Here is a 55,934-nt window from a genome sequence, read left to right as displayed (position 1 = left end):
AGTTCATCCGCTTCCCCGACGGGCAACCCGACCAGGACTACGTCCGACGCTTCGTCCGCGAATCACGGATCACCGCCCGCCTGGAACACCCCGGCGTGCCCGCCGTGTACGACGTCGGCACCCACGAGGGCCGTCCGTACCTGGTGATGCAGCGCATCCGTGGCATCAGCCTCGCCGACCTGGTGGCGGAGCAGGGCCCGCTGCCCGTGGGCTGGGCGACCCTGATCGCCGCGCAGGTCTGTGCGGTGCTGGCCGTCGCGCATCGGGCGTCGTTGGTGCACCGGGACCTGAAACCCAGCAACCTGATGCTCGAATCCGACGGCGGCGTCAAGGTGCTGGATTTCGGCCTTGCCGTGGCACCCGACCGGCCCGACTTCTCGAAGATCACGATTACCGGTCAGGTGCTCGGCACCCCTGCCTACATGGCACCGGAGCAGATCCAGGCCAACATCAGCGGCCCCGCGACGGACCTCTACGCGCTCGGCTGCACCCTGCACGAGATGCTCACCGGTGAGCAACTGTTCGCCGGTTCGACCTCGTACGACGTGATGAGCAAGCAGGTCTCCCACGCGCCGGTGCCCGTTCGCGGCGTACGCGACGACGTCCCCGCCGAGTTGGAGCGACTCATCCTGGACCTGCTGGAGAAGAAGCCCGAGGACCGGCCCGCCGACGCGTCCACCGTCTATCGCCGCCTGATACCCCTGGCCAACCCACTGGGCCCGTGGCCGGGCGTGCTGCGCCCACCATCCGAGCCCAGCCCGACCCGCATGTACGCGGCCATGCTCAGCCGAATCTTCGGCGGCACCGCCGGGGCCGAGCCGGACAGCCGCGCTCAGCCGCCGTTGCCGTCGTACCGGCCGGACCGGGTGGCTGCGGCACGGGCCGACCGGCCGGACACGCTGGCAGCGGTCGCACTTCCCGAGGCGCGGCAGGCTGATAGCCGCGAGCCACGGCGCGATGGCCGTCCGCAGGCACCGCGTGCTGGCCGGCCCGAGGTGCGGCGGGCGCGTGACGGGGCCCGCCGGCTGGCTGCCCAGGCCCGCTACCGCCAGGCCGCAGATGTGCTCGCAGCCGCCACCGATTCCGCCATCGCCGCGTACGGTGCCACGGACCCGGACGTGGTGGACCTGCGGTTCGATCTGGCCAGCGCGTTGTTCGACGGCGGTGACTACCGGTCGGCGGCTCCGGTCTTCGGGGACCTCGCGGCGGAACTCGCCGGCCGTGGTGAGAACGAACTCGTGCTGCGGTGCCGGTTGAAAGAGGCGACCTGCCAGGCGTTGACCGGGCAGACCGGGCAGGCGCTGCGCCAGCTCGACGAGCTGCTGGAGGAGCACCGCCGGACGTTCGGCGAGGACGACCCCCGCACGATGGAACTACGCCGGCAGATCGGTCTGCTGCAACTCGGCTCCGGCCAGCCGGACGCCGCCGAGCAGACACTCGGCCAGCTGCTCGCCGACCTGACCCGGCTGCACGGCCCGAGACACACTGCCGTCCGGGAGACCTCCGACCTGCTCACCGGCCTGCGGCGGTCGAGAACGCGGTAACCTGCCGCCCACCGGACACAGTGGATGCACACTCGGTTAGCCTCTCGGTACTGATCGACGTGGCTGACTGGAGAGAATGTGGCGCGAAGAGCACTGGTCAATGGCCGCTACGAACTCGGGGAACGCCCGTCCGGCCAGGGTGGGATGGGCGAGGTCTGGTTCGGGCGCGACATCAGGCTCGACCGGCCGATCGCCGTCAAGTTCGTGCGGCTACCGCCGGACGAACCGGACGACTATGTCCGACGCTTCGTCCGGGAGTCGCGGATCACCGCCCGCCTGGAGCACCCCGGCGTACCCGCCGTCTACGACGTGGGCACCCACGACCGGCGGCCGTACCTGGTGATGCAGCGCATCCACGGGACCAGTCTCAAGGCCCTCCTGGCCGACCACGGGCCCCTGCCGGTCGGTTGGGTGGCGGCGGTCGCCGCTCAGGTCTGCGCCGTGCTGTCGGCGGCGCACCGGGCCTCGCTGGTGCACCGGGACCTCAAACCGAGCAACCTGATGATGGAGCTGGACGGCACGGTGAAGGTGCTCGACTTCGGGCTGGCAGTCGCGCCGACCATCCCGGACTTCTCCACCATCACGCGGGCCGGACACCTACTCGGGACCCCGGCGTACATGGCCCCCGAACGGATCGAGGCCAACATCAGCGGGCCGGCCTGCGACATCTACGCGCTGGGCTGCACCATCCACGAACTGCTTACCGGTAGCCAGACCTTCACTGGGCCGACCATCTTCGACATCATGACCAAGCAGGTACGGGAGGAACCGGTGCCCGCCCGCGCGGTCCGCAGCGACGTGCCGGCGCCGTTGGAGGCGCTCGTGCTCGAGATGCTGCGGAAGAAGCCGGAGCAGCGTCCCGCCGACGCCGACATCGTCTACGAACGCCTGCTGCCCTTCGCCAACGACCTGGGGCCGATCGTCGGAGCGACGAACCCACCCGCCGAACCGAGCGCGGTACATCTCTACGCCCGGGTGGTGAGCCGCATCTTCGCCACGGTCCGCGGCCCGGCCCCACAGCCCCACCGCCGCGATCCGGCACCCGCCGCGCCCACACCGGCGATGACCACGCCCACCCTGGCCGTGACGCGGCCGGACCTGAGGCGGACGCGCAGCGAGGCCGCCGAACTGGTCCGCCAGTCGCGGTACGACCAAGCGGCCGAACTGCTCACCCGGGTGGCCACCGCAGCGGCCGACACTCTGGGCCCCCGCGACGACGACGTGCTCACGCTGCGTTTCGAGCAGGCCGACGCCATCTTCGAGGAGGGCGACTACCATCGCGCCGCGAGCACCTACGGAAGCCTTGTCGACGACGTCACCATCCGGCACGGCGCACTTTCGGAGGCGGCCCTGACCTGTCGGCTGAGACTGGCCACCTGTCACGCGCTGGTCGGCCAGACCCGCCGAGCGCTCGACAGCATGATCGACCTGGTCCACGACAACACCGCGGTCTTCGGGGCGACCGATTCCAGGACAGTGCAGATCCGTCGTCAGGTCGGGCTGCTGCATCTGGGTACGGGCGACCGGGATGCCGCCGCCCGCACCCTCGAAGAGTTGTCGCGCGACCTGGCCCGCGCCCATGGCCCGGATGACGCCACCGCTACCGAGATCATCGACCTGATGCAGACTCTCCGCCTGCCGCGAGGGCGTTGCTGAGCGTGGCGCTCCTTCGCATTCGTGGGGGTTGGTCGGCAGGTCCCCAGAACCTGGGTCCTCGACGTCAGGAGTGCGTCCGGGCGTCGGTTTCCGCATTGGCCTGGACGAAGGCGGTCCAGGCCATGGGGGAGAAGGTGAGTGCGGGCCCGGCCGGATCTTTGGAGTCGCGTACGGCGACGAGGTCGGGAAGGTTGGCGGCGACCTCGACGCAGTTGCCGCCGTTGCCACCGCTGCGGGTGCTCTTGCGCCAGACAGCGCCGGTCAGGTCAGTCATGCCGCATCTCCCCGATGATCCTCTTGATCATGTCCATAGATTGTGCTTCATCAAGAGCCAACTGCTCTAGGCTGCGCCACACGCCATGATAGGCCGCCAGCTCGTTGGGCTTGTCGAGGTAGAGCGCTCCGGTAAGCGACTCACTGTAGGCCACGGAGGGCTCTGGCACGGCTCTACCGCCGTTGGTCGCAGGAAAATCGAGTATCACGAATGAACCGGCCACCGCGCCCGAATATGCCCCGGCGACGAAGGGCAGCACCCGGATGCCGACATTCGGCCGCTCGGCGGTTGAGAGCAGGTGTGTGAGCTGTTCGGCCATCACGTTGCGGTTGCCGACAGTGCGGTGTAGCACCGCTTCCGACAGTACGGCGTCCAAACGGGGTGGCTGCGGGTGTCGACGGGTCAGCAACCCCTGCCGTTGCAGTCGCACCTCGACCGAGCGCTCGCGGTCTGCGTCGCTAATCGACGGCTGGTCAAGACGGGCTAGGCCGAGGGCGTACTGCCGTGTTTGCAGGAGACCCGGGATCAGCGCCTCTTCGTACTGGCGGAGGTGAGCAGCGGCGGACTCCAGGCCGACGTACAGCTCGAACCAGCTCGGCACCGCGTCGCCGTAGGCGTGCCACCAGCCCTTGGACTTGGTCTCGGTGGCCAGGCCGCGCATCGCCTCGGTCATCTCCGGCGACACCCCGTACAGCTCGCACATCGCCTTGACGTCGAGCACCCGGACCGAGCCCATGCCGCATTCGAGACGCCAGATCTTCTGTCGGCTGTATTCCAGGGCTTCGGCGGCGGCGTCGAGCGTCACCCCCGCCTCGTTGCGGAACTGGCGTAGCAGCCGACCGAGCTGTCGGCGCGGCACGGTCGATCCGATGTCTTCGGGCATGGGCGCACTCCTTCGTTCCAGCTCGCAACGCTGCGTCACCTTCCTCTGTAACACCTAGCGGTTACAGGGGAGAGAGTCAATGCATATGCGCGAAATCTGCTTCTGGAACGTTGCGGATCCAGTGCGGACTGTCGCAGCATGACTACAGCGCGGCGGTCGGCCGATTCCCCCCGGGCGGCCGCCGCGTTTCGATCGCATCCCTTTCGTCCAGCCTGGAAGGCAGCGATATGACGACCTACCGCTCCGCCGCGTACTCCGGCTTGCTGCCCTGGCAGGTACGCGGACGTCGCTTCCGCCGGGTCTGGCCAGGCCGTCGTGGCCTGGCACCCGACGAGGTGTACGCGTTCCTCGACCGGGTCGCCGGCGACCTGGCCGCCGTTCAGCAGGCGCTTGCCGAGAGTCGCCGGGAGACCGCCCGGATCAAGACCGCCATGCGTGACTGGCAGTCCGCGCAGGCCCGAGCTCGGGGCTACGACCGGTGATTCGCCGCAGCGTAAGCAAAGCGGCAGGTGCCTTTGTCGACAGACCAGGGAGGGGCAATGGGTAGGCGGTGGAAGTGGTTCCTGCGGCCGGGGCCGGTTGCGCTGGACCTGACCGGGCAGGCGGCGCCGGACGGGGATGTGCCGGGGCGGTTTCGGCGGGTGTCGGTGGAGCATGTGGTACCGGAGCTGCGGGTGACCTCGCGCTGCGACGGCGCGGAGGTCTACGAGCGGCCCGAGGAGCGTCCGACGGGGGCGCGGAACCAGGGGGAGGGGCGCTACGGCGACGGCCTGGCCGGGCGGCAGAACCGGGGTAGGTTCCCGACGCCGGCCTACGCTGGGCCGCCGGCCGAGCCCGATCGGGCGGAGCCGGGCGATGAGATCACCTCGGATCAGCTTGAGCGGGCGAGTCGGCTGACGAACCAGCACTGGCGGCGGCCCGCCGAGGATCCGCGTACCCGGAAATGCCCGGACTGTCGCGCGGACGGCACGTGTCCCCGGGCGGCCTGGGCCGAGGCGACCATCACGCGCTTTCTGCGGACGTACCTGCGGTGAGCGCCTTCGACCTGTCGCCCGCGCAGATCCGCAACCGGCTGATCCTGCGGGCACGACAGGCGGCACTGACTGCCCGAGTCGGGTTGCCGTGCGACAAGGAGTGCCCGATCGGGGCGGCCGTGGTCCGCGTACCAGTGGTCCCGCAGGTCTGCGTCGCACCCGGCGACGTGGTCCGGCTGGGCAAGGCCGACTACCGGTATCCAGCCGGTCCGCTGCGGCTGCGGATCGTCCGGGTCAGGCTGGACGTCAGCCAGTGGTACGACGGGCAGTGGGTGTGGCTCGAAGGCGTCGAGATCGGGCCGGACGGTCAGGACGGCATGTGGCGGCCGGTGCTGGCCCGAGTCGCCGCGCTGCCATCGCTGACCGCGTCGGGCTGCGGCACCTCACCGCCCTGCGTTCACGACCATCCCGACGGGGGTGGGCCGAATGCGTGACGAGCGGCCTTCACCGCCAGGGAGGCCATGGCGGCGTTGGCGGCGCCACCGATCACCGCGCCGATCCCGAACGGTGCCACTCGACCGAGGACGACGATGCCCTGCTTGGTGCCGAACTTCGTGACGAAGTGTCTGCCCAGGATCTTGTTGATCTGGCGCAACGTCTCGGCAGGCACCTTGGCGACGACCTGACGTCCCCAGTGTTGCCCCGTACGCTCAGCGACCTTGGTGATGGTGGCGGAGCCGCTTCCGCCGAGCATGATCCCCAACACGATCGTCCGGCGGCGTTCCACCTCGTCGATGGGGATGCCGTGGACCTCGGCGATAGAGAGCGCGAAGAGTGCGCTCAGCTCAAGAGACGAGAAGACCTCGCCTGCCGACAGTGCCAGTGCGACCCCCGTGCCGACGCCGGGCGCGGCCGCAGTTCCTCCGACTGCCGCGCCTGTCCCGGTCAGGGCACTGACGTACATCCGCTCCAGACTGCGGATCACCTGCGCCGGTGTCGCCTCTGGATTCCGCTGGCGGGCACGGGCGATGTTCTTGCGCACCAGTGGGCCCTGGATGTCGATGGCCTTGTCCAGAAGGTCGAGTACTCGCTGCCCAGGTGCGGCCGCTGCCGGGACTGGCCCGTCGAAGGCATCTGTTGCCATGCCTGGAACTCCTTACGAGAGGTGATTGAGCGGCGGGCGGTCTATCGGCGGAGCAGGACGGCGAACTGCTTGCGGAGCAGCGCGAGGTCAATTGGATGACCGGCCATTCTGGTGCAGAGTTCCCTCAACGGCCAGGTCTGGAGGTGGCCGAAGCGCACGGCGTAGATTGCCACGGCATCCAGCCGGAAGGCATCCGAATAGTCCAGCAGCACGTAACCCAGCAGTTGGTCCAGGTCGGCGCGGGACAGCGCCGCCGCCCGGGTGCCGTCCGAGCGAGGCCGACCGCCCTGGCTTGCCTTGAAGTCCATCAGCATTCCGCCGACGATCAGGTCGGCGTCGGCGTTGAGGTCCGCGCTGCCTTCGAAGGTGGACCCACTGACTACCTGCCCCGGCGGCAGCGCCGGTAGCAGTCGCTTCACCGCGAGGTCGCGCATGGCGACCAGGTCGGCGACCTCGTCGGCATTGGCCAGCGCCAGCAGCTGCGCTGCCCCGTCGGCGGGGTTGAGGCGCATCAGCCGGGAGCCGTCAACTCGGGGTGCCCGGTACAACTCCGCCAGCAGGGCAAGCGCGTATGACACCCGGGCCCACCACTCGTCGTCTCGGTGGGCGAATCGGGCTGGCTCCACCGAGGCCAGCTGGCGCGTGCGGTAATCGATCACGCCCAGCTCGCCCAGGAGTTCACCACCAGCCCGGATGCAGGGTGCCCGACCTGAGCGCAACCCAGCTGCTGCCAGGCCGACCGACGGGGCCGGGTCGACCAGGAACCGTAGCCACCAGTCGATCGCCGCACCCTGCGTGCCCAGCGCCACCGCAGGGCTGGGCAGCACCTGTGCAACTCCCGCAACTTGCCGGTACTCGGCCTGCACCTTCCCGTGGTGCGGGAAGGTCGACCGGAGCCATCGGGCCACGGGACTGTTCGCGTCCTTCACCTCAGCCGTCAATGCGGGCATGCAGAACCTCGGTTCTCACTTGCTGTAGCGGCGGATCAGGTCGAGGAAGTTGCGAAGCCTGCCGACATCCGCTGGTCGCACCGGGTCGGGGTTGAAGTGCATGACGTTGTTGCGGACCTTGCGTAGCCGGTCAAGGCGTTTGACGAAGGTCTTTCGGTCAAGTGGCCAACCGAGTTGCTTCCAGCAGTCCGGGTTGTCGAGCACTGCTTGGTACTGCCCGATCGACATGGAATCGAAGGACTTGAAGGAGGAGCCTGCCGCCGAACACGCCTGCTTGACGGTCTCCTCATCAAACATGTTCTGTAGGAGCTGGCGCAACTCCTGGTCGATCTCGCCGATCAGGAAGAACGGTGTTGCTGTTTCGTCGTACTTGCGTACCACGTCGGCTGCGGTGACGATGCCGCTGATCTTCCGCTGGTCGTCTCGGACAAAGATGAAGCCGTTCTTCTGAAGTGTCTCCAGCACGTCCAGCAGGCGCACGTCGTAATCGAAGACTCGGGCAGCCGCGCGCCGATCGATCGCCTCACTGAACGTGGCATTGGCATCGCGGTGCTTCGCCGCAGCGATCGACTCCCAGCTCACGGCGCCATGGAGGGTATACGGGTTGGCCAGCACCGCGATCTGGGAAAAGTCGTCGACCTGCATCGCCGTGATGGCTTCTTCGAACGAGGCCGTGGGAGACACCCAGGTCAGCGACATGTCGTCCGGCAGCATGTTGCCCAGCGTCAGTCCGACATCGACGCTTTCCTCGTCGCTGCTGGACTGCAAGGGATCAGAGATGTCACCCCCGTCCTTGGTGCCAGCTTCGTCCCCCTCAGGTTGCAAAATGATCCGGATCGTCTTGTCCAAGCTGACGGTACGGAAGTCGGGAGCGGTGGTCAGGCCGTGGTTCGCGAGGTCCGCGTCGATCTGCGCGCTGGCGGTCCGGTCGCGGTCCTCCAAGCCCCAGTACTTGATGAATTCGCGGACGGTCAGGTTGCGTGGCTTGCCGGCGTCGGCTTCTGACCGGGCCTCTTCGAGCACCGTGAAGCGGCGGCGTACCGCCTCTGCTTCTTCATCGGGCTGCTCCTCGTCGGCTGATACCTCGTCGGCCACGTCCTTGAGTAGCTTGGCCCGCAACTGGTGCAAGGTCTCCCCTCCGGGCTGGACCCGCCAGACCGCCCAACCCGGCACTGCGACGAGCCCGGCGGACTCCGCCGCGGCACGAGACGGGGTAGGGAACTCTCGGCCGTCCGGCAGGCGGAGCTGTCCCCGCTCCGTAACCGTTGCCTGGTAGGGCGTTTCGCCGATCCGTTGCTGAAAGGTCAGCTCTGCGCCAGCGCTGAGCAGTCCAGCCTCAAGCAGGTCGGTAATGCGGACCCGGCGGCCGTTGATCAGAAGTTCCCGACGCCTCCGGGAGGAAGAACCGTTCGACATCCTTGCGCTTCCGTTCTGCCGTACGTGTAAGGGACCTGCTCCTCGCGACCGGTTGGTACGCGGCTCGTCGGGGCTGTCGCTCCCATCCATGCGAGGCACGAGAGCCGGCTCGACACCGAGGGCGTCGCTGGCGACTGAAAGGCCACGTTCCCGGGCGCTGAATTTGCTCAGCTCACCGGCGCTCCACTTCCAGCCAAGGACGGACAGTTCGTTCGCCGCACGGCCGAGGATGGTGTCCTCGTATCCGCCGACAACCCGAACAGACACCTGGTCGGCGTACTGATGGACACGAGGTGCCAGATACATCAGCTTGGCCTGCCGACCCGACGGACGATCGGATCGGTCGTATCCCGGTGGCGCTGCAGTCAGCTCGCCACGGCGCCAGGCGTCGACCATCTCGGCGATCGCTGGATAGTCGGTCACGACCGTCACCCGGTATCGCCGGAGAAGCCGGTGCAGCGCCCAGAACAGCGCCCTCGCCTCGGCCGCCAACTCGCCATCGCCGTCAAAGCGCCGCTGTGTGGTTGTCGCGCCAAAACCGTAGTGGCCGTCGTCGGCCAGATAACCCCAGCCACGGGGGTGCTCGTGCCCGGTCGGATGTAACTGGTAGCAACCGACGACTGCGACTTCGATGGGACTACCCTCAGCGGTGACAAGCGGTTGGAGTTGCTCCTCCTGGATCCACCTGTCGCGTCGCACCAGTTCCATGGCGCCGTTCTTGATCTCCTGGCGGGTGGCTGCACGAAGCGGCTCAGGGCGCTCGCAAATGCGCCGGGCCTTGAGGGTGCGCCACGGTTCCGGGTGGACCCAGGTGCTACCAGACTGGACGCAGATCACGCCGCACTGCCGACAGATGTGTTGACTGTTGGTTGCGTCCGTCACGGAATATTCGCCCGTCCCCTTGATTTCAGGTCGCCGCAGCCTAGACGACTACTCCTGGCGGAAGGTGTCGTGAATCCGACTCATTATTCTTCCGCTCGTGCTGAAAAGCCGTTGCTGGAACGGGGCGGAAGAGCGACTACGGGGTTGCCTGGCCGGACCAAGCTCGGCTCCGTCGTGGGAGCAGCCCGACGGATCGCCGGTAGGGTCGCATCCACCGCCGTAATCGATCATCAGGCAGGAGGCTCCGTGCCGCAGCTCGCCCTCGCCAACAGTTTCTGGCAGAGCTACGACGTCCTGGAGAAGCCGGTCAAGGCCGGCGTCCGCAAGGCGATGGAGAAGTTCCAGCAGCTCACCGTCGCCGAGTTGTACGCCGACAAGGGACTGCACCTGGAGTCGGTCAACAACGCCCGTGACCCACGGATGCGAACCATCCGGATCACCGACTTCTGGCGCGGGGTGGTCCTCGCGCCGGACGACGGCAGCGACACGTTCCTCCTGCTCAACGTCGTGCCGCACGACGACGCGTACGGCTGGGCCGCGAAGCGGCTCTACACGGTCAACAGCGCGACCCGTGCTCTGGAGGTCCGTAACGTCGTCGCCATCGAGCAGCTCACCCCGGCGCTGGAGAAGGCCGCCGCGCAGGCACCGAGCCTGTTGTTTGCCAAGCATTCCGACACCGTGCTGCGCGACCTCGGCATCGACGACCAGGTGTTGCGTGCGGTCCGCACGATCGTGGACAAGTCGCAGTTGGAGGCGTTCGGGACGCTGTTGCCGGAGGATCAGTTCGAGGTGTTGCAGTACCTCGCCGAGGGGTTCAGCCCGGACGAGGTCTACCGCGACCTGGTGACCGCGCGTCGACCGGTCGACGCGACGCCGGACCCGAGCGAGAGCCTGGAAATCGCGATCGCCAACACGACCAGCCGGATCACCCTGGTGACCCGGCCCGACGAACTGGCCGAGATCCTCGACAAGCCGTTCGCTGCCTGGCGGGTGTTCCTGCATCCGTCGCAGCGGCGGGTCGCCTACCGGGTGACGTACACCGGTCCGGCTCAGGTGACCGGTGGGCCGGGCACCGGGAAGACGGTGGCCGCGCTGCACCGGGTCAAGCACCTGCTCTCTCGTACGCCGCACAGTCGGGTGCTGCTCACCACGTACGCCAACGCTTTGGCCGCCAGCCTGCGGGAGAACCTGGCGCTGCTTCTCGGCGACGAGGAGCAGCTGGCGCGGGTGGAGGTGACCACGGTGGACGCCGTCGCCAACCGCACTGTGCGGGCCCTCGCCGGCCGGGTGCCGACGCCGATCGGTGACATCGACGAGCGGCAGACCTGGCGGCGGGTGTGCCGGAAGCTGACGCTGCCCTGGACCGAGCAGTTCCTGGCCCAGGAATATCGGCATGTCATTCTCGCCCACGACGTGCAGACGCGAGAGGCATACCGTGTCGCCAGCCGGCGCGGCCGGGGCGCCGGGCTGGCTACGCGGCAGCGTGACCGGGTGTGGGACGCCGTTGAGATGTTCACCGCTGAACTGTCGGCCGCCAGCACCGCCACCCACCTGCAGATCTGCGCGCAGGCGGCCAAGCTGCTCGGCGACGCCGACCTGGTTGAGCACGGGTACGACCACGTCGTGGTCGACGAGGCGCAGGACCTGCATCCCGCGCAGTGGCGGGTGCTGCGGGCAGCCGTGCCGCCCGGCCCCGACGACCTGTTCATCACCGGCGACCCGCACCAGCGGATCTACGACTCGCGGGTGTCACTCAGCGCGCTCGGTATCTCGGTCACCGGCCGTAGCAGCCGATTGCGGATCAACTACCGCAGCACCGAGGAGATTCTTACCTGGTCTACGAGGGTCCTCGTCGGGGCGCAGGTCGAGGACTTCGGTGGCGAGGGCGAGGACAGCCTGACCGGCTACCGGTCGCTGCTGCACGGCAAGCGACCTACCGCGCAGGGGCACACCTCGTCGCAGGCCGAGATCGCTGCGGTGGTCAAGCGGGTGGGGGAGTGGCTGGCGCAGGGCGTGGGACCGAGCGAGATCGCTGTCTGCTCGCGCTTCAACACGACGTTGAGCAGTGTGCAGGACGAGCTGACCGGTGCCGGCATTCCGTCGGTCCGGGTACGGGACCAGCCGGGTGCCGACATCGACGGGATACGGCTCGCCACCATGCACGCGATGAAGGGCCTGGAGTTCCGGTGTGTCGCGATAGTCGGTGTCACGGCGAAGGCGGTGCCCTTCGCAAAGGAGGTCACGCCGCCCGAGGTGGATTCCATCCAGCACGGAAGTGATCTGCTCCGGGAACGCTGTCTGCTCTTTGTTGCCAGTACCCGGGCCCGAGAAGCTCTGCACGTCTCATGGAGCGGTCCGCCCAGTCCGTTCCTGTCCGACGTCGGTGCCGCGCGTTCGGAGCGCACCATCGAGCACACGTAAGGAACGTACGCCCTGGAGGACGGCGCGGTTGGTGGCGTCGCTGACACAACCGGACGACTCGCCGTCTCAATTGGCCATTGTGCTGAGGCAGCGGCGGTCGTCTTGCCGCTAACGTGCGCAGCACGGGAGGTGGTGCGAGTGCGACGCTGGGTTGCCCGCTTCGAGGGGGCGCATCTCGTTCTCCGGCGTCGACGTCTGCTGCCCTGGCCGAAGGCGGACCTCCGGCGGATACCGCTGACTGCGGTCCTCGATGTCGGGTCGCTCACTGCGGCCGACCACGCAAGGCGCCGCGCACAACTCTCTCTGCAGGACCCGGCGTCGCCGCACCTCACCGAGGTCGTCCCGGTGAGGTTCACGCCGCAGCAGTGGGAACATGCCGGTTGGTTCGTGCGGCAACGGCAAGCGGTCCAGGCAAGAGGCCCGCAACCCAGGATGAAGGCATCGCCGTCGGACGGTATGTCCCGCACGGCTGTCGATGTTCCGCCTCAGTCGCGGCGACAGTCTCGGCTGACAGCCGGGTTGCGAGCCCACCTGACAGCCACACCGGTCTCCCCGGCACAGTCGTCCAGACCAGCTACCCCGGTGATTCGGGCCGGCGACGGCAAGCGGCCGGTGTGGCTGTGGCTCCAGGACGGGAAGATCCACGCCTCCCTCGCACCTACTGGCAACGGCTCGCCGCGCAGCCTGAGCTCCGCCGATGTCGCCCAACTCCTGCTCGCTGACCCGTCCAGGGCGATGCCAGCGATGCGTACGCTGACCGGCGTCGCCGACGACCAGCAGGCGCTCGCTGCCGTGCGGAGTTGGCGGTCCTCGGATCGCGCCGTCGTCAACCTGAGCGCCGCTGACCTCGCCGGTCGGCGGGTCATCGAGGCACCGCAGAAACCGGGCCGTAGCAACCCGGACGGCAGCGTGCGGACCGTCTCCGGTGGCCTTCCGAGTCTGAACAAGCGCCGCAGGTGAGAAACGGCCCTGAGATGCTGGTGGCTGGTGTCGACTACTCGCGGTCTCCGGTCGAGGGTGCTCTGGTGAGTCGGGCGGCGATGGCCTGCGCCAAGGGTAGGCCGATGAGCACCAGTAGGCCGGCGGTCGGCGAAACGAGTGCGGTCAGGGTGGCGGCGGCGAAGGTCACGCTGAGCGCGACCGGCGCGGCCAGGGTCCGGGCGCTCGACTGACTCTTCGGGGCGCGCAGGTGGGGGTGGCGGTCGACCCACCATGCCTGGGTCAGCGCGAGAAGGCTGATGAGCAGCATGTTGCTGAGGTAGAGGACCGCCGAGTCGGTGCGCAGGTGTGTCTCGACGAAGAGTCGTGCGGTGGGGAACGGCAGGAAGACCACCGCCATTAGCCATGCCGTGTTGAGCAGGACGAGGGGCTCGTCGTAGTCGACGAGTTGTTCGTAGAGGTGCCGGTGGGTTCGCCAGAACAGCGCGATGACCAGGAACGACACCGCGAAGGAGAGGATGTCTCCGAGGTGCGCGGCGAACAGTTCGGCCACCGACTGCCGAGCCGTGCTCGCGTCGGCGAAGTTGACCAGGGGGAGTGCCAGCAGGGTCAGCGCGATCGCTACGGCCCCGTCGGTGAAGGCGGCGGTGCGCTGGAGGGTGCGCTGACGCCGTTCCCGGAGGTCGGGAACCTGCCGTGGGTCGGCGCAGCCGGCGTCCTCGTTCATGCCCTGATTGTTGCGAATCGGACACCCTTCGGTGTCGTGCTTCCTCGCCTTGCCGGTGGCGGGAGCGCGGACACGCTTGGTGTGCGCAAGAGCGCGGTGACCGGTCGGGCGGGTGTTACCAATGGGCTACGTCGATGAAACACGCCGCTGAGATCGTCGTCCATCGATCTGGCGAGGGAGGCGGCAATGACGACACCCACCACGCGACGGCAGTTCCTCCAGGCGGTCGGAGTCTCCGGCGGCGCCGGGGTGCTCTACGGGACGATGGGCGCGCTCGGGTTGGCACCCGCCGCGCAGGCGGCGCCGCCGTTCCGGGCCCCGAACCGGTCGGACTTCACGCTGACCGGCCGGTCCGCGAAGTCCGTCGTCGTGCTCGGCGCCGGCATCGCCGGACTGACGACGGCGTACGAGTTGGGCAAGGCCGGTTACCGGGTGACCGTGCTGGAGGCGCGCAGCCGCCCGGGTGGGCGTAACTGGACGGTTCGCGGTGGCACCAGCGAGACCGACCTGGACGGGCACACCCAGCGCGCCCGGTTCACCGGCGGGCAGTACATGAACGCCGGTCCGGCGCGGATCGCCCAGCACATGGTGACCATGGACTACTGCCGGGAACTGGGCGTGCCGGTCGAGATCTTCGGCAACCAGAACGCCGACGGCTACTACTACAACGAGGACGTCGGCCCGCTCTCCGGCACGCCGATCCGGCACCGTGAGGCGAAGGCGGACGTCTACGGCTACGTCTCCGAGCTGCTGGCCAAGGCCACCGACCAGGGCGCGCTCGACGGGCAGCTCACCGCCGACGACAAGGAACGGCTGTTGGAGTTCCTGCGCGGGTTCGGCGCGATCGGCGGCCGGGTGGCGGGAAATCCGGCGGCGAGTTGGCGGTACGCGGGCACCAACCGCCGGGGCTACCTGGTGGAGCCGGGCGCGGGCAACGAGACGGGTACGCCGAAACTGACCCCGCACTCCCTGCCGGACGTGCTGGCCAGCGGCGTCGGACGGTACTTCTCCTTCGAGTTCGGCTACGACCAGGCGATGCTGATGTTCCAACCGGTCGGCGGGATGGACCGCATCGCGTACGCCCTGGAGGAGGCGGTGGGGCGCGGCCGGATCACCTACGGCGCCCAGGTGCGGTCGATCTCGAACACCGGCTCCGGTGTCTCGGTCGTCCACGCCGGACCCGGCGGTCGGGTGCGGACCGTCACCGCGGACTTCTGCGTCTGCACGATTCCACCGCCGGTGCTGGCGCGGATCCCGTCGAACCTGTCCCCGCCGGTGCGGGACGCCCTCGGCTACGCGGTGCCGACCGCCACCGGCAAGATCGGGTTGCAGTACCGGCGGCGCTGGTGGGAGCAGGACGAGAACATCTACGCCGGCATCACCAACACCAACCTGGACCTGTCCGCGATCTGGTACCCGTCCTACGGCTACCACGGCGCGAAGGGCCTGGTCATCGGCTACTACAACTTCGGCGCCAACGCCCAGTCGTACGCGGCCCTGCCGCCCGCCGAGCGGGAGGCCCGTGCCGTCGCCCAGGGCGTGAAGATCCACGGCGAGGCGTACCGCAGCGAGGTGGAGACGTCGTTCTCAGTGGCCTGGGAGCGGACCCGCTACAGCGAGGGCGGCTGGATGTCCTGGCCATCGCGGACCAGCGGCGGGCACTACGGGCGCCTGCTGGAGCCGGACGGTCGGGTCTACTTCGCCGGTGACCACCTCAGCCACTACATCGCCTGGCAGGCCGGTGCCTTCGAGTCGGCCCGCAAGGTGGTGTCCGACCTGCACACCCGCGTGATGTCGAGCTGAGCTGCCCGACCCCTGCTCGTCAGCCCGCCGGGCGGATCCTGTCGTACCCGGCGAGTATGACCGTCAGTGAACGGTACCGGCGCGGCAATCGGGGTTCATCGGACACGACAGGAGAATGGCGACATGGCCACACGACAACGAACAACACACCAGGTCGGTACGGCGCGCCGGGGAGAGCCGCGATGACCGGCGTACGGGTGCTGGTCGGCACCCGCAAGGGCGCGTTCGTGCTCACCTCGGACGGTCGACGCGCCGACTGGACGGTCGACGGGCCGCACTTCGGCGGTTGGGAGATCTTCCACCTCACCGGTTCCCCGGCCGACCCGGACCGGCTCTACGCCTCGCAGTCCGGCGGTTGGTTCGGGCAGTTGATCCAGCGTTCCGACGACGGCGGCAGGACGTGGGCCACCGTCGGCAACGACTTCGCGTACACCGGCGAGGTCGGCGAGCACCTCTGGTACGACGGCACTCCGCGCCCGTGGGAGTTCAAGCGGATCTGGCACCTGGAGCCGTCCCGCGACGACCCCGACACGGTGTACGCCGGTGCCGAGGATGCCGCCCTCTACGTCTCCGGCGACGGCGGCCAGAAGTGGACCGAGCTGACCGCGTTGCGGACCCACCGGACCGGCCCGTCGTGGCAGCCGGGTGCGGGTGGCCTGTGCCTGCACACGATCATCCTGGACCCGGTGCACCCGGGTCGGATCTACACCGCCATCTCGGCGGCGGGCGCGTTTCGCAGCGACGACTCGGGCGCGAGCTGGCTGCCGATCAACAAGGGCCTGCGGTCGGGGGAGATCCCCGACACCGACGCCGAGGTGGGCCACTGCGTGCACCACATCACCCAGCACCCGTCGCGGCCGGACACGCTGTTCATGCAGAAGCACTGGGACGTGATGCGCAGCGACGACGCCGGTGCGAACTGGCGTGAGATCAGCGGCGACCTGCCGTCGGACTTCGGATTCCCGATCGCGGTGCACGCGCACGAGCCGGAGACGATCTACGTCGTACCGATCAAGAGCGACTCCGAGCACTACCCGCCGGAGGGGCGGTTGCGGGTCTACCGCAGTCGCACCGGCGGCGACGAGTGGGAGCCGCTGACCGACGGGCTGCCGCAGTCCCACTGCTACGTCAACGTCCTGCGGGACGCGATGGCGGTCGACACGCTCGACGAGTGCGGCATCTATGTCGGCACCACCGGCGGGCAGGTCTACCACTCGGCGAACGGCGGCGACACCTGGGCGCCGATCGTCCGGGACCTGCCCCCGGTGCTCTCCGTGGAAGTCCAGGTGTTGCCGTGATCCGGGTCGTCCTCCCGGCCCACCTGAAGACCCTTGCCAAGGTCACCGGCGAGGTACGCCTGGAGGTGGCCGGTCCGGACGGCGGGCCGGCCACCCAGCGCCTGGTGCTGGACGCGTTGGAGGCGCGCTACCCGATGCTGCTCGGCACCATCCGGGATCGGCACAGCGGCAAACGTCGCGCCTTCGTCCGCTTCTACGCCTGCGAGGAGGACCTCTCCCACTCCCCACCCGACGCACCGCTGCCCGAGGCGGTACTCACCGGCGCGGAGCCGTACATCGTCCTGGGCGCGATGGCCGGGGGATAGCCGCCCTCCGCGATGGCCGGGGGACAGCCGGGCTCACAGCCCTCGGGCGAACAGCGCCAGCCGGACCCGGTTGGGGCTGCCGGTCTTGGTCATCAGGCTGGTGATGTGGGTCTTCACCGTGGTCACACCGATGTGCAGGCGCTCGCCGATCTCCGCGTTGGACAGTCCCTCCGCGACCAGGTCCAGCACGTCCTGCTCCCGAGTGGTCAGGCCGTCGACGGGTGCCGGTGTCTCGGCGCGGGCGTGCACCGCCCGGGTCACCAGGCGTCGCAGCACGTCCTGGCTGAACGGGCTGTCGCCGACGGCGGCCCGCCGGACGCCGTCCAGCAGTTCGGTGGGCGGTGCGTCCTTGAGCAGGAAACCGCAGGCACCGGCGGTGAGTGCCGGATAGAGGTGGTCGTCGTCGCCGAACGTCGTCAGCACCAGCACCCGGGTGGCGGGCCGGTCGGCCAGGATGCGGCTGGTCGCGGTGATCCCGTCGACCCCCGGCATGCGCAGGTCCATCACCACCACGTCGGGCACCAGCCGCGCGGCCATCGTGATCGCCTCGCGGCCGTTGTCGGCCTCACCGACCACCTCGATGTCGGGCTGCGCGTCGCAGAGCATACGCAACCCGGCGCGGATCAGATGCTGGTCGTCCACCAGCAGCACACGGATCATGACGCCTCCCTCGCCTGCGGCACGTCACGGTCCGGCGTGGCGGGCAGGATCGTCCGGACCCGCCAGCCGCTGCCGGTCGGTCCGACCTCCAGGTGGCCACCGAGGACCTCGACCCGTTCCCGCATCCCGGTGATGCCGTGGCCGCCGCCCGTCGGCACCACGGCCGGCACCGCACCGCGCCCGTTGTCCGTCACCTCCAGGTGCACCGCCCCGTCGACCACGGTGACGCTCAACCGGGCCAGCGCGGCGGCACCGGCGTGCTTGGCGACGTTGGTCAGCGACTCCTGGGTCAGGCGCAGCACCGCCAGACCCCGGACCGCGTCGAGTGACGCGACCGCCGGGTCGACCTCCGCCTCCACCGTCACCCCGGCCTGACGGGCCCGGTCCACCGCCGCGCCGATGGCCGCCGGGACCGCCGACGGTTCGATCGCGGTGAGTGCCGCGTCGCCGCGTACGCCGTCCGGGTCGCGCAGCACCGCGACCAGTCGGCGCAGGTCGGCCAGGGCGGCGCTGCCGGTGCCGTGCACGTCGTCGAAGACCTCGTCCACCCGTGGATCCAGGTCGGTCAGCACGTGCCGGGCCACCCCGACCCGCAGCACCATCGACGCCACGTGGTGCGCGACGACGTCGTGCAGCTCCCGCGCGATGGCGCTGCGCTCGTCGGCCCGGGCGGCGCGGCTCTCCGACTCGCGCCGTCGCTGCTCCTCCTCGGCGCGTTGCTGCGCCTGCCGGCCCAGCTCCTGCGTGGTCCGGATGACCAGGCCCAGCAGCACCGGCACGCCGACGTCCACCACCAGCCCGGACGCCGCGGCCAGAAGCCACTCGACCGGTTCGCCCCGTACGCCGGTCAGGTCGACCAGGGCCAGCAGGCCGGCGCCCCACCAGACCGTGCGGGTCCGGCGCGCCCGCACGGTCAGCTCCAGCAACGCCCACCCGGCGCCCACCTGGTTGATCATCACGTCGCCGATGACGTGGATCGCGACCGCCAGCAGCGCCACCTGCACCAGCAGGTTGCCCACCAGCCGGCGGAACAGCAGCAGCCCGGCGGTGAACGCGGCCACCGCGAGGACCAACTGCCCGGTGGTGGGCGTACCGGCGTGTAGCCCACCGAAGGAGAGGTAGAAGACGCCCGCGATGATGACCAGGGCCATCCGCACGCGGGCGTCCCGCGCGTCGAACAAGCGTCCCAGCCATCCCACGGTGACCAAGCCTAGGCCCTGCCGTCCGACGGCGAGATCGGCCGTGTCCAGCGGGTACGCACCGCCAGATAGACGGCCAGCCCGATCGGCCCGAGCAGGATCGTCGACACCAGCACCGGCGCCATGACCAGTGCGGGCATCCGCCGCTCCCGGCTGTCCCGCCACGCCCATGCCCCGACGAACAGGTCGAACGCGATCATGTGCGCCCAGGCCGCCGCCGCACCGTCGTCGGTGCCCAGCAGGTCGCGGATGCCGTCCAGGGTCGGCGAGGCCACCGCCGGCAGCACGTCGCCCAGCGCGGGGAGCACCAGCACCGTGTAGATCACCAGCACCGGTGCCACGATCAGCGGCGAGGCGATGATCCGGCTGGTCATGTGCCAGCGCGGCAGCAGGATCATCAGCACCCAGAAGGGCGCGGCCAGCGCGAACGTCAGCGTGAACAGGGCGCCGGTCACACCGTCACCTCGACCCGCGCGGTGTCGGTCTGCTCCGGGCCGCCGTCGACGGGCGCGTCCACCGGTTCGGGTCGACGTCGCCGCGCGAGCACCGCACCGACGGCCACCACGGTCGCGACCAGCAGCGCCGCGGCGGCGCCCAGGGTCAGCGCGTCCGGATCCAGCAGCGGCTGTCCGCGCAGCGCCTGCCAGGCCAGCAGCAGCGTCCCCACGCCGTACGCCGCACCGGCGACCACCAGCAGCCGCACCTGGTCACGCTGATCCAGCCGTTCATCGCGGAACCGGCCCAGCAGCAGCGCCAGGACCGGCAGCACCTGCAACGCGTGCATGCCCACGAAGTGCGGGATCCGCAGGTCCCCACCAGTGGTGCTCCAGCCCAGGATCGGCAGCCCGGGGCCGCCGTCCGGCACGCCGACGCTGTGCGCCCCGACGATCCCGGCGACATCCGATTCCGCGCCGTTCATCGTCATCGGGACCGCGGTCAGCATGCCGAGCAGCGTCAGACCCAGACCCAGCCCCACCGCGTACCGGCCGACCCGGTCGGGGATCGGTCGCCGCAGCACCGCCACACCGATGACTATGTGCGCGACCATCAGCACGTTGATCGCTATCCCCATCGCCTGCCAGAGGGCGGCGTTCAGCGGGCTGCTCACGTTGAAGTGGCTGGTGGTGCCGCGCAGCACCTGCCCGACGATGATCGTCATCTCCACCACCCCCATGGCGACGATGACGGTGCCGGCCCATTCCGCGACCCGGCTGCGCCGGGGCAACAGGGTGAGCATCCAGGCCAGGGTGGCGCCGTACAGCATCAACGAGACGGAGAACTTCAACGGCTTGAGCCAGATCGGCGCGCCGGTCAGGACCCGGGGATCGGCGAAGACACCGACGGCGCAGACGACGGCGAGGACGGCCATCGCCGAGACGAAGACCAACAGGGGACGGTGCCAGGGTGCCCGCAGGGGCAGCGCGGAAGTCATGTCCTGATGCTGTTCGGGCGGCGACCCGGAAGCGCCCGACCAGCGGCCCCACCTGCGGCCGTCGGTCCGAGCGGCGTCTCCTACCCAGGTCGGAGGTGGCTCCCGTACCTCGGGCCTCGGACCGGGGGAGTGCCCCCTGGCGTGGACGCGATCCGCGTACGCTGCCGGGCATGGTCACCCGACCGGACGCCGCACCCCGGTTTCCGGCCGCTCGGGCGACGGGCCGTGGCCCTGCCTGGTACCGGGGAGACTGTCACCTGCACTCGACGCTCTCCCAGGGCGCGGATTTGAGCGTGCCGCAGCTCGCGACGGCGGCCCGTGCGCTCGGGCTGGACTTCGTCGCCACCACCGAACACGACACGGTCCGTGGCCACGCGCAGTGGGCCCCACCCCACTCCGGCGACGACCTGCTGGTGATCCTCGGGCAGGAGGTCACCACCCGCACCGGCCACTGGCTGGCCCTCGGTCTCCCACCGGAGCAACACGTCGACTCCGGCTACGGCATCCGCGACGACACCATCGAGCGCCACCTGCACCGGGTACGCCGCACCGGCGGACTGTGCGTGCTGGCCCACCCGTACGCGCCGTACCCCTCGGGGACGTCGGCCTACCCGTACCGCTGGTTCGACGCGGTGGAGGTGTGGAACGGCCGCTGGGCCTCCGACCTGCCGTGGAACGCCGACAACGAGGCCGCCCTGGCCGAGTGGGGACGCATCCTGGCCCACGACGTCCACCGGAGACGCTGGCGCCCGGCGGTCGGCAACAGCGACACCCACCTCGCCGACCAGCTCGGCACACCGCACACCGTCGTGTTCGCGCAGGATCTGAGCACCGAGGCGATCCTCGCCGGCCTCCGCCAGGGCCGCAGCTGGCTCGCCGAGTCGACACGCGTCCATCTCAAGGTCGAGGCGTCGACCGCCGACCGCGTCGCCGCCGTCGGCGAACGCCTCCCCACCGGCGGTGAGCAGGTCACGGTACGCGTCCAGGTGTCCGGCGTACCCTCCGGTGTCGTCACCCTGCACACCGAACGCGGCACCGTGCACCGTGCGGCGCTGTCTGCCGACGGAACGGGAACGATCCAGTGGCACACCACGGCGGACGAGGCCGGCTACGTCCGCGTCGAGGTCCGCCACCCCACCCGCCAGATGGCCGCCCTCACCAACCCCATCATCCTGACCTGAGGCGCCTCCTCAGCGTCAGCAGTCAGGACGGGGCGTGGAGCTGACGGATCTGATCGGCGGTGAGGGTCACCATGCTGACCGTGCGCCCGTCCGAGTCGGCGAACTCCACCTCGTACGCGACCGGGACGTGATCGAAGACGTGCACGATCGTGCCGACCGCCCCCGGTGCCAGGTTTTCGTCCGGGATGGCCTCTCTCAGCTCGACCACGTCGTACAGGTCCAACGGTCATCCTTCCTTCGGAGGGAACGAGATGGTCACCATGCGGGGCGTGGTGTTGCCGCTCTCGAGTATCCAGGCGGTGCGGACGATGATCGTTCCTTTCGGACCTGTCAGCGGCAGGTCGACGCTCCATCGCTCGCCGAACTGATCCGACTTTCCCGGTAGTGGGCTGCCGGCCCGAACGCCGTCCCGGACCTGATGAAGGATCGACTCCGAGTCGTCGGGGCCCAGCCCGGTGGCGGAGTTGATGACCCGGTACTTGTTCTTGCCGACGGGATGGTCAGGGTTCATGGCGTACGCCGTGATCTTCTTCGGGTCGATGTCCGGACTCGTGAAGTCGGGCTGGCGGGGGTCAGTTGGCGTACGGGTCGGCTTGGGATCGTCAGGCGTGTGAGGTGCTGGAGGCTCTCGCCGAAGGCGGTTCAGGGCGCGCTTGAGGTGGTCGATGAGGTCGGCGAGGCGGCGGACGTGGGGGATGATCGCCCGGAGGCTGTTCAGCAGACCGCGCAGCAGTTTGGCGATCCGGGCCGCCCAGGACGCGACAAGCGTGGTGACCTGTTCGACCACCAGTGGGGCGGCCAGTCCGGCGGTGGCGACGAGTTCGGCGGCGTACACGGTGAGGCGGGAGACGCAGGTGGCGATGGCGTCGCGGACCAGTAGCCGGACGGCGGCGACCAGTCCTGCGGTGCCCTCGGTGATGGCGGCCATGGTCTCGGCACCTTGGGCCAGACCGGTGACGGCCTGGTGCTGCTCGGCGGCCCAGGCGCGGTAGGCGTGCCCGGCGCTGCCGTCCCAGCCGGTCACCTGGGTGCGGACGGCGTCGGTGAGGCCGGTGGCCTCGGCGCGCAGCGACGCGGCGACGTTGCGCCAGGTCTGGGCGTGTGCGGTGATCTGCGCCGGGTCGCCCGCCAGCCAGTCCAGCGCCTCGCTGAGCGGCTTGACGTGCTCGATGAGCCAGGCGACACCGTACTGGAGGAGCGCACCGACCGGGTCGGAGACGAAGGCGAGGGCGTCCAGGCCGGCGCTGACCACGCCGAGGCTGCCGTCGATCCAGCTTCCCTCGCGTACCCCCTTGGCGATGAGTTCGATGTCCTCGCAGATCCAGACACCGGCCCAGGCGCTCGGCGCGACCGGCGTCGGGGTGGCGACGAGGGGGTTACCGGTCACGCCGGTCCCGCACCCGGTCGAGCCGGTGTCGGGCGCGTGCGTCGGCGGCCCGGTAGTGGTCGACGCCGGTGCGCAGGCGGGTGGCCGTGTCGCGGACCGAGGTGGTGGCGGTGCCGATGCCGTCTACCAACACCCGTTGCAGGCCGTCGAGCAGCGTGGGCATGATCGCGCAGAGTTGCCCGTACGCGTCGGTGCCGAGCCGGACCTGCTGCCCGGCGCGTCGGGCGGTGTCGAGGGTGTCGGCGTGCCGGTCGAGGCGCGTCGCGTGGGTGGTCAGGTCGTCCGGGTCGACCCGGAGCGGCTCATCGGTCGGCATCCGGGTGCCCTCGCCCGTCGTCCAGCCGCCGCCGGTAGGAGTCGACGACGGCCTGTCCCGCCGGGTCGTCGCCGCCGACTGTCTCGCGGGTCGTCGCGGCGACACGGCGCAGCAGGTCCGCGTGTGCGGCGCGGGTGGTGGCCACGATCAGGCGCGCGGTGTGGGCGGCGGGGTGCTGGCGTACGCGGTCGTCAAGCCGCAGGTCGACCAGGAGCCCGGCCGAGTCGACGGTCACGGTGACGGTGCGGTCCGGACTGTGCGCGGTGCCGGTGAGCGCCGCGACCCGGGCCGCCAGCGACTGGGCCCGCCGCGCCCGGTCGGCGACGGCGGACTCCCACTCGTCGAGGCGGCGCTGCGTCGCGTCCAAGGCCGCCTCGTCCGCCCACACGCGACCCTCCCCAAGGGACACCACCGCAGAACGCCGCCACGTTACCAACCGGTGGCGCTGCGTGCTGTCCCGCCCGGCTACCGCGCGGCGACGACCCGTTCGGCGAGGAACGCCTCCCAGGTCCGGGTGCCGACGGTGGCGCCGCGCAGCGTCAGGTTCGCCCCGTCGCGGTAGGCGCGTCCCGCCGCACCTGGCAGGCGGACCGGCAGGGTGAGCCGACGCTTCCCGCTGGCCCGCAGATAACCTCGGATCAATTCGCCCGTGGTGTGCACTTGGGGGCCGACGATGTCGGGCACCAGACCAGCCGGGGTGCCCAGGGTCAGTTCGACGAGTCGGTCGGCGACCTCGCGGCCGTCCACCGACTGCAGCCGCAGACCGGGCAGCGGCACCACCGGCAGGGCGGTCAGCTTCTGCGCCATGGTCAGCACCAGGTCGTGCAGTTGCGCGGCCCGCAGGATGGTCCAGGGCAGGCCGGAGTCGCCGATCGTCTCCTCGGCGTGCAGCTTGGTCCGCATCCAGGCGAGCGGGAGCCGGTCCGCGCCGACGACCGAGACGAAGACCAGATGCCGTACGTCCGCCTGCCGTGCGGCGTCGACCAGGGTACGGGCCAGCGTGTCGTCGCCCTGCTGGCCACCGGCCAGGTGCAGCACGGTGTCGACGCCGCGCACCGCCCTCTCCGCGCCCTCGCCGGTCAACAGGTCGGCCCGGACGTGCGCGATTCCGGGGACGCTGTGGCCACCTCGCCGGCTCAGCACGCGTACCGGCCGGCCGGTGTCGCGCAGCAGCGGGGTGACCAGGCGGCCCAGGGTGCCGGTACCGCCGGTGATGAGGATCGGTGGGTTCATCGTCTCTCCCTGCGTCGCGACCGCCCGTCGTGCGGTCGGCTACCGTTCGTGGCTTCACCGGGGTCGACCCCGTCCGGACGTCGGTTGTGACCGGCCGACGTCACATCGCCGGGCGCGGCGGGGTCGAGTGGGTGGACCCGGAGGAGGGCGAACGATGATCGAGTCCGACTGGCTGGCCGCGCGGTTCGAGGAGCAGCGGCCACACCTGCGGGCGGTGGCCTACCGGATGCTCGGCTCCCTGGGGGAGGCCGACGACGCGGTGCAGGAGGCGTGGCTGCGCCTGGCCCGTACGGACGCCGCCGCGCTGGACAACCTGCCCGCCTGGCTGACCACGGTGGTGGCGCGGGTGTGCCTGAACACGCTGCGGACCCGTCGGCGTCGCGGCGAGGAGCCGCTCGACGCCCGGGTGCCCGACCCGCTGGTCAGCCCGGAGGGAGCCGACGACCCGGAGCACGCCGTGGTGCTGGCCGACTCGGTGGGGCTGGCGCTGCTGGTGGTGCTCGACACGCTCGGCCCGGCGGAGCGGCTGGCGTTCGTCCTGCACGACATGTTCGCGGTGCCGTTCGACGAGATCGCTCCGATGATCGACCGGACGCCGGCGGCCGCGCGTCAACTGGCCAGTCGGGCCCGCCGCCGGGTGCGTGGGCAGTCGCCGCTGCCGGACACCGACCTCGCCCGTCAGCGCGAGGTGGTCGACGCGTTCCTGAGCGCCGCCCGGGACGGCGACTTCGACGCCCTGGTCGCCGTGCTGCACCCGGAGGTGGTGCTGCGGTCGGACGGTGGTGCCGGTCGCGCCCGCTTCACCACCGTGATCAGGGGCGCCCCCAGCGTCGCCGCCGAGGCCACGTCGTTCGGCCGGTTCTCGCCGTTCGCCCGGCCGGCGCTGGTCAACGGCACGGCCGGGGTGGTCGTGACCGCCGCCGGTCGACCGTTGTCGGTGATGGCCTTCACCGTCGCGGGCGGACGCATCGTCGAGATCGACGTGATCGCCGATCCGGAGCGCCTGGACGTGCTGGATCTCGCCGCGTTCACCGACTGACGCGGGCGGTCAGCCGAAGCCCGCCAGCCGGAACGCCACGAATCCGGCCAGCGCCAGCGGCACGGCCGTGCCCAGCGCGACCAGTCGCTGCCGGGTGGTGCGGCCGACCAGGACCACGACCAGGACGCCGAGCACCGCGTTGATCAGGGCGTTCCAGAGCGGTTCGATGCCATAGCTCGGGTGGTTGATCCGTTGCGCCTGGAGCAGCGCCTCGGCGAACAGCACGGCGGCGGGCAGCGCCGCGCCGGTCACCCGCCGCCACCCCGACCCTCGTGCCCAGACGCCGCCGACGCCGAAGACCACTCCGGCGAGTACCCCGAACGCCATCCAGGTCAGCGAGGTGGTCGCCCACAGCACCGCCCAGTCGTCGCCCTGGATGAGCGCCGCCGCGAGGTAGTAGCTGGGCACCGCGACGACGAGCCCGACGGCGGCACCGACGGCCGCGCGGACCGGGCCGGAGCGGACCCAGAACCCGAAGGCGAACGCGGCCACCGCCCACACCGCGCTGGAGTTGCCCAGGTTGGCGAAGGGGTACGGCACGTACTTGATCCACACGAAGTCGAGGAAGCCGAGCAGGAAACCGCCGAGCACGGCGACGAGTGCCACGCGTCGGTGGTCGGGGGCGGGTCACATGGCGCAGAAGCATACTCGGTATGCAGCGGGTCACCTCTGGCTGGGGAAGCCGTATCGGCGGTGGTCAGCGCGGTGCGGCGTACGCCAGTGGTGCGCTCACGTCGTCCCAGGCGCCGATCAACGCGACCCCGGTCGCCGACGCGCCCGAGCCCGGACGGCGTACCACGGTCAGTTCGACGCCGTCCGTGACGATCACGGTCAGGTCGCCGTCCACGATCGACCGCACCGCACCGACCGGAGGCACCTCGGCCGCCGGGGCGTCGCTGGCGATCTCCATGTTCGGCGGGCGGACCTGCCGCTCGCCGTCCTCCTCGAAGTACTCCTCGGCCTGACCGGCGTCGGCGAGCACCGCGTCGGCGAGTGCGGCGGCGTACACCGGGTCGCCGCAGGCGTCGTAGATCCACCGCCGGCCCAACGCCGAGTGCTCCATCGTGCCGACCAGCCAGTCCTCCGCGCCGGCCAGCGGCTCGCCGCGATAGGTGAGCGGCACCTGGTGCACCGGGCCGGTCCCGGCGCGTACCAGCAGGGTCTCGATCCCGACCTCACCGGCCGGATCGTCGAACCGGTACGCGCCGACGCGTACCACCTCGGCGTCGGCGTCCCCGCGATACCAGACGCGGCCGGGCAGCCACGTCGCCAACAGTTCCAGTTTGGTGGGGCGCAGTTCCGCCCGATGCAGCAACGCCATGCCCGCATCGTACGGACGCGGGCCTGCCTGATCGTGCCGGTCCGGGGCCCTGTCAGGCCGGCTCGGTGGTGCGCTGCTCCCAGATCGAGGACATCTCCTCGAACGCGTGCTCCATGATCTGCACCATCGCCTCGCGCGCGGTCTCGCCGTCGTGGCGCTGGATCGACTGGGCGACGTCCGCGTGTAGTTGCAGTGCCTGCTCGTGGGGGTAGTGCGGCATCAGGTGGTAGTGGTGGCGTCCGATGAGGACCTCGGCGACCAGGTCCTGGAGCTTGACGAACATCTCGTTGCCGGAGGCGCGCAGCACCCGCTGGTGGAACTCGATGTCGAGGTCGAGGAAGCGCTTCTCGTCCCCGGCCTTGCCGGCGGCCCACAGCTTGGCGGCGAGGCCGACCAGGTCGCTGGCCTCGTCGTGGTCGACCCGGTGGGCGGCGAGCCAGGCGGCGTGCGGCTCCACCGCGGTCCGCAGCTCGGTGATCGACCGGATCTGGGCGATGCGGCCGACGGAGGCGAGTCGCCAGCGGATCACCTGGGGATCGAAGACGTTCCAGTGGTGGGCCGGACGGATCATGACGCCGACCCGGCGGCGGGTCTCGATGAAGCCCATCGACGCCAGCACCCGGAGGACCTCCCGGATCACCGAGCGGGACACGGCGTAGCGGTCCACCAGGTCGTCGATGTTGAGCACCGCTCCGGAGGTCAGCTCACCGCCGCAGATGGCCGTACCGAGGTGGTCGAGGACACGGCCGTGCAGCCCGTTCTCGGTCCGGGTGGTTTGGGCGGGTGTCACCCCGGGTGAGGGAACCTTCACGGCTCGGATCATATCAGTTAGGTCTCCCCCTTGTATAAGTCTGCTTTTTCGGCCTAACATCCGGACGTTAAGCGGATGTAACAGCCCGAGGTCGCGCCCGTCCCCCCGAGGCGACGGCCAGGACAGAAGGAGAGACGGACGTGGGACGTCGATCAATAGTTGGGACATCTCTGGCGGTCGTGGCCGCCATGACCCTCTCCGCCTGTGGCGGTGGTGGTGAGGACAGCGGCGCGTCGGACACCGTGCGCGTGACGCTGGTCAACCACGTCTGGACCGAGAACATCCGGAAGGCGCTGCCCGAGTTCGAGCAGCAGACCGGTCTCAAGGTCGAGGTCACCCAGCTCGGCGAGGACCAGCTGTCGGACCAGTACAACGTGAAGCTCAACGCCGGCTCGGACGACATCGACGTGATGATGTACCGGCCGCTGCAGGAAGGCCGGCTGTTCGCCAAGAACGGGTACCTGGCCGACCTGACCGACAAGGCCAAGGACAGCTCGGACTTCGACTTCGCCGACTTCCAGGACGCCCCGGTGAGCGCCACCACCTACGAGGAGAAGGTGGTGGGCATCCCGATCATCACCGAGCAGCAGGTGCTCTACTACCGCAAGGACCTGCTGGAGAAGTCCGGCTTCAGCGCCCCGCCGCAGACGCTCGACGAGCTCAAGGCGCAGGCGACCAAGATCCAGGCGGACAACCCGGGCGTGGCCGGATTCGTGGCCCGGACCGGTAAGGCCGCCGCCGTCACCCAGTTCTCCAGCTTCCTCTACAGCTTCGGCGGCGACTTCGTCGACGAGGCCGGCAACTCCGCCGTCAACAGCGAGGCCGCCAAGCAGGCGTACGCCTTCTACGGCGGGCTGCTGCGCGAGCAGGGTCCGGCCAACATCAGCACCGACATGAGCTGGTCCGAGGCGATGGCCATCTTCACCCAGGGCCAGGCCGCCTTCTACCCGGAGGCCAACTCGCTCTACGCGAACGCCACCGACCCGAGCAAGTCGCGGGTCTCCGAGAACGTCGGGTTCGCGCCGTTCCCGGCCGGTCCCGCCGGCTCCAAGCCGTACAACATCCCCTCGTGGGGCCTGGCGATCAACGAGGCCTCGGGCAACCAGACCAACGCCTGGAAGTTCATCGAGTGGGCGGCCGGCAAGGAGCAGTCGCTGGAGCAGCAGAAGGCCGGTACCCCCGGCGCCCGCGCCTCCGTCTTCGAGAACCCGGAGGGCACCTCGACCTACCCGGAGGACATGGCGCAGGCGATCACCGTGAGCCTCGCCAACGGCGTGGGTCACGACCGGCCCGTGGTCGAGCGCGTGGCGCAGGCCCGGGAGATCGTCGGTCAGCCGATCGTTGACGCCATCACCGGTCGGGACGCCGCCGCCTCGGCGGACACCGCCCACGAGGCGTTCCAGAAGTTCCTGGACGACGAGGCCCGCTAGGTCCGAGCGCGGGGGTGGTGGGGCCGATCGCCCCGCCACCCCCGCCCGGCCTTCCCATCACGGAGATCTGATGTCAGCAGTCAGCGCCCCCGAGCGGGCGACCAGTAGCGCCTCTGTCATGCCCGACACGCCCGGTTGGGCGCGTTGGGCCAACGACCATCGCAAGTGGCTCTTCGCGGCCCCGGCCATGGCCTTCGTCGCCGCGCTGATCATCTTCCCGCTCGCCTGGACGGCGTACCTCAGCCTCACCGACTCCTCGGGGTCGGTCCGCGCCGAGTCGGAGTTCATCGGTTTCCGGAACTACGTCGACGTCCTCACCGACACCGATCGGTTCTGGCCCGCCGTCGCGCGTACCGGTGCCTTCACCGGCGTCGCGTTGCTCGTCGAGGTCGTGCTCGGCATGGCGATCGCCCTGCTGCTGTGGCGGCCGTTCCGGGGCGAGAAGTGGGTCCGCGTCGCCATCCTGCTGCCGCTGGTGGCCACCCCGGTCGCGGTCGGCATGATGTGGCGGCTCATCTTCGACCCGAACATCGGCCTGGCCAACCAGGCGCTCGGCTGGATCGGCATCGGCCCGCAGCCGTGGCTCGCCGGTCAGCACACCGCGCTGCCCACCACGATCTTCATCGACATCTGGCAGTGGACGCCGATGGTCGTGCTGATCCTGCTCGCCGGGCTCACCTCGCTCTCCGACGAGCCGCAGGAAGCCGCGATGATCGACGGCGCCAGCGCCTGGCAGCGCTTCCGGCACGTCACCCTGCCGCTGCTGATGCCCACCGTGATCGTCGCGGTGCTGCTGCGCGGTATCGACGCGCTGAAGACCTTCGACATCCTGTACGCCACCAAGGGGCGCGGCGGTGGTTCGTTCAACGAGGTCGAGACGCTCAACGTGTACGCGTACGGGCTGAGCTTCGACTACAACGAGTACGGCCTGTCGTCGACCGTGTTGATCCTGTTCTTCCTGCTCATCATCGCCCTGATGTGGGTCCTCACCGCGCGCAAGAAGAAGGAGGAGGGCCGATGAAACCGGGTAAGGGTTTCAAGATCTTCCGGGTGGTCGCGCTGATCGTCGTGGTGCTGTCGCTGGTGGCGCCGCTGATCTGGATGGTCGCCGCGTCGTTCAAGACCAACGTCGACATCTACGACTCCAGCAAGGCACTGGTCTTCACGCCCACGCTGGACAACTACAACACGGTCCTACAGCAGGCCAACTACGTCCAGTTCATCGTCAACAGCCTCTGGGTGGCGTTCGCGGCGACGACGCTGTCGTTGCTGCTGGGCGTGCCGGCGGCGTACTCGATGAGCCGCTTCAACATGAAGAAGTCGGCGCTGGTCGTGCTGATGGCCCGGATCATCCCCGGCGTCTCGCTGCTGGTGCCGTGGTATTACGTCTTCTCGAACCTGCGCATGGTCGGCGGGTTCAGCGTGCTGATCCTGAGCCACATGTTCGTCTCGCTGCCGCTCATCGTCTACATCATGATGGGCTACTTCGACGGCCTGCCGGAGGAGTTGGAGGAGGCGGCGCTGGTCGACGGGCTGACCCCGATCGGCGCGTTCCGGCGGATCACCCTGCCGCTGTCCGTCCCGGGCATCGCCACCGCCGGCATCCTGTCCTTCATCTTCTCCTGGAACAACTTCATGTTCGCGCTGGTGCTCTCCGGTGCGAGCACGAAGACCCTGCCGGTGGCGATCTTCGACTTCGTCGGGTACGCCAGCATCGACTGGGGCGGCCTGATGGCGGCGACCACGGTGGTCACCCTGCCGATCATGCTGATCGCCCTGTTCGTGCAGAAGTACGTGGTCTCCGGTCTCACCGCCGGTGCGACGAAGGGCTGACCCGATCATGACCACCATTGCCCGCGTCGAGACCTTCCTCGTCGCACCCCGCTGGCTGTTCGTCCGGGTGGAGACCACCGACGGCCTCGTCGGCTGGGGCGAGGCCACCTGCGAGGGCCGCTCGGAGACCGTCCGCACCGCCGTCGAGCAGCTCTCCGAGCTGCTCGTCGGGCAGGACGCGCTGCGCATCGAGGACCACTGGCAGGTGATGACCAAGGGCTCCTTCTATCGCGGCGGGGCGATCCTGGCCAGCGCCGTCGCCGGCTTGGACCAGGCGCTGTGGGACATCGCCGGCAAGCGGTACGGTGCGCCCGTGCACCAGTTGCTCGGTGGGCCCGTCCGGGACCGGATCCGGGTCTACGGCTGGGTCGGCGGTGACGAACCGAACGAGGTCCGGGACCACATCGCCGCCCGGGTCGAGTCCGGCCTGACCGCGGTCAAGATGAACGCGTCCGGGCGGATGAGCCCGCTCGCCTCCGTCGCCGAACTCGACGCGGTGGTCCAGCGGGTCGCCGCCGCCCGGGAGGTGCTCGGCGACGAGCGGGACGTGGCCGTGGACTTCCACGGCCGGTTCACCCTGGCCAACGCCCGCCGGGTCGCACCGCTGCTGGAGCCGTTCCGGCCGCTGTTCCTGGAGGAGCCGGTGGTGCCGGAGAACTCCCACCTGATCGGCGAGTTCGTCCGCTCCACCAGCACGCCGGTCTCCACCGGGGAGCGGCTGTACAACCGGCAGGAGTTCCTGCCGGTGCTCCAGGCCGGTATCGCGGTCGCCCAGCCGGACCTCGCGCACGCCGGTGGCATCACCGAGGTACGCAAGATCGCCGCGCTGGCCGAGACGTTCGACGTGCAGCTCGCCCCGCACTGCCCGCTCGGGCCGATCGCGCTGGCCGCCTGCCTCCAGGTCGGCTTCGCCACGCCGAACTACCTGATCCAGGAGCAGAGCATCGGCATCCACTACAACCTCGGTGCCGAGGTGCTGGACTACTGCGTCGACCAGCAGCCGCTGACCTTCGTCGACGGGTACGTGCAGCGGCTCACCGCACCGGGGCTGGGCATCGAGATCGACGAGCAGGCGGTGCGGGCGGCCGACAAGCGCGGCCACGCGTGGCGCAGCCCGATGTTCCGGCACCCCGACGGCTCGTACGCGGAGTGGTGACCATGACCTTCGATCTGACCGCCGAACTCACCCGTTCCCGGGTGCTGGCCATCATCCGGGGCACCGACACCGCCGCCGCCATCGCCGCCGGCAGCGCCCTGCTGGCCGAGGGCGTCCGCGCGGTGGAGGTGGCGCTGACCACCCCGAATGCGCTCGATGCCATCGCAGCCATCCGGGCCGACGCCCCGGCCGACACGTTCGTCGGCGCCGGCACGGTGCTCACCGTGGCCGACGTGGCCGACGTGGCGGCGGCCGGCGCGCAGTTCGTGGTGACGCCGGCCGTGGTCGAGTCGATCGCCGAGGCGGCCCGGCGGGGCCTGCCGGTGGCGGCCGGCGCGCTGACCCCGACCGAGGCGTACACGGCGGTGCGGTCGGGGGCGAGCGTGGTCAAGCTCTTCCCGGCCTCGGTCGGCGGACCCGGGTACCTCAAGGCGCTCCGCGACCCGTTCCCGGACATCCCGTTCGTCGCGGTCGGCGGGGTCGGCCTGGCCGAGATGCCCGGCTACCTGGCGGTCGGCGCGATCGCCGTCGGCGTCGGCGGCCCGCTGGTGGGCGACGCCGCCTCCGGCGGCGACCTCGACGCGCTCCGTGACCGCGCCCGCCGCTACCTCGACGCGGTGCGTTGACATGGGCGAGCGGGGGCGGGATCTGCTCACCATCGGTGAGGCGCTGGTGTCGTTGCGGTCGTCCGGCCCGCTGGCGGCCGGCGGACCGTTGACCATGCACCTGGCCGGTGCCGAGTCCAACGTGGCCATCGGGGTGGCGCGGCTCGGTCACCGGGCGGCCTGGGCCGGTCGGGTCAGCGACGACGAACTGGGCGAGTTCGTGCTGCGGCAGTTGCGCGCCGAGGGCGTCGACACCACCGACGTACGGCGGGACCCGCAGCGCCCGCCCGGGGTGATGTTCCTGGAGCGGCGGACCGCCGACGTGTCCCGGGTGCGTTACCTCCGGGCCGGTTCGGCGGGCGCGGCGCTCGACGTCGACGACCTGCGTGCTCCGCTCGCCGCCGGGGCCCGCCTGCTGCACCTGAGCGGGATCACCCCGGCCCTGTCCGAGGGCGCGCGGGCTGCGGTGAGCTGGGCGGTCCGCACCGCGGCCGAGTCCGGCATCCCGGTCAGCCTGGACGTCAACTATCGGGCCGGGCTGTGGTCCCGGGAGGAGGCTCGGGCGACCCTGACCCCGCTGGCCGGGTACGCCTCGGTCGTGGTGGCCTCCACCGACGAGCTGGACCTGGTCGCCGAGGCCGGGGCCGACGAGCGCGCCGCCGCCGCCGACCTGCTCCGGCGGGGCGTGTCGACGGTGCTGGTGAAGCTCGGCGCCGACGGCGTCCGCGCGTACACCGTGGACGGTGTGGAGCACGTCCCGGCGGTGCCGGTCACCGCCGTCGACACCGTCGGTGCGGGTGACGCGTTCACCGCCGGCTATCTTTCCGGGCATCTGGACGGGCTGGACCTGACCGACCGGCTCCGGCGCGCGGTGGCGCTCGGGGCGTTCGCGGTCGCCGGACACGGCGACTGGGAGGGCCTACCCCGCCGCGACGAGTTGTCCCTGATCACCGGCAGCGCCGCCGGCACCACCCTTCGCTGAGCATCACCTGCGAGAAAGGCACCCCTCGTGAAGATCGTCGCTGCAGACGTCATCGTCTCCAGTCCGGACCGCAACTTCGTCACCTTGAAGATCACAACCGAGGATGGCATCACCGGCCTGGGCGACGGCACACTCAACGGGCGTGAACTCTCGGTCGCCTCGTACCTGCGCGACCACGTCGTCCCGCTGCTGATCGGCCGGGACGCGCACCGCATCGAGGACGCCTGGCAGTTCCTCTACCGCTCGGCGTACTGGCGGCGGGGACCGGTGACCATGGCCGCCATCGCCGCGGTGGACGTGGCGCTCTGGGACATCAAGGCCAAGGCCGCCGGGATGCCGCTCTACCAGCTGCTCGGTGGCGCGTCCCGCACCGGCATCATGGCGTACGGGCACGCCTCGGGGCGGGACCTGCCGGAGCTGTTCGACTCCATCCGCGCGCACCTCGACCAGGGCTACCGGTCGATCCGGGTGCAGACGTCGGTGCCCGGCATCAACGCCGTGTACGGGGTCGCCGCGCAGCCCAGCACCGGCGGCAAGCGCTACGACTACGAGCCGGCCCAGCGCACCCCGCTGCCGGCCGAGGAGGACTGGGACACCCGCGCGTACATGCGTCACCTGCCCGGTGTCTTCGAGGCGGTCCGTAGCGAGTTCGGCCCGGAGCTGCCGCTGCTGCACGACGGCCACCACCGGATGACCCCGATCCAGGCCGCCAAGCTGGGCAAGGCGCTGGAGCCGTACGACCTGTTCTGGCTGGAGGACTGCACCCCGGCGGAGAACCAGGAGGCGCTGCGGCTGGTGCGTCACCACACCACCACCCCGCTGGCCATCGGCGAGATCTTCAACACCGTGTGGGACTACCAGACCCTGATCCGGGAGCAGCTCATCGACTACGTGCGCTCCGCCGTCACCCACACCGGTGGCATCACGGCGATGCGCAAGCTGCTCGACTTCGCCGCGCAGTACCAGATCAAGTCCGGCATCCACGGCCCGACCGACATCTCGCCGGTCGGCATGGCCGCCGCGCTGCACCTGGACCTGGCCATCCACAACTTCGGCATCCAGGAGTACATGCGCCACGGCCCGCTCACCAACGAGGTGTTCCGCCAGTCGTTCACCTTCGCCGACGGCTACCTGCACCCGGGCGAGCAGCCGGGCATCGGTGTCGAACTCGACGAGGAGGCCGCTGCGCGGTACCCGTACCAGCCGGCCTATCTGCCGTTCAACCGGCTGATGGACGGCACGGTCCATGACTGGTGACTCAGCGACCCGGCACATCGTGGTGATGGGGGTGTCGGGCGCGGGGAAGACCACCGTGGCCCAGGGCGTCGCCGCGCTGACCGGGCTGGTGTTCGCCGAGGCCGACGAGTTCCATTCCGAGGCCAACGTGGCGCGGATGCGGGCGGGCGTACCGCTCGACGACGACGCCCGGTGGCCGTGGCTGCGGGCCCTGGCCGGGTGGATGGCCGACCGGCACCGGGAGGGCGTGTCGACGGTGCTGGCCTGCTCGGCGTTGAAGCGTTCCTACCGCGACGTGCTGCGGCAGGGCCCGCCGAGCGTCGACTTCGTGCACCTGGACGGCCCGACCGAGACGATCCGGCAACGGATGTCGCTGCGGGCCGACCACTACATGCCGGCGAGTCTGCTGGACTCGCAGACCGCGACGCTGGAACCGCTCTGGCGCGACGAGCGCGGCGTGGTGCTCGACCTGCAACTGACCACCGGGGAACTGATCGAGGCGGCGGTACGGCGACTCGGCCTACCGGTGCGTGACCTGGCCGCCGGCGTACCTGCGGTGGCCGAGCCTCCGGCGTAACCCGTCGGACGGCGCGTGGGGGGCGGTGGTCCCGGCTTGTCCCGGCCGGGCCACCGCCGTCCGCGTTCCTCGGGCCGGTTCGCCCGGGCGGCCGGCGGCGCGAGGCGATAGCACGGGTCGGGTGGTGTGGGACGGGTTTTCGCGTTCCCGGGACCGGGCGCGCGCCACAGGGCCACCATCAGCCGGACGGGGACGCGACGGCAGGTGGGCGGACGTGCGGGAGACAGCGGTTGATCCGATCGTCGGCGGCGAGGACGGCAGCCTGGCCGACCGGGTGTGGCGCAACGCGGCAGAGGACCCGGACGGCGTGCAGTTCGTACGCCCCGACCCCGATCCTCGGTCCTGGCCGGTGCGGCGCTCCGGGCGCGGCGGCCCGCTGCCGGTGACCTGCCGGCAGTTCCGCGACGACGTGTCGGCGCTGGCCCGGGGTTTCCTCGCGGTCGGCATCGCGCACGGCGACCGGGTGGGGCTGCTCAGCCGGACCCGGTACGAGTGGACCGTGGTCGACTACGCGCTCTGGTCCATCGGCGCGGTCACCGTGCCGATCTACGACACCTCCAGCACCGACCAGATCCGCTGGATTCTCAGCAACTCCGGCGCGGTCGGCTGCGTGGTGGAGACCGCGGACCATGCCTCCACGGTGACCGGACTGCGGCCGGACCTGCCCGAGCTGCACCAGATCTGGCGCATCGACGCCGGCGACCTGATCACGTTGACGGCCCAGGGGCGCGCCGTCGAGGCCGACGAGGTGGACCGCCGCCGCGCCGCGGTGACCGGCCGGGACATCGCCACGATCGTCTACACCAGCGGCACCACCGGCGCGCCGAAGGGCTGCGTGCTGACCCACTGCAACATCTCCACCGACATCGGCAACGCCACCGCCGTACTGCCCGAACTGCTGCACCCCGGCGCGTCGACACTGCTGTTCCTGCCGCTGGCGCACGCCTTCGCCCGGCTGATCCAGGTCGGCATGGTGCACAGCCGGGCCACCATGGTGCACAGCGCCGACATGTCCGGCGTGCTCGACCAGCTCCGCCGCTTCCGGCCCACGTTCATCCTCACCGTGCCCCGGATGTTCGAGAAGATGTACGACCAGGCCCGGCAGACGGCGCAGGACGGTCACCGGGGCGTGCTGTTCACCCTCGCCGAGAAGGTGGCCGTTCGGTACAGCCGGGCCCTGGACCACCCGGGCGGGCCCGGACTGCCGCTGCGCCTGGCCCACCTGGTGTTCGACCTCGTCGCGTACCGCCGGCTGCGGGCCACCCTCGGCGGGCGGTGCCGGATGGCGATCGTCGGCGGGGCGCCGCTGGGGGAGCGGCTCGGACACTTCTTCCGGGGCGCGGGCATCACGGTGCTGGAGGGGTACGGGCTGACGGAGACCTCCCCGGCCCTCGCGGCCAACCTGCCGACCGCGATCCGGATCGGCACGGTCGGTCGGCCGCTGCCCGGGGTGCGCGTCCGCATCGCCGACGACGGGGAGATCCACGTCCGCAGCGATGTGGTGTTCCCGGGGTACTGGAACAATCCCGAGGCCACCCGGGAGGCGAAGACCGACGACGGCTGGCTGCGCACCGGTGACCTCGGTCGGCTCGACGATGACGGTTACCTGCGTATCACCGGCCGGACGAAGGAGATCATGGTGACCGCGGCGGGCAAGAACGTCGCGCCCGCGCCGATCGAGGAACTCATCCGCGCGCATCCGCTGGTCAGCCAGTCGATGCTGGTCGGCGACGGTCGCCCGTACGTGTCCGCGCTGGTCACCGTCGACCCGCAGGCGTGGCTCCGGTGGCGGGAGAGCCACGGGCACTCCGGCGCCTCGCTGGCGTCCCTGCGAGACGACCCGCGCCTGCGCGGCGAGATCCAGCACGCCATCGACGACGCCAACCGCACGGTCTCCCGCGCCGAACAGGTCAAGACCTTCCGCATCCTGGTCCGGGACCTGACCGAGGCCGACGGCGAGCTGACCCCCACCCTCAAGATCAAGAGGAATGCCGTCGAGTCCCACTTCGCCGACGACATAGCCGCCCTATACCCCCAGCCCTGACCCCCCACCCCCACCCCCCTTGCCCCCGCCCCACCCCACCCCACCCCACCGCCCTCGCCTCGTTGATCAAGGAGTTTGGGCCCTGGCTCCTCGTGGATCGTGACCCAAACTCCTTGATCAACCCGGACGGGGGTGGGCGGGGCGGGAGTGGGGAGAGGGGAGGGGGGAGAGGGGAGGGGGGAGTTGTCAAGCGGCGGATGGACGGATTCGGTGTCGGTATCTGACAGCCTGATGATCGTTTTCGGCCTACGGTTCACGCACCCGCTGCCCCGGAGGAACCAGAGTGTGCGTCGACACGGCCATCCGCGCCGAGATCAGAGTCTCCATCCAAGACCGTCGTGCGACCGACCGGGCCGCCGGTCACCTCGCCGCCGGTGTGTTGATCGACGGCGATCAGGTGCTCGTACCCGACCCGCCGAAGTCGCTGCTCGACCCGCACGCCGACCTCGAGGTCGTGATCTTCCCCGCCGGACTGGCCGAACACCTGCCGATCGAGGTGGCGCCGGTGTGGAAGTGGCGGCGGTTCGGGCTGACCGACCGGGCGCCGCTGGCGCTCGTCGCCGCCCTCGGCCGGACCTCCGGCTATCGCACGCAGGTCGGTGCCGCCGACCCGGCCGCCCTGGCCGAGGCGATCGAGGCCGCCGGTGGCGACCTGTGGGAGGCGCTGCGTCGGCAGGAGATCGTCCGGGACGACATCCACCTGATCGGCGATGATCTGCTCCGTCGGGCCGGTGAGCTGGAGCAGGCCCAACGCGAGCCGCGCCGCGCCGAGCACCGGTTCGACTCGCTGCGGGAAATGACCGGTGGCTTCTGCATCCTGTTCTGCTTCTGCCAGCCGCACGGCCCCCGATGACCACCCCACCCAGACCTCCGACCGCCACCGGGTCCCCGCCCACGCAGGCCACCCCGGCACCCTCGGTGGCGACGGCCGTGGACCCGTCGGCTGGTACCCGCCGACCGGCCGGGCGGGACGTCCTGGTCGCCGCGGCGGTCTGGGTGCTCGACCTGGCGCTCTTCTCCACCGCCGGCTCCGACCTGGGTCGGGCCGGACCCGACGGTTCGACGCTCCTGCTGGTGGCGTTCGCGGCGCTCGCCCCGGCCGCCCTGCTCTGGCGTCGCCGGGCACCGGTCACCGTGTTCGCGCTGGTCTGGGCGCTCGGCCTGGTCGGCACCGCGGTGGTGCCCGGCTACCAGCCGGTGCTCGGCGTGCTGGTGGCCCTCTATGCGGTGGGCGCCCACGCGCCGGCCGACCGTGCCTGGGCCACCGTCCCGGCGCTGGCGCCGTATTTGGTGATCGCCGCCAACGAGGCGTGGCTGGCGGGACGGGAGGACGCCGGTCGCCGTACCGCCGTCTTCGTCGGGCTCGCCCTGGTCTACGCCACGGTCGTCGCCGGGACGTGGGCGCTGGGCCGGTGGGCCGGCAGCAACCGGCGTCGGCTCGCCGCCGCCGAGCGGCTGCGGGTAGTCGAGGCGCAGCGTGCGGTCACCGACGAACGCGCCCGGATCTCCCGAGAGTTGCACGACATCGTCGCGCACAGCGTCACGGTGATGTTGTTGCAAGCCGGCGGCGCCCGCCGGATCGTGACGACCGACCCGGACCGGGCCGGTCAGGCGCTGGCCCACATCGAGCAGGCCGGTCGGCAGGCCGTCGAGGAACTGCGGCGGATGCTCGCCGTCATCGCGCCCGGTGACCCCCCGGCACCCGCCGAGGACCGGCATCCGGGGCCCGCCGAGGTCGACGAGCTGGTGGTCCGGATGCGGGACGCCGGACTGCCGGTCACCCTGACCGTCGACGGCCCGCCGCGACCGGTGGACCCGAGCGTGGGCCTGGCCGCCTACCGGACGGTGCAGGAGGCGCTGACCAACACCGCCCGCTACGCCGGCCCGCAGGCCACCGCCACCGTGCGACTCACCTGGGGCGACGACCTGGAGGTCGAGGTCCGCGACACCGGCGGCACGGCGACCGGCGGACTGCCGTCCACCGGGCGGGGCCTGCTCGGCCTGCGCGAGCGGGTCGCCGTGGTCGGCGGCGAGCTGGCCGCCGGGCCGCTGCCGGGCGAGGGCTTCCGGGTGTACGCGCGCCTGCCGCTGCGCGCCGCGCCGACGGTGGCGGTGCCCTCGTGATCCGGGTGCTGCTCGCCGACGACCAGCCGCTGGTGCGGTCCGGGATCGCCATGCTGCTCGCCGCTGAGGCGGACATCGAGGTGGTCGGCGAGTGCGACGACGGTGCCGCCGCGGTCGAGCTGGCCCGCCGGATACGCCCCGACGTGGTGTTGATGGACGTGCGGATGCCGGGCACCGACGGGGTGGCCGCCACCCGCCAGATCACCGCCGACACGGCCGAGGTGCGGGTACTCGTCCTCACCACCTATCACGTGGACGACGCGGTCCGCGCCGCGCTGCGGGCCGGCGCGTCCGGGTTCCTGCTCAAGGACGCCGTACCCGACGAACTGACCCTGGCGGTCCGCGCGGTCGCGGCGGGGGAGGCGTGGCTGGACCCGGCGGTGACCCGGACGCTGCTGACCGAGTTCGCGGCGCTCGGCGAGCACCGTGCGCCCACCACCGCCGAGCTGGACCGGCTCACCGACCGGGAGCGGCAGGTGCTGGTGCAGATGGCGCACGGGCTGTCCAACGCCGAGATCGCCGCCCGGCTGCACATCGGCGACGCGACGGTGAAGACCCACGTCGGCCGGGTGCTGATGAAACTCGGACTGCGTGATCGTGCCCAGGCCGTCGCCGCCGCCTACCGGGGCGGGCTGATGCCGCCGGTCTGAGCGGGCTCGTCGGCGCGCGCCGCCCAGCCGGTGGAGATCAGCAGCAGTGCCGCGCTGTAGGTCGTCATCACCAGCACCCCGTGTGCGGGCAGCGTGGTGCCGGCCGCGCCGAGGCCGATCATCAGGTCCGACACGAGGAACAGCGCGGCGCCGACCGCGACCCGGCGGTTGACGCCGGTCGCGGTCGCGGCCATCAGGCTCAGCGCCAGGCCGTACCCGAGCACCGGCCAGCGCAGGTCGCCGAGGCGCGGCCACAGCAGCGCGATCCCGCCCGCCCAGAGCAGCAGGTATCCGGCCAGCGCGGGCACCGGTGGCCGCCGATGCCGGACGAACGCGGTGATCAGCGCCAGTTGCGTACCGAGGAAGCAGCCCATCCCCACCAGGAACGCGGCCTCGCCCGGCACCAGCAGCGCGATGTCACCGGCGGTGGCGAAGACCAGCGCGAGAGCGACCGGACCGGTCTGTCCGCGTACCCGCCACAGCCACCCCAGCAGCAGCGGCGCGAGCAACGGCTTGGCCAGCCACTGCACCACGGTCGCGTCGACCGCCACGGCGACCAGCTCCACGACCGCCACCACCAGGAACGCCCAGAGCCAGGGTGTGCCGTGCCGGGTACACGCCACCCGGTCCACCCGGCGCGTCGGACCGGTGGTGTCCGTCGGCCCGTTCCTGCGGCCGGCGGACGACCGAGTGGCGGGGCCGAATGCCATGCCGGGCAGTGTGCCCAGTGCACATCCACTCGTCAACTGGTGGGAGCAGTCCGTCCGAAGTGTCATTGTCACGACACATCGAGCACTCTGTGATCGGAGCATCGCTGTGGGTTAGGGTCGTTCGCGTTCGCCGGTCGTGACCGTACGGCACCGGCCTTCTCCGACGTCCGTGTCATCGAAGCGGACCGGCCCGACGACACAGGAGCCCCCGTGCAGGTCACCCCGCCGGTCCACCGCGCCCGCTGGAGCGACATCGACTGGATCGTCGACCTCGTCACCGCCGCTGTCGCGCCGACCGCCGCCGGGGCGTGGCTCGTGCCCGATCCGCGACGGCGTCCCGCCGTCCTCGCCGCCGTGGCCCGGATCTGGGTCGAACACGCCCTCCTCTTCGGCGACGCGTTCCTGCTGGCGAACGGGGCGGCGGCCAGCGTCTGGTTCCACCGGTACCGGCCGATCCCGCCACCGCCGCGCTACGACGAGCGGCTCGACGACGCCTGCGGCGGGCACGCCGGACGCTTCCGCCGGTTCGACGAGGTTCTCGCCGCACGACGCCCCGAGGAACCCCACCAGCACCTGGCCCTGCTCGCCGCGCCGCCGGACACCGACCGGGTGGGGCAGGCGGCCACGCTCCTCGCCGGCAGTCACCAGTGGATGGACACGCTCGGGCTGCCCACCTACGCCGAGGCGCACCACGGTGCCGACCGCCGCCTCTATCGCCGCGCCGGCTACCAGGAACGGTGTCGCCTCGTCCGGGCGGACGGGCACCCGGTGACCGGGCTCTGGCGGCCCGCGCCGCAGGCCCACCTCGACCGGCTCTCCGACGTCCGGTCCGGCGCGGGCATCGCCGCACCCCGCGCCACCGCGCTCCCCGACGCGGACGCCCGGCTCGTCCGGTGACCGGGCTGTCGGCGGCTCGACCCGGTCACGGCGCCGGTCCTCGGACCCGCCCGGCCCGCGCCGCCCGAGGTCAGGGGTCGGGCAGCAGCGGCATCTCCGGGCCGGTGTCGCGGCCGAGCAACGCGCCACGGGTCAGGGCGGTCGAGCCGAACCGGTCCCGGACCGCGTCGACCGCCGCGTCCAACTCCGCCGTGGGCGGCGCGGCGTGCCAGGGCAACGTGAGTTGTACGTGCCCGTCGCCGAGGTTGCCGACCGCCACGCCGATCAGCGTCACGCCCCGCCGCTCGATCTCGGGCAGCGCCGCCCGCAGCAACGCCCGTGCGGTGCCGAGCACCGTGACCGTGTCGGCGGTCGGCTTCGCCAGGGTGCGCGAGCGGACGGCCCGGGTGTAGTCGGCGAACCGCAGCCGCAGCGTGACCGTCCGCCCGGTGCGGGTGCTCGATCGCATCCGCCGGGTGACCCGGTCGACCAACCCGGCGAGGACGGCGTCCCACTCGGCCGGACCGTGCCCCACCGCGCCCAGCGCGTGCTGGGCGCCCATCGAGCCGCGCCGTCGGCCCACCTGCACCGGGCGTGGGTCGCGATCGTGGGCCAGGGCGTGCAGGTGCCGACCGACGCCCGCGCCGATCAGGGACACCAGGGTCGCCTCGCCGAGCCGGGCCACGTCACCGACGGTCCGGATGCCGTGCCGGCGGAGCTTCGCGGCGGTCACCGGCCCGACTCCCCACAGCCGGTCGACCGGCAGCGGATGCAGGAAGGCCAGTTCCTCGGCCGGCGGCACGACCAGCAGACCGTCCGGCTTGGCCACGCCGCTGGCCACCTTGGCCAGGAACTTCGTCCGCGCCACCCCGACCGTGATCGGCAGCCCGACCTGCTCCCGCACCACCTCGCGCAACCGGGCCGCGATGTGGGCCGGTGCCCCGGCCAGTCGCCGCAGACCACCCACGTCCAGGAACGCCTCGTCGATCGAGAGCCCCTCGACCAGCGGGGTGGTCCGCCGGAAGATCTCGAACACCGCCCGGCTGGCCGCGGTGTACGCCGCCATCCGGGGCGGCACCACGACCGCCTCCGGGCAGAGCCGGCGGGCCTGCGCCCCGCCCATGCCGCTGCGGACACCCCGGGCCTTCGCCCGATAGCTGGCGGCCAGCACCACGCCGCCTCCGACGAGCACCGCGCGACCCCGCAACCGAGGGTCGTCACGCTGCTCGACCGAGGCGTAGAACGCGTCCAGGTCCGCGTGCAGGATGGTGGCGTCGACTGACACGCCGCCATCATCGCACAGGTGTACTAAAACAAGCGATGACCTGCGGTGAGGTGGCCGGTCAGAGTGCTCGGGAACTCATCTGCGGGCGGTGCGCGACGGGGGAGCGCTGCCGCCCTGGGGGGCCTCGGTGGACATCAGGTCCACGATCGCCTTCCGGTCGGCGGCCGAGGGTAGGCCCCAGTCGGGCCGGTAGCCGTACACCTCGCGCAGTGGGGTGGAACTGGTGCGGCCGCCGAGGATCTCGACGGAGTCGGCGTCGATGAGACCGGGGTGTTCCACACCGCAGGCCTCGGCCACCTTCATCAGGTCGCGCCGCAGGGTCTTGATGTAGTGCGCGGCGCGGTCGGCCTTCGACGTCGGGTCCAGGCCCCGGGCCAGCCAGGCGTTCTGGGTGGCGACCCCGGTCGGGCAGCTGTCGTCGTGGCACTTCTGCGCCTGGATGCAGCCGATGGCCAGCATCGCCTCCCGCCCGACGGCGAGCATGTCGCAACCGAGCGCGAACGCGACCACCGCGTTGTCGGGCAGGCCGAGCTTGCCGGCGCCGACGAAGACCACCTGCTCGTGCAGGCCACGCTCGGCGAAGATCGGATAGACCCGGGCGAAGCCCTGCTGGAACGGCAGCGACACGGAGTCGGTGAAGATCATCGGCGCGGCGCCGGTGCCGCCCTCGCCGCCGTCGACGCTGACGAAGTCGACGCCCCGGTCGGTGTCCCGCATCAGGTCCGCCAGCTCGGTCCAGAACCCCAGGTCGCCGACGGCGGACTTGATGCCGACCGGCAGGCCCGTCTCGGCGGCCAGCAGCTCCACCCAGTCGAGCAGACTGTCGCAGTCGGAGAACTCGGCGTGCCGGGACGGGCTCACGCAGTCCCGGCCGACCGGGATGCCCCGGGTCTCGGCGATCTCGGCGGAGACCTTCGCCGCCGGCAGCAGCCCGCCGAGGCTCGGCTTGGCGCCCTGGCTGAGCTTGATCTCCAACGCCCGGACCGGGTTGGCGGCCACCACGTCCTTGAGTCGGGCCAGGTCGAACCGGCCCCGGTCGTCACGGCACCCGAAGTACGCGGTACCGATCTGGAGGATCAGCTCACCGCCGTTGCGGTGGTACGGGGACACCCCGCCCTCGCCGGTGTTGTGCAGGCAGCCGGCGAGGGCCGCGCCCCGGTTCAGTGCCTCGACGGCCCGGCCGGACAGCGAACCGAAGCTCATTCCGCTGATGGACACCACCGACTCGGGCCGGAAGGCGCGGGCGCGACCCCGGGCCGCGCCCAGCACCTTGGCGACCGGCAGCCGTACGTCGTGGCCCATGGTCGGGATCGACGGGGGGACCGTGCGACCGAAGGTGCGGTGCTTGATGATCGGATAACCGGCGGTGTACTCGATGTCGTTGTCGGTGCCGAACCCGAAGTAGTTGTTCTCCTGCTTCGCCGAGGCGTACACCCAACGGCGCTGGTCGCGGGTGAACGGGCGTTCCTCGTTGTTGCCGGCGACGATGTACTGCCGTAGTTCCGGCCCGATCGACTCCAGCAGGTAGCGTGCCCGGCCGAGCACCGGGAAGTTGCGACGCAGCGCGTGTTCGCGTTGGAGCAGATCGCGTGCGGCGAGCGCGGCGAGTGCGGCGACGGCGGCGGGTACGGCGTGACGAGCCCATCTCATCCCGCCACACTTTCCGGCTCCGGGCCAGGTCAAACGTCCCGGCTCAGTCACGGACCAGGGACTGCCGCACCACCCCGCCGACGATCGCGCACCAGGTGCCGGTGTCGACGGTGCCGGTGCGGGGCAGGCGGTGCAGCGCCTGGAGGTCGCGTACCGCCCGTCGGGTCGGGTCGTCGAGCACACCGGTCGGCGCCACGTCCGCGTACCCCTTGACGGCGAACAGCTCCTGCGCGGCGGTGACCGGCCGCCCGACGACGCCTCGGCCCAGGTCCGGGGCGAGGGTCTCCCAGGTGGCGGCGGTCAGCGTGGCGTCCACGTCGACCGGGAGCCCCTGGCGGGCCTGCCAGTCCTGCACCGCCGCCACGGTGGCCGGGTCGAAGGTGCCGGTCGGCTCGACGGGGTAGCCGTGGTGGGCGAGCAGGTGCTGCGCCACGCGGACGGTGGGGGCGTTGACGAAGCGCCACACGTCCGGCCAACGGCGGGCCGGTACGGCGCGCCGTGGCGTGCCCAGGGCGTGGAAGACCCGGCGGCGCAGCGTCGGGAATTGGCGATAGAAGGCCGCGCCGGGACACTGGGTGGTGCGGAAGTCCCAGTGGCCGAAGATGTCGTGCGCGTACAGACCGTACCGGCGGCAGACGGCCACGCAGAGCCGCACCAACGAGTCCAGCAGCGCGGCCGGCGGGGTCTGGTCGACGTACGTGCCCTCGTTCTCGATGCCGATGGCCCGCCCGTTCTCCCCGGGGCAGTGCGCGGCGATCATCTGCCGGTCACCGGCCCGTAGCCGGTCCAGACTGCCGTGCCGGCCCTCCAGGACGTACCCGCCCCGGCTGACCGTGAAGTGCTGGCCGGTGTCCGACCAGCCGTTGCCGTCGACGTGCAGGTCCTGGCACTCCCGGGCGAGCGCGACCGCCCGTTCCCGCGAGTGGTCGGTGACGTTGGGGAAGGCCATGTGGTGCACGATGATCTTGTTGGTGGGTGTCGCGCTGACCGCCAGCGGGCCGGTCGGCGGGCGGGCGCCCCACTCGTCGCAGCCGATGATCCAGTCCAGGTCGTCGCCGGCCCGGGCCGGTGTGGGGCGGGCGAGGCCGGTCCCGACGACGGCGACCGTGGCGGCGCCCAGGCCCGCGCGCAGCATCGTCCGGCGGTCCCACTCGGTGTGCTCGGCAGGCATGGCGTCTCCTCCCGGATGGGCGCGCGTGTGAAAACCAGCGCCACGAGAAACTCCTGAGGTGGAGGATATTGCCGGAGCCGTGTCCGGCGCCAGAGGTCGACGGACGTCGACATCCGGACCCGCCGCGGCGATCGCGCCGGAGGTGTTGACCCGAGGTGCTACCTCTGACGGCGTGTCCGAGATCGACCATCGCGCGGCGACCGCCGGATCGTCCGGCGGCCACCTCGTCGATCGGACGAGCCGTCGGGCGGCCACCCGGCCGACGACGGCACCTGTCGGGCGGATGGTCCCGCCGCCACGGGCGGCCACAATGAGCAGCGTGCCCACCCTCACGCTGGGCGGAGCGCGGGGAGCGGCGACATGACCGGATGGCAGGTTCCCGGATACACCCTGGCCCGGCGGCTCGGTGCCGGCGCGTCCGGCACCGTCGACCTCGCCGTGCACGACGTCACCGGCACCCCGGTCGCGATCAAGTACCTGACCGGGCAGCTCCACGACGAACTGTTCCGGTACGCCTTCCGGGACGAGGCCCGACTGCTGGCCGAGATCGACGACCCGTACGTCTGCCGCCTCTACGAGTACGTCGAGGCACCCGACGGCGCGGCCATCGTGATGGAGTTGGTGAACGGCGTCTCGCTGCGCCAGATGCTGCGCGCGCAGGGCCCCACCACACCCGAGTCGGCGCTCTGTGTCCTCAAGGGATCACTGGCCGGGCTGGCCGCCGCGCACGCACACGGGGTGGTGCACCGCGACTACAAGCCGGAGAACGTGCTGGTCACCGCCGAGGGCACCAGCAAGTTGGCGGACTTCGGCATCGCCATGCCGGTCGGTGCCGACGCCGGTGGCAGCGTCACCGGCACCCCCCGCTACATGGCCCCCGAGCAGTGGACGGGCGCCCCGGCCGAACCGGCGTGCGACATCTACGCCGCCACCGCGACCTTCTTCGAGTGCCTGACCGGCCGCCCCCCGTACGACGGGGGCGACCTGGCCACCCTGCGCCGACAGCACGCGCGTGCGCCGATCCCCACCGACGGCGCCCCGCGACCGGTGCACGGGCTGCTGCGGCACGGCATGGCCAAACGTCCCGCCGACCGGCCGCAGCCCGCCCGGGTCTTCCTCGCCGAGCTGGAGGAGACGGCCGTCGGCGAGTACGGGGCGGACTGGGAGGAGCGCGGGCTGCGCGAGCTGGCCCAGCGGGCCGCGCTGCTGGCCGCCCTGTTCCCGTTCCCCGACGGCAGCGGCGGCACCGTCAGCGTGGCCACCACCACGCTCGGCGCGAGCACCGCCGACGACGGCTCCGGCCGCCGACCGACGTCGCGGCGGACCGGCCGGGCCCGGGCCGCGCTGGTCGGTGGTGGCCTGGTGGCGGCCATGCTGGTCGGCGGCGCCGGGCTCGGCTACGCGATGGAGGAGCCGCCGGTGCCGACCGGTGCGGCGTCCGAGGCGACCACCGACCTGACCGGTTCACCCGCGCCGACCGAGGCCACGCCGACCCCCACGCCGACGCCCGGACCCACCGCCACTCCCACCCCGACGTCCGTCACGCCCCCCACCCCGACCGGCGGCACCGCCACGGCCGACCCGACCGGCTCGCCGGCCCCCACCGGCGAACCCACACCGTCCACGGCCGATCCGTCGCCGTCGACGAGCACCAGCCCGCCGCCGCCACCGGATGTCACCGCACCCACCGTCGGTCGGGTCGCCGCGAGCCCGACTACGCTCGATCCCGCCGGCTGCCCGTACGGGCCGACCGCGAGCACCGTCACCGCACTCGTCCAGGACGACCGCACGGACGCCGACGACCTGCGGGTCCGCATCCGCTACACCATCGAGAAGCAGACGTACGAGCGGCGGATGGCCCCGGCCGGCGGCAACCGCTTCCAGGGCGTCCTCGCGGACCTGCCCCGCCCCGGGAACACCGCCCGGATTCCGGTGACGGTGGTGGCGACCGACGCCGCCGGCAACACCAGCACCGGCGACCCGACGTACGTCACCCTCTACTCCTACTGCACGCCGGGCTGACCGGGCGCGTGCACCACCACGACCCGGGAGACCCGCCGTGACCCAGCCCGACGATCCGACCCACGCCCTGCCGCCCCAGCCGGTGTCACCGTCCGACGAACCGACGGTCCGCTGGGCCGGCGCCGATCCGACCACCCGTCTCGGCGTCACGGGGCCGTGGGCCACCTCGGACCTCGACGCGACGCAGGGGGCGACCTACCCGCCGCCCGGCACGACCACTGCGTACCCGGGAGGGACCCCGACGGTGCGTACGAGTGCCGCGCGGGGTGGTGCGCTCGCGGCGCCGACCACCGGGCCGGGTGGTGAACTGCGGTTCGGGCCCGGCGTTCCCGCTGCCCCGCCGTCGGCCCCCGCGTGGCCGACCCCCGGACCGGCACCGCGCCGCAGGTCCCGCTGGCGTCGCTCGGTGTCGGTGCTGTCCACGCTGCTCACCCTCGGGCTGCTGGCGGCGGTCGGGCTCTGGATCTGGCAGCGGCTGAACCCCCTGGAGATCAGTGGCGTCAGCGTGGCGGTGCCGCAGCCGGCGGGGCAGCGGTGCGACGTCACCGTCGACGTGGTCGCCACGGTACGCACCAACGGCCGCCCGGGCACCGTCGAGTACCAGTGGCTACGGTCCGGGAGCACGCCGGGGGCCCTGCTGACCGAGCGGGTGGGTCCAGGGCAGCGGACCGTGGAGCTGACCCTGCGGTGGACGTTCAGCGGGGTGGGCAGCACCACCGAGACGGCCACCGTGAACGTCGTCTCGCCCTCGTCGGCGCAGGCGGTCACCGAGGTCGCGTACTCCTGCCCGGGTTGAGAGGCGGACACCCGCGACGTTTCTCGCGCGACGCCCGGGGGTAGGTCGGGCCGGACCGACCGACCGCCCGTGCAAAGGACCATTGGATGCGAGACAACTTCGGCGATGCGGTGGGAGACACCCTCCGCGCCATACTCCTCTTCCTTCCCAAAGCCGTCGCCTTCGTGGCGATCCTGGTCGCCGGCTGGCTGATCGCCAAGGCGGTGCTGAAACTCGTCGGCCGGCTGCTGGAACGCGTCGGCTTCGACCGGGCGGTCGAACGTGGCGGCATCCGTCGGGCGCTGGCCCGCTCCCGGTACGACGCCAGCGACATCGTGGCGCGGCTCGCGTACTACGGGATCCTGCTGCTCACCCTCTATCTGGCGTTCGGCATCTGGGGACCGAACCCGATCTCGGACCTGATCGCCGGAGTCATCGCCTGGCTGCCGAGGGCCTTCGTCGCCATCGTCATCGTGGTGGTCGCCGCCGCCATCGCCAGTGCCGTGAAGGATCTGATCTCGGGTGCGCTCGGCGGGCTGTCGTACGGTCGGCTGCTGGCCACCATCGCCTCGGCGTTCATCCTCGGTCTCGGCATCATCGCGGCGCTGAACCAGATCGGCGTGGCCACCGCCGTCACCACTCCGGTGCTGATCGCGGTGCTCGCCACCGTCGGCGGCATCCTCGTCGTCGGGGTCGGCGGCGGGCTGATCCGTCCGATGCAGAACCGCTGGGAGTCCTGGCTGTCCCGCGCCGAGGCGGAGTCGCGGAACATCGCCGAGCACGCCCGCGCCTACTCCGCCAGCCGCCGCGAGCGCGAGGAGCAGGCCGCCCGGGAACGTGAGGCGGAGGCGGCCCGGGAACGCGAGGCGCAGGCCGCCCGCGAGCGCGAGGAGCAGCGGATCGCCGCCGAGCGGCGGCTGGCCGAGTCGACGGCGGCACCCGTACCGCCCGGCGGGGCGACCTTCGGCGCGCCGGCCGTCGACCCGCCGCCCGCCACGCCGGTGTTCGCGACCGGAACGTCGTCGGGTACGCCGGTGTCGGACGACCCGGAGGCGACCCAGGTCGTCACCCCGCCCCACGTCGGCGCCGACGCCACCACGGTGATGCCGCGTCAGTCCACCGCGAGCCACGACGACCCGGACGCCACCACGGCGTTCCCGCGTCAGTCGGCGGCGGCCCCTGAGGACCCCGACGCCACCACCGCGTTCCCGCGTCAGTCGGTGGCGGACTCCGACGACCCGGAGGCCACCACGGCGTTCCCGCGCCAGCAGCCGGTCGACGACGACCCGGATGCCACGACCGCGTTGCCGCGCCAGTCCGCCGCGACGACCGGCGACGCGGACACCACCCAGGTCACGTCGACCGGCCCGACGGTGCCGGCGCCGCGAACCTCGGCCGACGAGAGCGAGTCGACGATCATCCTGCCGAAGTCCGACGACCCGCCCGGTCGCTGAGCCGACGGCGTCACCTCGCGGGACGGGACCGGTCGGTCCCGTCCCGCGACGCGTCCGGCAGTCCTCGTCTCCGGGCAACGCCCCGCCGGAGCCCGCAACGGGGTGGCACCGGGTGGTGCCGCCGCCTACGATCACCGCATGACCTGGCGACATTGATGCCTTGACCGAGGCCGGGGGCCGCCCTCGGACACCGTGCACACCGGTGTCCGTAATCGCCCCCACCCATCCGGATGGCCTCGATGACCCTCGCTTCCGCCGCCGGCCGTCGCCTGGCGGCCACTCTCTACGCGTACACGTTCCTCACCGACCTGATCCTGCTCTACCCGGTGTACGTGCTGCTCTTCTCCGACACCGGGCTGTCGGTCGGGCAGATCTCCTCGCTGTTCGTGATCTGGTCGCTGGCCGGTCTGGTGCTGGAGGTCCCCGCCGGTGCCTGGGCCGACGCGACCTCCCGACGCCTGGTGCTCGCCCTGGCACCGCTGTGCAGCGCCGTCGGCTTCGGCCTCTGGACGGTCCTGCCGTCCTACCCGGCGTTCGCCGTCGGGTTCGTGCTCTGGGGAGCCGGTGGTGCGCTCGCCTCCGGCGCGCTGGAGGCGCTGGTCTTCGACGAACTCGATCACGTCGGCGCCGCCGACCGGTACGCCCGGACCATCGGTCGTGCCCGGACCGCCGGCACCGCCGGGGTGCTCGGGTCGATCCTGCTCGCCGGTCCGGTGCTCGGGCTCGGCGGCTACCCGGCGGTCGGGGCGGCCAGCGTCGGGGCCTGCCTGCTGGCCGCCGCCGTCGCGACCCGATTTCCCGAACACCGGCGTCCCGCCGCCGAGCCTTCCGAACCGGACGAGCCCGGCTGGTGGCAGGGGCTACGGCTGGGCGTCGCCGAGGTGCGCGGCAACCGGCCCGTACGCGCGGCAGTGCTGCTGGTGGCGGTGGTCAGCGCGATCTGGGGCGCGCTGGAGGAGTACCTCCCACTGGTGGCCCGGGACACCGGCGTCGCCCTGACCACCGTGCCGTTGTTGCTGCTAGTGGTCACCCTCGGGCAGATGGCCGGTGGGCTGCTCGCCCCGGCCGGGCAGCGGCTGCGCACCGGCGGGTACGCCCTGCTGCTGGCCGCCTCGGCGGTGGTGCTGGCGGCGGGGGCGCTGCTCCGCCGACCGGCGGGGTTCCTGCTGGTCGCGGCCGCGTTCGCCGGTTTCCAACTCGCCTCGGTGCTGGCCGACGCCCGCCTCCAGGCCCGGATCAGCGGCCCGGCCCGGGCCACCGTCACCTCGTTGGCGGGCACGCTCACCGACGTGACCACGATCGCGGTGTACGTCGGCTTCGGCCTGCTCGCCACGGCCACGGACACCGCGTGGGCGTTCGCCCTGGCCGTCGTGCCGTACCTGCTGGTCGCGGCGGCACAGATGCTCCGCGCGGGTCGGACCCGACGCGCACCGGCCGACGTGTCGTCCGTCCGGATCGACGCGTGAGCGTGCCCGGCTCAGGACCGCTCGGCGTCCAGGTAGACCCAGCGGCCGTCCTCCCGGACGAAGCGGCTGCGCTCGGTCACCGTGCCGGGGTCGCGGCCCTCGCGGTAGTGGGCGCGAAACTCCACGGTCCCGGTGCTGTCGAACAGCCCGCCACCGCCGGTGCCGACGACCTCCAACCCGGTCCACCGCTGTGCCGGGTCCAGGTGCAGCCGGGGCGGGCGGGTGCGGGAGTGCCAACTACGCAGCAGGTAGTCCCGGTCACCGACGGCGAACGCCGCGTACCGGGAGCGCATCAGCGCCTCGGCCGTCGGCGCGTCCGCCTCGCCACGGTGCAGTCGCCCGCAGCAGTCCGCGTACGGCATGCCCTGCCCGCAGGGGCACGCCCCGGTCACCTCGGTCCGCCTGTTCCGCTTCGCCACCTCGTCATCCTCTCGGCACCGGACCCGACGGGTGACGCCGGGGGCGTGGCGCGCCCCGGACATCGGGGGAGGTGGATGGTATGGTGCGCCGATGGCGCGGTCAGCCGCAGTGGCCATCGCCCCGGGTGTCTGGCGTATCCCCACCGTGGGCAGGTCCTTCATCAACTCGTACGCCCTGGTCGACGACGACGGCAGCGTCACCCTGGTCGACTGCGGGATACGTCGCGCACCGGCCCGGATCGTGCGCGGGCTGGCCGCCATCGGCAAGCACCCGGCCGACGTGACCCGGATCGTGCTCACCCACGCCCATCCCGATCACGCCGGTGGGGCGGCTGAGGTGGCTCGCCGTACCGGTGCGCCGATCGCGGTGCACGCCGCCGACATGCCGTACGCCGAGTCCGGCACCCCGCCGCCGAGGGATCCGACCGTCGCCGGTGCCCGGCTGTTCGGCCGCCTCGCCGGGGGCCGCTTCCCGGCCTTCGAGGTGGCGCAGCCGTTGACCGACGGGGACCTGCTCGATGTCGGCGGTGGACTGCGCGTCGTGCACACCCCCGGCCACTCGCCGGGACACGTGTCGCTGCTGCACGAGCCGACCCGGGTGCTGATCACCGGCGACGCGCTGTTCAACGTGGCGGGTATCCGGTGGCCGGTCAAGGCGTTCTGTACCGACTTCGAGATGACCCAGCAGACCGCCCACGTACTCGGCGAGCTGGAGTACGACGCGGTCGCCTTCACTCACGGTCCCGAGATCACCGATCGGGCCCGCGAGCAGGTCCGGGGCTACCTCAGCCGACTGTCCGACGGGTAACGCGCCGGTCAGCGGGTCCGTGCGCCGCGCCGGCTGCCGAACGACTCCATCGTGGTCGCCTTCCGCGTCGGCCTCGGCGCGCTCGCCGCCCGGGACCGCGCGGCGGTGGCCTGGCTGGCCGACGTCTTGCGGGTCGCCGCCTTCTTCGTGGCGGTCTTCGTGGCCGGTGCCCGACCACCGGTGGCCTTGCCCGCCGGTGCCTTCCTCGCCGCTGTCTTCTTCGCTGCGGGCGCCTTCTTCGCGACAGCGGCCTTCTTCGCGGCGGTCGCGTTCGCGGTGGGCCGCCGGGTCGGACCCGCGGTGGCGGAGACGGCCTTCTTCCGCGCCGTCCGGGCGGAGGTCGCCGCTGTCGTACCGGTCGTGGCCTTCCTGCCGGTGGCCTTACCGGCCGCCGCCCTGCTGGTCGTTGCCTTGCTGCCCGTTGCCTTGCTGCCCGCTGCCTTGCTGGTCGCTGCCTTGCTGGTCGTCGTCTTGCGGGTGGCCGTCGTGCTGGTGGCTGCCGTGCCGGTCGTGGCTCTGCCGCCGGTCGCCTTGGCGGTCGTCTTCCTGGCGGCTGCCGTCCCGGTGGTCCGCTTCGCCGCCGGGCTCGTCCGCTTCGCCGCCGTGCCTGCTCCGGTGCTCTTCCTGATCGCTGCCTGGGCCATCGTTGCTCCTCGGGTCTGTCGTGGACGCTCGGGTCTTCCCGGCGTCCGGATGGTCGAACGCGTGCCACCAGTCGCGCGGGCTCACGCGGTGCGGGCTCACCGTGTCGGGCTCACGCGGTGCGGGTGGCGAAGACGATCACGTTGTCGGCGTACTCGCCGCGTGCCGGGTCGAACCGGCCGCCGCAGGTGATCAACCGCAGCCCGGCCAGGCCGCCGGGGCCGTAGACCAGGTCGGTGGGGAACCGCTCCTTCGGGTACGCCTCGACGGCGTCCACGGTGAAACGGGCCACCGTGGCGTCGACCCGGGCGATGTGGACGGTGTCGCCGGGACGCAACCGCCCCAACTCGAAGAAGACGGCCGGGCCGTCCCGGGAGTCGACGTGGCCCACCAGGACCGCGTTGCCGATCTCACCCGGGCTGGCGCCCGGCCGGTACCACCCGGCGACCTGCGGGCGGTCCAGCGGCGGCACCTCCAACGCGCCCGAGGCATCGGCGGCGACCGGCACCAGCGGTGCGCGTACGCCGATGGCCTCGATCCGCACCTCGACGGGGTCGGCGCGCAGCAGCGGCGGCAGGCTCGGCGCGGCGCCTGCCCGCTGCGCAGCGCCGTCGGGCTGCGGCGGTCCGGCCGGCATCCGTCCGAGCCCCACGCCGACCAGCGCCACCCCGACGGCCGCGACCAGCGCGAGCAGCACGCGTCCCCCGTGGTACGCCCGCACGGTCACCTCCGCTCACGGATGTCGGACGGTCGGCGGGACACCTGTTGTGGGGTGTCCCTCGGGTGCCCGCACCGTGGCGTACGGCGCGGGCACCCGTCGCAGGATGGATGGGCTGGCGCGTCAGAGACGCGCGGCGGCCTCGGCGTGCCGGCGGCGACGGGCCAGGATGACGCCGCCACCGAGCGCGGTGGCGATCAGGGTCGCCCCGGTGGCCAGGGAGCCCAGTCCGTCGTCGCTCGTGCGGCCCCCGGCCTGGGCGCCACCGATCGGGGTGACCGTGAACGTGGTGCTGCCGTCCGAGGTGCCGTCCCCGCAGGTGGCGGCCACCGTGTACGTGCCGAGGGTGAAACCGGCGGTGAACAGTTCGGCGCTCAGGCCGCCGCCGGCCGCGGCGGTGGTGGAGCGGACGTTCTGGTCCCGGTCGGGGCCGGTGACGCGGAACAGCGCGTCTCCGGTGCTCGGGTTGCAGGTGGTCGCGGTGAGCACGACGGTCCCCCCGACCGGGGTCGTCGCCGGTGACACCGTGGTGTCCGCCCATGCGACTCCGGGCATGAGCAGCGCGCCCAAGGCGATGCTGCCGACAGCCGGTACGAGAACTCTGGTTGCCTTCATACGCGTCTTCCCTCACTTTTCGTCCGCTGACTGCGTGGGACGTCGTTCGGGTGGCCAACTCCGCGACTAGCACCGGTGTGCCCAACACTAGGTGGGCTTGGGATCCGATCCGGTGAAAATGAGAAATCTTCGTTGCCGTCACGTGTCCGCCCGCCCGACTCGGGCGTCGCGGAAGGTCCCGCCACGAGCCTGGCGGGCACCGGCATCCGGTCGATGTCCGCCTGCCGCACGTCGTGACCGGTGGGCGGAAGGCGAGGTCGACGCAGTGTCGCGCCGATCGTGGCACCCGTCCGTTTCCCCACCCGACCCCCCGCCCACCCGGCCCCCCACCCGGATCCCCCCTCACCCGCCCGGACCCGCGCTCGCCGAGTTGATCAAGAGGTTTGATCCGTGGATCCTCCGGAATCCACGCCAAAACTTCTTGATCAACGGGGAGGGGTGGGGGACCCGGGTGGGAGGTCTGCCGGCCCCGCTGGAGGCGGGGAGGGGGTTTTGCGCCGTTCGTGGTCGGATGTCCGGTTCTCGGGTTCGGGTGGGCGGGTGCGGGGCGGAATCGGGGTGGGGTCGGTGGCGTTGTAACCCGGTGGCTGACCGAGCAGGACCCCACCCCGTGGCGGGTGGTGGGCGGATGCCGGAATGATCTGGCCCGGTCGGTCGTTATACCTGGTCCCGGCGCCGCGAGGGCTCGCGGATATCCCCGGGAATGACCCGGCCCGGCAGGTGGTTGTGTATTGACCCGACGCCGCAGGGTTCGCTGATCCCTCGGATTTGGTGCGTCGGTTCCTCCTCTTCTTCATTAGCGCCTGACGGCGTTCACGTCGCCCCCTTCCCCCTGGTGGGTGGCGTCTACCCCCGAATGGAGCTGTCTCATGAACTCGAAGCTGCTGCGTA

Annotated in this window: 55 protein-coding genes and 1 pseudogene (1 of these 56 running past the window's edge); 30 read left to right on the top strand and 26 right to left on the bottom strand. The window is 71.5% G+C overall.

All coding sequences use genetic code 11. The features are described from left to right. Both ACIBO1_RS25265 and ACIBO1_RS25260 read left to right on the top strand, forming a co-directional pair. Window positions 1–1,544, top strand: partial view of a protein kinase gene (locus ACIBO1_RS25265; RefSeq protein ID WP_396750658.1) — the 3' portion only. The gene continues 115 nt to the left of window position 1, outside the view; only the last 1,544 of its 1,659 coding nucleotides appear in the window; its start codon lies off the left edge, out of view; its stop codon occupies window positions 1,542–1,544. 78 nt (window positions 1,545–1,622) lie between these two features. Further along, complete coding sequence (locus tag ACIBO1_RS25260) at window positions 1,623–3,200, top strand: protein kinase (RefSeq protein WP_396750656.1); 1,578 nt, start codon at window positions 1,623–1,625, stop codon at window positions 3,198–3,200. A 64-nt stretch (window positions 3,201–3,264) separates the two neighbouring features. Here the strand turns inward: ACIBO1_RS25260 and ACIBO1_RS25255 are convergent, their stop codons facing one another. Further along, the gene (locus ACIBO1_RS25255) at window positions 3,265–3,474 is read right to left on the bottom strand and encodes a DUF397 domain-containing protein (RefSeq protein WP_396750654.1); all 210 of its coding nucleotides are present in this window, start codon (window positions 3,472–3,474) and stop codon (window positions 3,265–3,267) included. After that, entirely contained in the window at window positions 3,467–4,357 is an 891-nt protein-coding gene (locus tag ACIBO1_RS25250) for a helix-turn-helix domain-containing protein (protein WP_396750652.1), read from the bottom strand. Before ACIBO1_RS25250 ends, ACIBO1_RS25255 begins: the two co-directional genes overlap by 8 nt. 227 nt (window positions 4,358–4,584) lie before the next feature. Here ACIBO1_RS25250 and ACIBO1_RS25245 point away from each other — a divergent pair, with 227 nt between their 5' ends. From ACIBO1_RS25245 to ACIBO1_RS25235, 3 genes are read left to right on the top strand one after another with little or no spacing between them, the layout of a single operon-like run. Continuing rightward, window positions 4,585–4,839: a DivIVA domain-containing protein gene (locus ACIBO1_RS25245; RefSeq protein ID WP_396750650.1), complete on the top strand. Its 255-nt coding sequence runs from the start codon at window positions 4,585–4,587 to the stop codon at window positions 4,837–4,839. A gap of 57 nt (window positions 4,840–4,896) precedes the next feature. Then, entirely contained in the window at window positions 4,897–5,391 is a 495-nt protein-coding gene (locus ACIBO1_RS25240) for a hypothetical protein (protein ID WP_396750648.1), read from the top strand. Next, a complete protein-coding gene (locus tag ACIBO1_RS25235; protein WP_396750646.1) occupies window positions 5,388–5,825 on the top strand; it encodes a hypothetical protein in 438 nt (145 codons plus the stop codon). Before ACIBO1_RS25240 ends, ACIBO1_RS25235 begins: the two co-directional genes overlap by 4 nt. Here the strand turns inward: ACIBO1_RS25235 and ACIBO1_RS25230 are convergent. The 3 genes from ACIBO1_RS25230 to ACIBO1_RS25220 all read right to left on the bottom strand — a co-directional run bounded on the left by ACIBO1_RS25230 (window position 5,789) and on the right by ACIBO1_RS25220 (window position 9,723). Then, window positions 5,789–6,475, bottom strand: a complete 687-nt coding sequence (locus tag ACIBO1_RS25230; RefSeq protein ID WP_396750644.1) for a hypothetical protein — start codon at window positions 6,473–6,475, stop codon at window positions 5,789–5,791. The genes ACIBO1_RS25235 and ACIBO1_RS25230 overlap by 37 nt on opposite strands. Before the next feature lie 41 nt (window positions 6,476–6,516). Beyond that, a complete protein-coding gene (locus ACIBO1_RS25225; protein WP_396750642.1) occupies window positions 6,517–7,341 on the bottom strand; it encodes a hypothetical protein in 825 nt (274 codons plus the stop codon). 99 nt (window positions 7,342–7,440) lie between these two features. Next, entirely contained in the window at window positions 7,441–9,723 is a 2,283-nt protein-coding gene (locus ACIBO1_RS25220) for a hypothetical protein (RefSeq protein WP_396750640.1), read from the bottom strand. A 246-nt stretch (window positions 9,724–9,969) separates the two neighbouring features. Between ACIBO1_RS25220 and ACIBO1_RS25215 the strand changes: the two genes are divergently transcribed. Beyond that, complete coding sequence (locus ACIBO1_RS25215) at window positions 9,970–12,144, top strand: UvrD-helicase domain-containing protein (protein WP_396750638.1); 2,175 nt, start codon at window positions 9,970–9,972, stop codon at window positions 12,142–12,144. Between the two features lie 582 nt (window positions 12,145–12,726). Further along, window positions 12,727–13,104, top strand: a complete 378-nt coding sequence (locus ACIBO1_RS25210; protein WP_396750636.1) for a hypothetical protein — start codon at window positions 12,727–12,729, stop codon at window positions 13,102–13,104. A 34-nt stretch (window positions 13,105–13,138) separates the two neighbouring features. Here the strand turns inward: ACIBO1_RS25210 and ACIBO1_RS25205 are convergent, their stop codons facing one another. Next, window positions 13,139–13,810, bottom strand: coding sequence for a TMEM175 family protein (locus ACIBO1_RS25205; protein ID WP_396750634.1), 672 nt, complete (start codon window positions 13,808–13,810; stop codon window positions 13,139–13,141). A gap of 186 nt (window positions 13,811–13,996) precedes the next feature. Between ACIBO1_RS25205 and ACIBO1_RS25200 the strand changes: the two genes are divergently transcribed. The 3 genes from ACIBO1_RS25200 (at window position 13,997) to ACIBO1_RS25190 (ending at window position 17,216) form a co-directional block, all read left to right on the top strand. Continuing rightward, window positions 13,997–15,613: a flavin monoamine oxidase family protein gene (locus ACIBO1_RS25200; RefSeq protein WP_396750632.1), complete on the top strand. Its 1,617-nt coding sequence runs from the start codon at window positions 13,997–13,999 to the stop codon at window positions 15,611–15,613. Between the two features lie 182 nt (window positions 15,614–15,795). Beyond that, on the top strand, window positions 15,796–16,911 hold the full coding sequence (locus ACIBO1_RS25195) for a WD40/YVTN/BNR-like repeat-containing protein (protein WP_396750630.1): 1,116 nt from the start codon (window positions 15,796–15,798) through the stop codon (window positions 16,909–16,911). After that, window positions 16,908–17,216 carry a MoaD/ThiS family protein gene (locus ACIBO1_RS25190; RefSeq protein WP_396750628.1) on the top strand — a complete coding sequence of 103 codons (309 nt, stop codon included), beginning with the start codon at window positions 16,908–16,910 and terminating at the stop codon, window positions 17,214–17,216. Before ACIBO1_RS25195 ends, ACIBO1_RS25190 begins: the two co-directional genes overlap by 4 nt. 33 nt (window positions 17,217–17,249) lie before the next feature. Here the strand turns inward: ACIBO1_RS25190 and ACIBO1_RS25185 are convergent, their stop codons facing one another. From ACIBO1_RS25185 to ACIBO1_RS25170, 4 genes are read right to left on the bottom strand one after another with little or no spacing between them, the layout of a single operon-like run. Continuing rightward, window positions 17,250–17,876 (bottom strand): response regulator transcription factor, encoded by a 627-nt coding sequence (locus ACIBO1_RS25185; protein WP_350694505.1) that lies wholly within the window; start codon window positions 17,874–17,876, stop codon window positions 17,250–17,252. Beyond that, a complete protein-coding gene (locus tag ACIBO1_RS25180; protein ID WP_396750625.1) occupies window positions 17,873–19,075 on the bottom strand; it encodes a sensor histidine kinase in 1,203 nt (400 codons plus the stop codon). Before ACIBO1_RS25180 ends, ACIBO1_RS25185 begins: the two co-directional genes overlap by 4 nt. A gap of 11 nt (window positions 19,076–19,086) precedes the next feature. Further along, the gene (locus tag ACIBO1_RS25175; RefSeq protein WP_396750623.1) at window positions 19,087–19,530 is read right to left on the bottom strand and encodes an ABA4-like family protein; all 444 of its coding nucleotides are present in this window, start codon (window positions 19,528–19,530) and stop codon (window positions 19,087–19,089) included. Then, on the bottom strand, window positions 19,527–20,507 hold the full coding sequence (locus tag ACIBO1_RS25170; protein ID WP_396750621.1) for a hypothetical protein: 981 nt from the start codon (window positions 20,505–20,507) through the stop codon (window positions 19,527–19,529). Before ACIBO1_RS25170 ends, ACIBO1_RS25175 begins: the two co-directional genes overlap by 4 nt. A 170-nt stretch (window positions 20,508–20,677) precedes the next feature. Between ACIBO1_RS25170 and ACIBO1_RS25165 the strand changes: the two genes are divergently transcribed. Further along, entirely contained in the window at window positions 20,678–21,688 is a 1,011-nt protein-coding gene (locus ACIBO1_RS25165; protein ID WP_396750619.1) for a CehA/McbA family metallohydrolase, read from the top strand. 22 nt (window positions 21,689–21,710) lie between these two features. Here the strand turns inward: ACIBO1_RS25165 and ACIBO1_RS25160 are convergent, their stop codons facing one another. The 5 genes from ACIBO1_RS25160 to ACIBO1_RS25140 form a co-directional block, all read right to left on the bottom strand. After that, window positions 21,711–21,911 carry a DUF4926 domain-containing protein gene (locus ACIBO1_RS25160; protein WP_396750617.1) on the bottom strand — a complete coding sequence of 67 codons (201 nt, stop codon included), beginning with the start codon at window positions 21,909–21,911 and terminating at the stop codon, window positions 21,711–21,713. A 3-nt stretch (window positions 21,912–21,914) separates the two neighbouring features. Further along, entirely contained in the window at window positions 21,915–23,075 is a 1,161-nt protein-coding gene (locus tag ACIBO1_RS25155; RefSeq protein WP_396750615.1) for a WXG100 family type VII secretion target, read from the bottom strand. Next, complete coding sequence (locus ACIBO1_RS25150; protein ID WP_396750613.1) at window positions 23,065–23,391, bottom strand: type VII secretion target; 327 nt, start codon at window positions 23,389–23,391, stop codon at window positions 23,065–23,067. Before ACIBO1_RS25150 ends, ACIBO1_RS25155 begins: the two co-directional genes overlap by 11 nt. Then, a complete protein-coding gene (locus ACIBO1_RS25145) occupies window positions 23,378–23,779 on the bottom strand; it encodes a YbaB/EbfC family nucleoid-associated protein (protein ID WP_396750611.1) in 402 nt (133 codons plus the stop codon). The genes ACIBO1_RS25150 and ACIBO1_RS25145 overlap by 14 nt, the downstream gene beginning before the upstream one ends. 77 nt (window positions 23,780–23,856) lie before the next feature. After that, window positions 23,857–24,624 (bottom strand): SDR family oxidoreductase, encoded by a 768-nt coding sequence (locus tag ACIBO1_RS25140; protein WP_396750609.1) that lies wholly within the window; start codon window positions 24,622–24,624, stop codon window positions 23,857–23,859. A gap of 154 nt (window positions 24,625–24,778) precedes the next feature. On the opposite strand from ACIBO1_RS25140, the gene sigJ reads away from it, so the two are divergent. Further along, complete coding sequence (sigJ, locus tag ACIBO1_RS25135; protein ID WP_396750607.1) at window positions 24,779–25,663, top strand: RNA polymerase sigma factor SigJ; 885 nt, start codon at window positions 24,779–24,781, stop codon at window positions 25,661–25,663. Between the two features lie 9 nt (window positions 25,664–25,672). On the opposite strand, the gene ACIBO1_RS25130 is transcribed toward sigJ, so the two are convergent. From ACIBO1_RS25130 to ACIBO1_RS25120, 3 genes are all read right to left on the bottom strand, one after another. Beyond that, entirely contained in the window at window positions 25,673–26,269 is a 597-nt protein-coding gene (locus ACIBO1_RS25130; protein ID WP_396750605.1) for a DUF6518 family protein, read from the bottom strand. Window positions 26,270–26,360: 91 nt separating this feature from the next. Further along, a complete protein-coding gene (locus ACIBO1_RS25125) occupies window positions 26,361–26,984 on the bottom strand; it encodes a hypothetical protein (protein ID WP_396750603.1) in 624 nt (207 codons plus the stop codon). A 52-nt stretch (window positions 26,985–27,036) separates the two neighbouring features. Beyond that, window positions 27,037–27,795 (bottom strand): FadR/GntR family transcriptional regulator, encoded by a 759-nt coding sequence (locus ACIBO1_RS25120; RefSeq protein WP_396750601.1) that lies wholly within the window; start codon window positions 27,793–27,795, stop codon window positions 27,037–27,039. A gap of 188 nt (window positions 27,796–27,983) precedes the next feature. Between ACIBO1_RS25120 and ACIBO1_RS25115 the strand changes: the two genes are divergently transcribed. The 12 genes from ACIBO1_RS25115 to ACIBO1_RS25060 all read left to right on the top strand — a co-directional run bounded on the left by ACIBO1_RS25115 (window position 27,984) and on the right by ACIBO1_RS25060 (window position 40,432). After that, complete coding sequence (locus ACIBO1_RS25115) at window positions 27,984–29,225, top strand: ABC transporter substrate-binding protein (RefSeq protein WP_396750599.1); 1,242 nt, start codon at window positions 27,984–27,986, stop codon at window positions 29,223–29,225. A 70-nt stretch (window positions 29,226–29,295) separates the two neighbouring features. After that, window positions 29,296–30,246, top strand: a complete 951-nt coding sequence (locus ACIBO1_RS25110) for a carbohydrate ABC transporter permease (protein WP_396750597.1) — start codon at window positions 29,296–29,298, stop codon at window positions 30,244–30,246. Then, a complete protein-coding gene (locus ACIBO1_RS25105) occupies window positions 30,243–31,058 on the top strand; it encodes a carbohydrate ABC transporter permease (protein ID WP_350694480.1) in 816 nt (271 codons plus the stop codon). Before ACIBO1_RS25110 ends, ACIBO1_RS25105 begins: the two co-directional genes overlap by 4 nt. A gap of 7 nt (window positions 31,059–31,065) precedes the next feature. Next, on the top strand, window positions 31,066–32,214 hold the full coding sequence (dgoD, locus tag ACIBO1_RS25100; RefSeq protein ID WP_396750594.1) for a galactonate dehydratase: 1,149 nt from the start codon (window positions 31,066–31,068) through the stop codon (window positions 32,212–32,214). A 2-nt stretch (window positions 32,215–32,216) separates the two neighbouring features. Then, entirely contained in the window at window positions 32,217–32,840 is a 624-nt protein-coding gene (locus ACIBO1_RS25095; RefSeq protein WP_396750593.1) for a bifunctional 4-hydroxy-2-oxoglutarate aldolase/2-dehydro-3-deoxy-phosphogluconate aldolase, read from the top strand. 1 nt (window position 32,841) lies between these two features. Further along, window positions 32,842–33,801, top strand: a complete 960-nt coding sequence (locus tag ACIBO1_RS25090) for a sugar kinase (RefSeq protein WP_396750591.1) — start codon at window positions 32,842–32,844, stop codon at window positions 33,799–33,801. A 27-nt stretch (window positions 33,802–33,828) separates the two neighbouring features. Next, the gene (gene manD / locus ACIBO1_RS25085; protein WP_350694473.1) at window positions 33,829–35,058 is read left to right on the top strand and encodes a D-mannonate dehydratase ManD; all 1,230 of its coding nucleotides are present in this window, start codon (window positions 33,829–33,831) and stop codon (window positions 35,056–35,058) included. Beyond that, window positions 35,048–35,614, top strand: coding sequence for a gluconokinase (locus ACIBO1_RS25080; RefSeq protein WP_350694472.1), 567 nt, complete (start codon window positions 35,048–35,050; stop codon window positions 35,612–35,614). The genes manD and ACIBO1_RS25080 overlap by 11 nt, the downstream gene beginning before the upstream one ends. Before the next feature lie 214 nt (window positions 35,615–35,828). After that, window positions 35,829–37,658: an AMP-dependent synthetase/ligase gene (locus ACIBO1_RS25075; protein ID WP_396750588.1), complete on the top strand. Its 1,830-nt coding sequence runs from the start codon at window positions 35,829–35,831 to the stop codon at window positions 37,656–37,658. Between the two features lie 283 nt (window positions 37,659–37,941). After that, entirely contained in the window at window positions 37,942–38,511 is a 570-nt protein-coding gene (locus tag ACIBO1_RS25070) for a hypothetical protein (RefSeq protein ID WP_396750586.1), read from the top strand. 77 nt (window positions 38,512–38,588) lie between these two features. Further along, on the top strand, window positions 38,589–39,782 hold the full coding sequence (locus ACIBO1_RS25065) for a sensor histidine kinase (RefSeq protein WP_396750584.1): 1,194 nt from the start codon (window positions 38,589–38,591) through the stop codon (window positions 39,780–39,782). After that, window positions 39,779–40,432 (top strand): response regulator, encoded by a 654-nt coding sequence (locus ACIBO1_RS25060; protein ID WP_396750582.1) that lies wholly within the window; start codon window positions 39,779–39,781, stop codon window positions 40,430–40,432. The genes ACIBO1_RS25065 and ACIBO1_RS25060 overlap by 4 nt, the downstream gene beginning before the upstream one ends. On the opposite strand, the gene ACIBO1_RS25055 is transcribed toward ACIBO1_RS25060, so the two are convergent. Then, window positions 40,402–41,142, bottom strand: a complete 741-nt coding sequence (locus tag ACIBO1_RS25055) for a lysoplasmalogenase (protein ID WP_396750580.1) — start codon at window positions 41,140–41,142, stop codon at window positions 40,402–40,404. The genes ACIBO1_RS25060 and ACIBO1_RS25055 overlap by 31 nt on opposite strands. A 210-nt stretch (window positions 41,143–41,352) precedes the next feature. Here ACIBO1_RS25055 and ACIBO1_RS25050 point away from each other — a divergent pair, with 210 nt between their 5' ends. Beyond that, the gene (locus ACIBO1_RS25050) at window positions 41,353–42,039 is read left to right on the top strand and encodes a hypothetical protein (RefSeq protein WP_396750578.1); all 687 of its coding nucleotides are present in this window, start codon (window positions 41,353–41,355) and stop codon (window positions 42,037–42,039) included. 70 nt (window positions 42,040–42,109) lie between these two features. On the opposite strand, the gene dinB is transcribed toward ACIBO1_RS25050, so the two are convergent. The 3 genes from dinB to ACIBO1_RS25035 form a co-directional block, all read right to left on the bottom strand. Then, window positions 42,110–43,303 (bottom strand): DNA polymerase IV, encoded by a 1,194-nt coding sequence (gene dinB, locus ACIBO1_RS25045; RefSeq protein WP_396750576.1) that lies wholly within the window; start codon window positions 43,301–43,303, stop codon window positions 42,110–42,112. 75 nt (window positions 43,304–43,378) lie between these two features. Then, window positions 43,379–44,953 (bottom strand): glutamate synthase-related protein, encoded by a 1,575-nt coding sequence (locus ACIBO1_RS25040; protein WP_396750574.1) that lies wholly within the window; start codon window positions 44,951–44,953, stop codon window positions 43,379–43,381. A 43-nt stretch (window positions 44,954–44,996) separates the two neighbouring features. Next, window positions 44,997–46,124, bottom strand: coding sequence for an N-acetylmuramoyl-L-alanine amidase (locus ACIBO1_RS25035; RefSeq protein ID WP_396750572.1), 1,128 nt, complete (start codon window positions 46,122–46,124; stop codon window positions 44,997–44,999). A gap of 360 nt (window positions 46,125–46,484) precedes the next feature. Here ACIBO1_RS25035 and ACIBO1_RS25030 point away from each other — a divergent pair, with 360 nt between their 5' ends. From ACIBO1_RS25030 to ACIBO1_RS25015, 4 genes and pseudogenes are all read left to right on the top strand, one after another. Continuing rightward, the gene (locus ACIBO1_RS25030) at window positions 46,485–48,146 is read left to right on the top strand and encodes a serine/threonine-protein kinase (protein WP_396750570.1); all 1,662 of its coding nucleotides are present in this window, start codon (window positions 46,485–46,487) and stop codon (window positions 48,144–48,146) included. A gap of 37 nt (window positions 48,147–48,183) precedes the next feature. Then, the gene (locus ACIBO1_RS25025) at window positions 48,184–48,942 is read left to right on the top strand and encodes a hypothetical protein (RefSeq protein ID WP_396750568.1); all 759 of its coding nucleotides are present in this window, start codon (window positions 48,184–48,186) and stop codon (window positions 48,940–48,942) included. Between the two features lie 86 nt (window positions 48,943–49,028). Then, window positions 49,029–49,799: pseudogene (locus tag ACIBO1_RS25020) on the top strand (hypothetical protein); the annotation flags it as partial. 815 nt (window positions 49,800–50,614) lie between these two features. Then, window positions 50,615–51,841, top strand: a complete 1,227-nt coding sequence (locus ACIBO1_RS25015; RefSeq protein WP_396750566.1) for an MFS transporter — start codon at window positions 50,615–50,617, stop codon at window positions 51,839–51,841. A gap of 11 nt (window positions 51,842–51,852) precedes the next feature. On the opposite strand, the gene ACIBO1_RS25010 is transcribed toward ACIBO1_RS25015, so the two are convergent. After that, on the bottom strand, window positions 51,853–52,203 hold the full coding sequence (locus tag ACIBO1_RS25010) for a YchJ family protein (RefSeq protein WP_396750745.1): 351 nt from the start codon (window positions 52,201–52,203) through the stop codon (window positions 51,853–51,855). A 148-nt stretch (window positions 52,204–52,351) separates the two neighbouring features. Between ACIBO1_RS25010 and ACIBO1_RS25005 the strand changes: the two genes are divergently transcribed. After that, window positions 52,352–53,068, top strand: coding sequence for an MBL fold metallo-hydrolase (locus tag ACIBO1_RS25005; RefSeq protein WP_396750564.1), 717 nt, complete (start codon window positions 52,352–52,354; stop codon window positions 53,066–53,068). A gap of 8 nt (window positions 53,069–53,076) precedes the next feature. Here ACIBO1_RS25005 and ACIBO1_RS25000 read toward each other — a convergent pair whose 3' ends face one another. The 3 genes from ACIBO1_RS25000 to ACIBO1_RS24990 all read right to left on the bottom strand — a co-directional run bounded on the left by ACIBO1_RS25000 (window position 53,077) and on the right by ACIBO1_RS24990 (window position 55,043). Then, on the bottom strand, window positions 53,077–53,712 hold the full coding sequence (locus ACIBO1_RS25000) for a hypothetical protein (protein ID WP_396750562.1): 636 nt from the start codon (window positions 53,710–53,712) through the stop codon (window positions 53,077–53,079). Between the two features lie 110 nt (window positions 53,713–53,822). Beyond that, window positions 53,823–54,431 (bottom strand): class F sortase, encoded by a 609-nt coding sequence (locus ACIBO1_RS24995; RefSeq protein ID WP_396750560.1) that lies wholly within the window; start codon window positions 54,429–54,431, stop codon window positions 53,823–53,825. A 120-nt stretch (window positions 54,432–54,551) separates the two neighbouring features. Continuing rightward, window positions 54,552–55,043: a hypothetical protein gene (locus ACIBO1_RS24990; protein WP_396750558.1), complete on the bottom strand. Its 492-nt coding sequence runs from the start codon at window positions 55,041–55,043 to the stop codon at window positions 54,552–54,554. Window positions 55,044–55,934: the final 891 nt, after the last annotated feature.

Source organism: Micromonospora sp. NPDC049903, from assembly GCF_044460945.1.
GTDB lineage: Bacteria > Actinomycetota > Actinomycetes > Mycobacteriales > Micromonosporaceae > Micromonospora.
This window is presented reverse-complemented; position numbering and strand designations above follow the sequence as displayed.

What these genes read in the sequence shown, in the direction of transcription:
- ACIBO1_RS25205 (WP_396750634.1), bottom strand. Translation starts at nt 13,810, where the DNA reads ATGAACGAGGACGCCGGCTGCGCCGACCCACGGCAGGTTCCCGACCTC.
- ACIBO1_RS24990 (WP_396750558.1), bottom strand. Translation starts at nt 55,043, where the DNA reads ATGAAGGCAACCAGAGTTCTCGTACCGGCTGTCGGCAGCATCGCCTTG.
- ACIBO1_RS25150 (WP_396750613.1), bottom strand. Translation starts at nt 23,391, where the DNA reads ATGCCGACCGATGAGCCGCTCCGGGTCGACCCGGACGACCTGACCACC.
- ACIBO1_RS25115 (WP_396750599.1), top strand. Translation starts at nt 27,984, where the DNA reads ATGACCCTCTCCGCCTGTGGCGGTGGTGGTGAGGACAGCGGCGCGTCG.
- dgoD (WP_396750594.1), top strand. Translation starts at nt 31,066, where the DNA reads ATGACCACCATTGCCCGCGTCGAGACCTTCCTCGTCGCACCCCGCTGG.
- ACIBO1_RS25255 (WP_396750654.1), bottom strand. Translation starts at nt 3,474, where the DNA reads ATGACTGACCTGACCGGCGCTGTCTGGCGCAAGAGCACCCGCAGCGGT.
- ACIBO1_RS25055 (WP_396750580.1), bottom strand. Translation starts at nt 41,142, where the DNA reads ATGGCATTCGGCCCCGCCACTCGGTCGTCCGCCGGCCGCAGGAACGGG.
- ACIBO1_RS25250 (WP_396750652.1), bottom strand. Translation starts at nt 4,357, where the DNA reads ATGCCCGAAGACATCGGATCGACCGTGCCGCGCCGACAGCTCGGTCGG.
- ACIBO1_RS25125 (WP_396750603.1), bottom strand. Translation starts at nt 26,984, where the DNA reads ATGGCGTTGCTGCATCGGGCGGAACTGCGCCCCACCAAACTGGAACTG.
- ACIBO1_RS25245 (WP_396750650.1), top strand. Translation starts at nt 4,585, where the DNA reads ATGACGACCTACCGCTCCGCCGCGTACTCCGGCTTGCTGCCCTGGCAG.
- ACIBO1_RS25095 (WP_396750593.1), top strand. Translation starts at nt 32,217, where the DNA reads ATGACCTTCGATCTGACCGCCGAACTCACCCGTTCCCGGGTGCTGGCC.
- ACIBO1_RS25010 (WP_396750745.1), bottom strand. Translation starts at nt 52,203, where the DNA reads ATGCCGTACGCGGACTGCTGCGGGCGACTGCACCGTGGCGAGGCGGAC.
- ACIBO1_RS25230 (WP_396750644.1), bottom strand. Translation starts at nt 6,475, where the DNA reads ATGGCAACAGATGCCTTCGACGGGCCAGTCCCGGCAGCGGCCGCACCT.
- ACIBO1_RS25165 (WP_396750619.1), top strand. Translation starts at nt 20,678, where the DNA reads ATGGTCACCCGACCGGACGCCGCACCCCGGTTTCCGGCCGCTCGGGCG.
- ACIBO1_RS25140 (WP_396750609.1), bottom strand. Translation starts at nt 24,624, where the DNA reads ATGAACCCACCGATCCTCATCACCGGCGGTACCGGCACCCTGGGCCGC.
- ACIBO1_RS25170 (WP_396750621.1), bottom strand. Translation starts at nt 20,507, where the DNA reads ATGACTTCCGCGCTGCCCCTGCGGGCACCCTGGCACCGTCCCCTGTTG.
- ACIBO1_RS25090 (WP_396750591.1), top strand. Translation starts at nt 32,842, where the DNA reads ATGGGCGAGCGGGGGCGGGATCTGCTCACCATCGGTGAGGCGCTGGTG.
- sigJ (WP_396750607.1), top strand. Translation starts at nt 24,779, where the DNA reads ATGATCGAGTCCGACTGGCTGGCCGCGCGGTTCGAGGAGCAGCGGCCA.
- ACIBO1_RS25005 (WP_396750564.1), top strand. Translation starts at nt 52,352, where the DNA reads ATGGCGCGGTCAGCCGCAGTGGCCATCGCCCCGGGTGTCTGGCGTATC.
- ACIBO1_RS25030 (WP_396750570.1), top strand. Translation starts at nt 46,485, where the DNA reads ATGACCGGATGGCAGGTTCCCGGATACACCCTGGCCCGGCGGCTCGGT.
- ACIBO1_RS25185 (WP_350694505.1), bottom strand. Translation starts at nt 17,876, where the DNA reads ATGATCCGTGTGCTGCTGGTGGACGACCAGCATCTGATCCGCGCCGGG.
- ACIBO1_RS25035 (WP_396750572.1), bottom strand. Translation starts at nt 46,124, where the DNA reads ATGCCTGCCGAGCACACCGAGTGGGACCGCCGGACGATGCTGCGCGCG.
- ACIBO1_RS25195 (WP_396750630.1), top strand. Translation starts at nt 15,796, where the DNA reads ATGACCGGCGTACGGGTGCTGGTCGGCACCCGCAAGGGCGCGTTCGTG.
- ACIBO1_RS25105 (WP_350694480.1), top strand. Translation starts at nt 30,243, where the DNA reads ATGAAACCGGGTAAGGGTTTCAAGATCTTCCGGGTGGTCGCGCTGATC.
- ACIBO1_RS25110 (WP_396750597.1), top strand. Translation starts at nt 29,296, where the DNA reads ATGTCAGCAGTCAGCGCCCCCGAGCGGGCGACCAGTAGCGCCTCTGTC.
- ACIBO1_RS25080 (WP_350694472.1), top strand. Translation starts at nt 35,048, where the DNA reads ATGACTGGTGACTCAGCGACCCGGCACATCGTGGTGATGGGGGTGTCG.
- ACIBO1_RS25040 (WP_396750574.1), bottom strand. Translation starts at nt 44,953, where the DNA reads ATGAGATGGGCTCGTCACGCCGTACCCGCCGCCGTCGCCGCACTCGCC.
- ACIBO1_RS25200 (WP_396750632.1), top strand. Translation starts at nt 13,997, where the DNA reads ATGACGACACCCACCACGCGACGGCAGTTCCTCCAGGCGGTCGGAGTC.
- ACIBO1_RS25000 (WP_396750562.1), bottom strand. Translation starts at nt 53,712, where the DNA reads ATGGCCCAGGCAGCGATCAGGAAGAGCACCGGAGCAGGCACGGCGGCG.
- ACIBO1_RS25015 (WP_396750566.1), top strand. Translation starts at nt 50,615, where the DNA reads ATGACCCTCGCTTCCGCCGCCGGCCGTCGCCTGGCGGCCACTCTCTAC.
- ACIBO1_RS25240 (WP_396750648.1), top strand. Translation starts at nt 4,897, where the DNA reads ATGGGTAGGCGGTGGAAGTGGTTCCTGCGGCCGGGGCCGGTTGCGCTG.